The 55,957-nt window shown below is 70.5% G+C and carries 58 protein-coding genes and 1 pseudogene (1 of these 59 cut by a window edge); 29 read left to right on the top strand and 30 right to left on the bottom strand.

Features of this window, described 5'->3' with window-relative positions:
- A protein-coding gene (locus tag FM051_RS38220) for an MmcQ/YjbR family DNA-binding protein (protein ID WP_158851998.1) crosses the window boundary here: on the bottom strand, positions 1 to 278 show its 5' portion. The gene continues 115 nt to the left of window position 1, outside the view; only the first 278 of its 393 coding nucleotides appear in the window; the start codon lies at positions 276 to 278; its stop codon lies beyond the left edge, outside the window.
- Between the two features lie 57 nt (positions 279 to 335).
- On the opposite strand from FM051_RS38220, the gene FM051_RS38215 reads away from it, so the two are divergent.
- Positions 336 to 728, top strand: coding sequence for a hypothetical protein (locus FM051_RS38215; RefSeq protein ID WP_158851997.1), 393 nt, complete (start codon positions 336 to 338; stop codon positions 726 to 728).
- 289 nt (positions 729 to 1,017) lie between these two features.
- Here the strand turns inward: FM051_RS38215 and uvrB are convergent, their stop codons facing one another.
- Both uvrB and FM051_RS38205 read right to left on the bottom strand, forming a co-directional pair.
- Entirely contained in the window at positions 1,018 to 3,177 is a 2,160-nt protein-coding gene (uvrB, locus tag FM051_RS38210) for an excinuclease ABC subunit UvrB (protein ID WP_158851996.1), read from the bottom strand.
- A gap of 63 nt (positions 3,178 to 3,240) precedes the next feature.
- Complete coding sequence (locus FM051_RS38205) at positions 3,241 to 4,548, bottom strand: DUF5685 family protein (protein WP_158851995.1); 1,308 nt, start codon at positions 4,546 to 4,548, stop codon at positions 3,241 to 3,243.
- 81 nt (positions 4,549 to 4,629) lie between these two features.
- On the opposite strand from FM051_RS38205, the gene FM051_RS38200 reads away from it, so the two are divergent.
- Entirely contained in the window at positions 4,630 to 5,169 is a 540-nt protein-coding gene (locus tag FM051_RS38200; protein ID WP_420803652.1) for a ribonuclease FAU-1 family protein, read from the top strand.
- Between the two features lie 136 nt (positions 5,170 to 5,305).
- Positions 5,306 to 5,824 (top strand): ribonuclease FAU-1 family protein, encoded by a 519-nt coding sequence (locus FM051_RS38195; protein WP_158851994.1) that lies wholly within the window; start codon positions 5,306 to 5,308, stop codon positions 5,822 to 5,824.
- A gap of 43 nt (positions 5,825 to 5,867) precedes the next feature.
- Here FM051_RS38195 and coaE read toward each other — a convergent pair whose 3' ends face one another.
- From coaE to rpsA, 3 genes are all read right to left on the bottom strand, one after another.
- Entirely contained in the window at positions 5,868 to 7,040 is a 1,173-nt protein-coding gene (coaE, locus tag FM051_RS38190; protein WP_158851993.1) for a dephospho-CoA kinase, read from the bottom strand.
- A gap of 48 nt (positions 7,041 to 7,088) precedes the next feature.
- Positions 7,089 to 7,700 (bottom strand): hypothetical protein, encoded by a 612-nt coding sequence (locus tag FM051_RS38185; RefSeq protein ID WP_158851992.1) that lies wholly within the window; start codon positions 7,698 to 7,700, stop codon positions 7,089 to 7,091.
- 134 nt (positions 7,701 to 7,834) lie between these two features.
- Positions 7,835 to 9,328, bottom strand: coding sequence for a 30S ribosomal protein S1 (rpsA, locus tag FM051_RS38180; RefSeq protein ID WP_158851991.1), 1,494 nt, complete (start codon positions 9,326 to 9,328; stop codon positions 7,835 to 7,837).
- Between the two features lie 191 nt (positions 9,329 to 9,519).
- On the opposite strand from rpsA, the gene FM051_RS38175 reads away from it, so the two are divergent.
- The 5 genes from FM051_RS38175 to FM051_RS38155 all read left to right on the top strand — a co-directional run bounded on the left by FM051_RS38175 (position 9,520) and on the right by FM051_RS38155 (position 14,523).
- Positions 9,520 to 10,353 (top strand): class I SAM-dependent methyltransferase, encoded by an 834-nt coding sequence (locus FM051_RS38175; protein WP_158851990.1) that lies wholly within the window; start codon positions 9,520 to 9,522, stop codon positions 10,351 to 10,353.
- A 10-nt stretch (positions 10,354 to 10,363) separates the two neighbouring features.
- Positions 10,364 to 11,287, top strand: coding sequence for a GNAT family N-acetyltransferase (locus tag FM051_RS38170; RefSeq protein WP_158851989.1), 924 nt, complete (start codon positions 10,364 to 10,366; stop codon positions 11,285 to 11,287).
- A 124-nt stretch (positions 11,288 to 11,411) separates the two neighbouring features.
- Positions 11,412 to 12,050, top strand: coding sequence for a hypothetical protein (locus tag FM051_RS38165; RefSeq protein ID WP_158851988.1), 639 nt, complete (start codon positions 11,412 to 11,414; stop codon positions 12,048 to 12,050).
- Complete coding sequence (locus FM051_RS38160) at positions 12,047 to 13,942, top strand: YhgE/Pip domain-containing protein (protein ID WP_158851987.1); 1,896 nt, start codon at positions 12,047 to 12,049, stop codon at positions 13,940 to 13,942. The genes FM051_RS38165 and FM051_RS38160 overlap by 4 nt, the downstream gene beginning before the upstream one ends.
- On the top strand, positions 13,939 to 14,523 hold the full coding sequence (locus tag FM051_RS38155) for a TetR/AcrR family transcriptional regulator (protein WP_238412951.1): 585 nt from the start codon (positions 13,939 to 13,941) through the stop codon (positions 14,521 to 14,523). Before FM051_RS38160 ends, FM051_RS38155 begins: the two co-directional genes overlap by 4 nt.
- A 42-nt stretch (positions 14,524 to 14,565) precedes the next feature.
- Here FM051_RS38155 and FM051_RS38150 read toward each other — a convergent pair whose 3' ends face one another.
- From FM051_RS38150 to FM051_RS38130, 5 genes are all read right to left on the bottom strand, one after another.
- Positions 14,566 to 15,171 carry a Rossmann-fold NAD(P)-binding domain-containing protein gene (locus tag FM051_RS38150; RefSeq protein WP_158851985.1) on the bottom strand — a complete coding sequence of 202 codons (606 nt, stop codon included), beginning with the start codon at positions 15,169 to 15,171 and terminating at the stop codon, positions 14,566 to 14,568.
- A complete protein-coding gene (locus FM051_RS38145) occupies positions 15,168 to 15,764 on the bottom strand; it encodes a P-loop NTPase family protein (RefSeq protein ID WP_202919228.1) in 597 nt (198 codons plus the stop codon). Before FM051_RS38145 ends, FM051_RS38150 begins: the two co-directional genes overlap by 4 nt.
- A gap of 116 nt (positions 15,765 to 15,880) precedes the next feature.
- Positions 15,881 to 17,167 (bottom strand): Gfo/Idh/MocA family protein, encoded by a 1,287-nt coding sequence (locus tag FM051_RS38140; RefSeq protein WP_158851984.1) that lies wholly within the window; start codon positions 17,165 to 17,167, stop codon positions 15,881 to 15,883.
- Positions 17,168 to 17,354: 187 nt separating this feature from the next.
- Complete coding sequence (locus FM051_RS38135) at positions 17,355 to 18,668, bottom strand: alpha/beta hydrolase (RefSeq protein WP_158851983.1); 1,314 nt, start codon at positions 18,666 to 18,668, stop codon at positions 17,355 to 17,357.
- A 6-nt stretch (positions 18,669 to 18,674) separates the two neighbouring features.
- Positions 18,675 to 19,178, bottom strand: coding sequence for a GNAT family N-acetyltransferase (locus FM051_RS38130; protein ID WP_158851982.1), 504 nt, complete (start codon positions 19,176 to 19,178; stop codon positions 18,675 to 18,677).
- A gap of 77 nt (positions 19,179 to 19,255) precedes the next feature.
- On the opposite strand from FM051_RS38130, the gene FM051_RS38125 reads away from it, so the two are divergent.
- A complete protein-coding gene (locus FM051_RS38125; RefSeq protein WP_158851981.1) occupies positions 19,256 to 19,699 on the top strand; it encodes a winged helix-turn-helix transcriptional regulator in 444 nt (147 codons plus the stop codon).
- A gap of 28 nt (positions 19,700 to 19,727) precedes the next feature.
- Here FM051_RS38125 and polA read toward each other — a convergent pair whose 3' ends face one another.
- The gene (gene polA, locus FM051_RS38120; protein WP_202919227.1) at positions 19,728 to 22,403 is read right to left on the bottom strand and encodes a DNA polymerase I; all 2,676 of its coding nucleotides are present in this window, start codon (positions 22,401 to 22,403) and stop codon (positions 19,728 to 19,730) included.
- Between the two features lie 51 nt (positions 22,404 to 22,454).
- On the opposite strand from polA, the gene FM051_RS38115 reads away from it, so the two are divergent.
- Positions 22,455 to 22,877 (top strand): hotdog fold thioesterase, encoded by a 423-nt coding sequence (locus FM051_RS38115; RefSeq protein ID WP_158851980.1) that lies wholly within the window; start codon positions 22,455 to 22,457, stop codon positions 22,875 to 22,877.
- 66 nt (positions 22,878 to 22,943) lie between these two features.
- On the top strand, positions 22,944 to 23,513 hold the full coding sequence (locus FM051_RS38110) for a DUF4352 domain-containing protein (RefSeq protein ID WP_238412950.1): 570 nt from the start codon (positions 22,944 to 22,946) through the stop codon (positions 23,511 to 23,513).
- Positions 23,514 to 23,543: 30 nt separating this feature from the next.
- Here FM051_RS38110 and FM051_RS38105 read toward each other — a convergent pair whose 3' ends face one another.
- The 7 genes from FM051_RS38105 to FM051_RS38075 all read right to left on the bottom strand — a co-directional run bounded on the left by FM051_RS38105 (position 23,544) and on the right by FM051_RS38075 (position 30,548).
- Positions 23,544 to 24,248: an ABC transporter ATP-binding protein gene (locus FM051_RS38105; protein ID WP_158851979.1), complete on the bottom strand. Its 705-nt coding sequence runs from the start codon at positions 24,246 to 24,248 to the stop codon at positions 23,544 to 23,546.
- Positions 24,238 to 24,978: an ABC transporter ATP-binding protein gene (locus tag FM051_RS38100; protein WP_158852062.1), complete on the bottom strand. Its 741-nt coding sequence runs from the start codon at positions 24,976 to 24,978 to the stop codon at positions 24,238 to 24,240. Before FM051_RS38100 ends, FM051_RS38105 begins: the two co-directional genes overlap by 11 nt.
- Positions 24,979 to 25,010: 32 nt before the next feature.
- Positions 25,011 to 26,174: an ABC transporter permease subunit gene (locus tag FM051_RS38095; protein ID WP_158851978.1), complete on the bottom strand. Its 1,164-nt coding sequence runs from the start codon at positions 26,172 to 26,174 to the stop codon at positions 25,011 to 25,013.
- Positions 26,171 to 27,133 (bottom strand): branched-chain amino acid ABC transporter permease, encoded by a 963-nt coding sequence (locus FM051_RS38090; protein ID WP_158851977.1) that lies wholly within the window; start codon positions 27,131 to 27,133, stop codon positions 26,171 to 26,173. The genes FM051_RS38095 and FM051_RS38090 overlap by 4 nt, the downstream gene beginning before the upstream one ends.
- A 126-nt stretch (positions 27,134 to 27,259) precedes the next feature.
- The gene (locus tag FM051_RS38085; RefSeq protein ID WP_238412948.1) at positions 27,260 to 28,435 is read right to left on the bottom strand and encodes a branched-chain amino acid ABC transporter substrate-binding protein; all 1,176 of its coding nucleotides are present in this window, start codon (positions 28,433 to 28,435) and stop codon (positions 27,260 to 27,262) included.
- Positions 28,436 to 28,725: 290 nt separating this feature from the next.
- A complete protein-coding gene (locus FM051_RS38080; RefSeq protein ID WP_158851975.1) occupies positions 28,726 to 29,331 on the bottom strand; it encodes an ANTAR domain-containing response regulator in 606 nt (201 codons plus the stop codon).
- A gap of 239 nt (positions 29,332 to 29,570) precedes the next feature.
- Positions 29,571 to 30,548, bottom strand: coding sequence for a hypothetical protein (locus FM051_RS38075; protein WP_158851974.1), 978 nt, complete (start codon positions 30,546 to 30,548; stop codon positions 29,571 to 29,573).
- Positions 30,549 to 30,846: 298 nt separating this feature from the next.
- Between FM051_RS38075 and FM051_RS38070 the strand changes: the two genes are divergently transcribed.
- From FM051_RS38070 to FM051_RS38040, 9 genes and pseudogenes are all read left to right on the top strand, one after another.
- The gene (locus tag FM051_RS38070; RefSeq protein WP_158851973.1) at positions 30,847 to 32,436 is read left to right on the top strand and encodes a thiamine pyrophosphate-binding protein; all 1,590 of its coding nucleotides are present in this window, start codon (positions 30,847 to 30,849) and stop codon (positions 32,434 to 32,436) included.
- A 20-nt stretch (positions 32,437 to 32,456) separates the two neighbouring features.
- A complete protein-coding gene (locus FM051_RS38065) occupies positions 32,457 to 32,966 on the top strand; it encodes a mycothiol transferase (protein ID WP_158851972.1) in 510 nt (169 codons plus the stop codon).
- Between the two features lie 136 nt (positions 32,967 to 33,102).
- Positions 33,103 to 33,420, top strand: coding sequence for a hypothetical protein (locus FM051_RS38060; RefSeq protein WP_158851971.1), 318 nt, complete (start codon positions 33,103 to 33,105; stop codon positions 33,418 to 33,420).
- Between the two features lie 11 nt (positions 33,421 to 33,431).
- Entirely contained in the window at positions 33,432 to 34,541 is a 1,110-nt protein-coding gene (locus tag FM051_RS38055; protein WP_238412947.1) for a sensor histidine kinase, read from the top strand.
- The gene (locus FM051_RS38050) at positions 34,538 to 35,191 is read left to right on the top strand and encodes a response regulator (RefSeq protein WP_158851970.1); all 654 of its coding nucleotides are present in this window, start codon (positions 34,538 to 34,540) and stop codon (positions 35,189 to 35,191) included. Before FM051_RS38055 ends, FM051_RS38050 begins: the two co-directional genes overlap by 4 nt.
- Positions 35,192 to 35,399: 208 nt before the next feature.
- Positions 35,400 to 35,591 (top strand): annotated as a pseudogene (locus FM051_RS53395) (aldehyde dehydrogenase family protein); the annotation flags it as partial.
- A 64-nt stretch (positions 35,592 to 35,655) separates the two neighbouring features.
- Positions 35,656 to 36,408 (top strand): aldehyde dehydrogenase family protein, encoded by a 753-nt coding sequence (locus FM051_RS38045; RefSeq protein ID WP_274383858.1) that lies wholly within the window; start codon positions 35,656 to 35,658, stop codon positions 36,406 to 36,408.
- Positions 36,350 to 36,565 (top strand): aldehyde dehydrogenase family protein, encoded by a 216-nt coding sequence (locus FM051_RS52335; RefSeq protein ID WP_238412946.1) that lies wholly within the window; start codon positions 36,350 to 36,352, stop codon positions 36,563 to 36,565. Before FM051_RS38045 ends, FM051_RS52335 begins: the two co-directional genes overlap by 59 nt.
- A 225-nt stretch (positions 36,566 to 36,790) precedes the next feature.
- A complete protein-coding gene (locus FM051_RS38040) occupies positions 36,791 to 37,645 on the top strand; it encodes a S1 family peptidase (protein ID WP_158851969.1) in 855 nt (284 codons plus the stop codon).
- A 74-nt stretch (positions 37,646 to 37,719) separates the two neighbouring features.
- Here the strand turns inward: FM051_RS38040 and FM051_RS38035 are convergent, their stop codons facing one another.
- Entirely contained in the window at positions 37,720 to 39,012 is a 1,293-nt protein-coding gene (locus FM051_RS38035; RefSeq protein WP_158851968.1) for a PI-PLC domain-containing protein, read from the bottom strand.
- 90 nt (positions 39,013 to 39,102) lie between these two features.
- On the opposite strand from FM051_RS38035, the gene FM051_RS38030 reads away from it, so the two are divergent.
- Complete coding sequence (locus tag FM051_RS38030) at positions 39,103 to 39,522, top strand: CoA-binding protein (RefSeq protein ID WP_158851967.1); 420 nt, start codon at positions 39,103 to 39,105, stop codon at positions 39,520 to 39,522.
- Here FM051_RS38030 and FM051_RS38025 read toward each other — a convergent pair whose 3' ends face one another.
- Together FM051_RS38025 and FM051_RS38020 are read right to left on the bottom strand one after the other, a co-directional pair.
- Entirely contained in the window at positions 39,523 to 39,678 is a 156-nt protein-coding gene (locus tag FM051_RS38025; RefSeq protein ID WP_158851966.1) for a hypothetical protein, read from the bottom strand. It lies immediately after the preceding gene.
- Complete coding sequence (locus FM051_RS38020) at positions 39,675 to 40,058, bottom strand: RidA family protein (protein WP_158851965.1); 384 nt, start codon at positions 40,056 to 40,058, stop codon at positions 39,675 to 39,677. The genes FM051_RS38025 and FM051_RS38020 overlap by 4 nt, the downstream gene beginning before the upstream one ends.
- A 90-nt stretch (positions 40,059 to 40,148) precedes the next feature.
- On the opposite strand from FM051_RS38020, the gene FM051_RS38015 reads away from it, so the two are divergent.
- Entirely contained in the window at positions 40,149 to 40,949 is an 801-nt protein-coding gene (locus FM051_RS38015) for an alpha/beta fold hydrolase (protein ID WP_158851964.1), read from the top strand.
- 213 nt (positions 40,950 to 41,162) lie between these two features.
- Positions 41,163 to 43,163 (top strand): NACHT domain-containing protein, encoded by a 2,001-nt coding sequence (locus tag FM051_RS38010; protein WP_158851963.1) that lies wholly within the window; start codon positions 41,163 to 41,165, stop codon positions 43,161 to 43,163.
- On the opposite strand, the gene FM051_RS38005 is transcribed toward FM051_RS38010, so the two are convergent.
- From FM051_RS38005 to recQ, 3 genes are all read right to left on the bottom strand, one after another.
- Positions 43,132 to 43,632 (bottom strand): hypothetical protein, encoded by a 501-nt coding sequence (locus FM051_RS38005; protein WP_202919226.1) that lies wholly within the window; start codon positions 43,630 to 43,632, stop codon positions 43,132 to 43,134. The genes FM051_RS38010 and FM051_RS38005 overlap by 32 nt on opposite strands.
- Positions 43,633 to 43,875: 243 nt before the next feature.
- Positions 43,876 to 44,661, bottom strand: a complete 786-nt coding sequence (locus FM051_RS38000; RefSeq protein ID WP_158851962.1) for a pentapeptide repeat-containing protein — start codon at positions 44,659 to 44,661, stop codon at positions 43,876 to 43,878.
- Entirely contained in the window at positions 44,658 to 46,481 is a 1,824-nt protein-coding gene (recQ, locus tag FM051_RS37995) for a DNA helicase RecQ (RefSeq protein ID WP_158851961.1), read from the bottom strand. The genes FM051_RS38000 and recQ overlap by 4 nt, the downstream gene beginning before the upstream one ends.
- Before the next feature lie 105 nt (positions 46,482 to 46,586).
- On the opposite strand from recQ, the gene FM051_RS37990 reads away from it, so the two are divergent.
- Complete coding sequence (locus tag FM051_RS37990) at positions 46,587 to 48,101, top strand: AAA family ATPase (RefSeq protein WP_338019516.1); 1,515 nt, start codon at positions 46,587 to 46,589, stop codon at positions 48,099 to 48,101.
- Between the two features lie 138 nt (positions 48,102 to 48,239).
- On the opposite strand, the gene FM051_RS37985 is transcribed toward FM051_RS37990, so the two are convergent.
- Positions 48,240 to 48,392 carry a hypothetical protein gene (locus FM051_RS37985; RefSeq protein ID WP_158851960.1) on the bottom strand — a complete coding sequence of 51 codons (153 nt, stop codon included), beginning with the start codon at positions 48,390 to 48,392 and terminating at the stop codon, positions 48,240 to 48,242.
- A 261-nt stretch (positions 48,393 to 48,653) separates the two neighbouring features.
- On the opposite strand from FM051_RS37985, the gene FM051_RS37980 reads away from it, so the two are divergent.
- The 5 genes from FM051_RS37980 to FM051_RS50900 all read left to right on the top strand — a co-directional run bounded on the left by FM051_RS37980 (position 48,654) and on the right by FM051_RS50900 (position 52,901).
- Entirely contained in the window at positions 48,654 to 49,517 is an 864-nt protein-coding gene (locus FM051_RS37980) for a transglutaminase-like domain-containing protein (RefSeq protein WP_158851959.1), read from the top strand.
- Positions 49,518 to 49,621: 104 nt separating this feature from the next.
- Positions 49,622 to 50,743: a glycosyltransferase gene (locus FM051_RS37975; protein WP_158851958.1), complete on the top strand. Its 1,122-nt coding sequence runs from the start codon at positions 49,622 to 49,624 to the stop codon at positions 50,741 to 50,743.
- Between the two features lie 322 nt (positions 50,744 to 51,065).
- Entirely contained in the window at positions 51,066 to 51,266 is a 201-nt protein-coding gene (locus tag FM051_RS37970; RefSeq protein WP_158851957.1) for a cold-shock protein, read from the top strand.
- Between the two features lie 267 nt (positions 51,267 to 51,533).
- Complete coding sequence (locus FM051_RS37965; protein WP_158852058.1) at positions 51,534 to 52,436, top strand: acyl-CoA desaturase; 903 nt, start codon at positions 51,534 to 51,536, stop codon at positions 52,434 to 52,436.
- Positions 52,437 to 52,736: 300 nt separating this feature from the next.
- Entirely contained in the window at positions 52,737 to 52,901 is a 165-nt protein-coding gene (locus FM051_RS50900; RefSeq protein WP_202919225.1) for an RGCVC family protein, read from the top strand.
- Between the two features lie 10 nt (positions 52,902 to 52,911).
- Here FM051_RS50900 and FM051_RS37960 read toward each other — a convergent pair whose 3' ends face one another.
- From FM051_RS37960 to FM051_RS37945, 4 genes are all read right to left on the bottom strand, one after another.
- Positions 52,912 to 53,397 carry a YbaB/EbfC family nucleoid-associated protein gene (locus tag FM051_RS37960; RefSeq protein ID WP_238412945.1) on the bottom strand — a complete coding sequence of 162 codons (486 nt, stop codon included), beginning with the start codon at positions 53,395 to 53,397 and terminating at the stop codon, positions 52,912 to 52,914.
- Complete coding sequence (locus FM051_RS37955; protein WP_158851956.1) at positions 53,394 to 53,879, bottom strand: hypothetical protein; 486 nt, start codon at positions 53,877 to 53,879, stop codon at positions 53,394 to 53,396. Before FM051_RS37955 ends, FM051_RS37960 begins: the two co-directional genes overlap by 4 nt.
- A gap of 97 nt (positions 53,880 to 53,976) precedes the next feature.
- Positions 53,977 to 55,350 (bottom strand): putative T7SS-secreted protein, encoded by a 1,374-nt coding sequence (locus tag FM051_RS37950; protein ID WP_158851955.1) that lies wholly within the window; start codon positions 55,348 to 55,350, stop codon positions 53,977 to 53,979.
- A complete protein-coding gene (locus FM051_RS37945) occupies positions 55,350 to 55,718 on the bottom strand; it encodes a WXG100 family type VII secretion target (protein WP_202919224.1) in 369 nt (122 codons plus the stop codon). Before FM051_RS37945 ends, FM051_RS37950 begins: the two co-directional genes overlap by 1 nt.
- Positions 55,719 to 55,957 lie beyond the last annotated feature (239 nt).

The following is a 55,957-nucleotide window of genomic DNA, read 5'->3' as shown; positions in this document are numbered from 1 at the left end:
AGGTCGTCGTCAGGCACCGCCCCGTCGATCCGGACCCGGTTCCACCCGTAGCGCCCGACGTAGGCGCTGACCTCGACGTCGTCCGGGTACCGCTCCCGCCACTCCGCCGCCTCGTCGGCGGTGGCACCGCACTTCACGCCGATGCTGTCACCCTGCATGCCGACGAACGCGAAGATCTTGCCGCCGACCTTGCAGCACATCTCCCCGTCGCCGAACGGGTACGTCTCCTCGGCTCCGGGCTTGGCGAGGCAGTACTCGATCACGTCGTCCAGCTTCATGACCGCTCTCTCACTCGTGACGGATCACCAACGGGCATCAGCCTTTAGGCTATTCGTGTGACTGTCTACACGGACGAGGAAAGCCGGACCCTGCGTACGGCCGTCTTCGGCGCAATGGTGCTGGTGTCAACCGCAGAACCCGGCGCGCTGGACGAGGAGAGCCACGCGGGCATCCGCGCAATGGCCAGGTTCTCACCACAGCTGCGCCAGGTCCTCGGCGCCGCCCGCCCCGAACTACCAGCCGGCTCCACCGCCGACGTGGAGAACGGCGTGCTGGCGGCACTACGGCGCTCCATGGCCATCCTCGCCGCGAAGGCGCCGACGGAGGCGGACGCGTTCCCCTCGGCCGTGCTCGCGATCTGCGAGGAGGTCGCCTCGGCGGACGGCCGCGTCGGCGCAGCCGAGGACGCCGTGGTCGGCAAGGTCCGGGCAGCCGTCACACCTGGCTAGTGCCGTGACCACAAACGTTCACCAGGCCTCTTCAGCGGCGGCTTCCCGTTGCCTCGAAAGGCGCGTTCGGGACGTCGAGTGACCTCAGCGCGCCTTTCGCGACAACGACCGGCCGGCAGGATGCCCCACATGGCGAACACCCGACCGATTACCCCAACCGTCAGCGGCCGACGAGGCTCGATTTGACATGGCTGCGGCCTGCCTCCGGCGCCCGTAAGGGCCCATGTCAAATCGAGCCGGACCCAACCCACCGGCAATGAGCCGGACCCGGAACCGTCGGCAAGAGGAACTACTTGACCCCGGCAGCGTCCATGCCCCGCAGTTCCTTCTTCAGGTCCTGGATCTCGTCACGCAACCGCGCGGCCAACTCGAACTGGAGTTCACGCGCGGCGTTCATCATCTGGTCGGTCAACTGCTGCACCAGGTCGGCCAGCTCCGAACGGGCCATGGTGCCGGTGTCGCGGCCGGCCAGCACACCAGACCCACCACGCCCGCCCGCGCCCGGATCCCCAGTGGGCTTCTTCCCACGCGAGGCATTGCGCCCCGAGCCTCCGGGTGCGATGGCGTCCTCGGCCTCGGCGTAGACCTGCTCCAGGATATCCGTGATCTTCTTCCGCAACGGCTGCGGATCGAGCCCTCGCTCCTCGTTGTACGCGATCTGCTTGGCCCGCCGACGATTCGTCTCCTCGATCGCGTGCTGCATCGAATCCGTGATCCGGTCCGCGTACATGTGGACCTGCCCGGACACGTTGCGAGCCGCACGACCAATCGTCTGGATCAGACTCGTCCCGGACCGCAGGAACCCTTCCTTGTCCGCGTCGAGGATCGCGACCAACGACACCTCGGGCAGGTCCAGCCCCTCCCGCAGCAGGTTGATACCGATCAGCACGTCGTAATCACCCAGCCGCAACTGGCGCAACAGCTCGACCCGGCGCAACGTGTCGACCTCCGAGTGCAGGTACCGCACCCGGATCCCGAGTTCGAGCAGGTAGTCCGTGAGGTCCTCGGCCATCTTCTTGGTCAGCGTGGTGACCAGGACCCGCTCGTCCTTCTCCGCCCGCACCCGGATCTCGTGCACCAGGTCGTCGATCTGGCCCTCGGTCGGCTTGACGACCACCTCGGGGTCGACCAGGCCGGTCGGGCGGATGACCTGCTCCACGAACTCGCCGCCCGCCTGCCCCATCTCGTACGGACCAGGTGTCGCGGACAGGTAGATGGTCTGGCCGATCCGGTCGGCGAACTCCTCCCACGTCAACGGTCGGTTGTCCAGCGCGCTGGGCAGCCGGAAGCCGTGCTCCACCAGGTTCCGCTTGCGCGACGCGTCGCCCTCGTACATGCCGCCGATCTGCGGCACCGTCACGTGCGACTCGTCGATGACCATCAGGAAGTCGTCCGGGAAGTAGTCGATGAGGGTCGCGGGCGCGGTGCCCGGCCCCCGGTCGTCGATGTGGCGCGAGTAGTTCTCGATGCCGTTGCAGAAGCCGACCTGGCGCATCATCTCGATGTCGTACGCGGTGCGCATGCGCAGCCGCTGCGCCTCCAGCAGCTTGCCCTGCCGCTCCAGCGTGGCCAGCCGGTCGGCCAGCTCGACCTCGATGTTGCGGATCGCCTTCTCCATCCGCTCCGGGCCCGCCACGTAGTGGGTGGCCGGGAAGATGCGCAGCTCGTCGACCTCCTTGACCACGTCACCGGTCAGGGGGTGCAGGTAGTAGAGCTTGTCGATCTCGTCGCCGAAGAACTCGACCCGCAGCGCCAGCTCCTCGTACGCCGGGATGATCTCCACCGTGTCGCCGCGGACCCGGAACGTGCCGCGGTTGAACGCGATGTCGTTGCGCGTGTACTGGACGTCGACCAGGGCGCGGAGCAGCAGGTCGCGCTCGACCTCGCCGCCCACCTCCAGCTTGATCGACCGGTCGAGGTAGGACTGCGGCGTGCCGAGGCCGTAGATGCACGACACGGACGCGACCACGATCACGTCACGCCTGGTCAGCAGGCTCATCGTGGCCGAGTGGCGCAGCCGTTCGACGTCCTCGTTGATCGACGAGTCCTTCTCGATGTACGTGTCCGTCTGCGGGATGTACGCCTCGGGCTGGTAGTAGTCGTAGTAGCTGACGAAGTACTCCACCGCGTTGTCCGGGAAGAACTCCTTCAGCTCGTTCGCCAGCTGCGCGGCCAGCGTCTTGTTCGGCGCCATCACCAGCGTGGGCCGCTGCACCTTCTCCACCAGCCACGCCGTGGTGGCCGACTTGCCGGTGCCGGTGGCGCCGAGCAGCACCACGTCCTTCTCCCCGGCGCGGATGCGCCGTTCGAGCTCCGCGATCGCCGCCGGCTGATCGCCCGCCGGCTGGTAGTCGCTGACCATTCGGAACTTCCCGTCGGTGCGGGGGATCTCACCGACGGGACGATGCGACGAGTGCGCCTTGACCGGGATCTCGGTTGGGAATGCCACGGGTAAAACGGTACGCCGGGGGTACGACAAATTCCGATCGCCCCTCGTCAGGGCGACGGAAGCTCAGCAGTTGCAGTCGCAGCCCGAGCAGTTGTCGCAGCCCGAGCTGTCGCAGTTGCAGCACCCCTCGCGCCACTTCCCGCTCCACGGTCCCGGGAACGGGTCGCGGCAGCAGTACTGGCACGTGCCGCACTGGTAGAGCAGGGCAAGGCAGCCCAGCAGCACACCACGGCTGCGAGGCGGCTTCACGAGCTTCGGCCAGAACCACAGCCCGCCACCCGGACCGGGTGGCTTCGCCTTCCGCCGCTTCTTGCCGTCCGCAGGCGGCTCCGGCGGCCCACCGGTGCCCGGCGCCGAGGGCGGCGGCACGGGCCCCGGAGGCGGCACGCTGCCGCCATACGGACCTTGCCCGCCGTAAGGACCCGGCTGAGCAGGCGGCGGGTACATCCCACGCTGGGGCTGCCAGCCGGGCGGCGGCTGCGGCGTGTGCAGCTCAGGAGCGTGCAGCTCAGGGGTATGCGAGTGCACCTCGCCGAACGCCCGCCGGATCGACTCCCGCAGCTCGTGCACCAGCAGCACGTGCACCAGCCGGTCGTCGGCGAACTCCACTTCCTTCATCGCGAGCTCGATGCCCAACGCCGCGTCGTCGCACAACCGCCGGACCTCGTCCAACCCGGTGCCGGTCGCCACCAACGGGTTCCACGCACCGGACGCCCGGTCGGCCTCCAGGTCCTCCACCGCGTCCAGCAGGTGCGCCAACCGCCCGAACAGCCGTCCGACCTCGCGCAACGGCGCCGCGTTCGCCGGACGCCCGGTCAGCACGGCGGTCTGCGCCACGGCCTCGCCCGCCGCCGTCTCGGTCGGCTCGGTCACCGCCAGCACGGATGAACCGGGCCCGGCCCCCGCCTCGACCGACGACTGCCGCCGCACCGCGTCCACCAGCACCGCCGTGTCGAACCCCAGATCCGACCCCGTGGCCGAGGCCTGTGCCGCCCACCGCCGCGCCACCTGCCTGCCGACACCGCGCATCGGCGCGTGCCCGAACACCCCGTCGCCGTCGGACACGTGGTCCCCGACCTTCGCCGAGGCCAGCACCAGGGACACCGACGCCGCCAAACGCGCGCCCGTCCCCACAGCCACGTCCGCCGACTGCATCCCGCGCAACGCACACGGCCCCGCCGCCCGCCGCGACCGCCCCGCCTGCGCCTCCACCAGAGCGGAGATCACCAGACCGTCGTAGTTGGTGACCACGCGCGCCATGTGGCCGTGGTCGTCGCGCAGCGCCAGGCAGAGCCCGCACAGGTGCGCCAGCCACGACTCGCGCAGCTCAGGGCCCAGACGGTTGCGACAGGGGCGGATGATGCCGAACATGGCGGGAAGAGTAAGCGATCATCCTCCTTTCGGGTGACAGGATGGGGTAATCCGCCCATGTCGATGCCTAAGGTCGGCGCTGTGACGTCGAGTACCGCCGGGACCCGCATGCACATCCACCCGCCGAAGATCGAGTACTTCGACCTCGACGCGAAGAGCAACACCGATCCCAAGGGCTACCTGCGCGGGGTCGAGGAGTACCGGCTGACCCAGGACGGCCTCTACATGTTCCGCCCGGTGTCCGGACACCCGCACCTGTCCCACTTCGAGTCCTGGCTGCTGCCCGCGCACGGCCTGCGCGTCACCCGGCAGTCCTGGCACCCCGGCCACGAGCGCGACTACGACCTGTACGTGGACGTGGTGGAGATCAGCTCCAGCGGGTCGGTGTGGAAGACGATCGACCTGTACCTGGACCTGCTCGTGCGGACCGGCCGCAGCGTCACCGTGCTGGACACCGACGAGCTGCTGACCGCGCTGGACCTGGGCCTCATCCAGGCGGACCGGGCGCAGTGGGCGTTGGAGACGACCTACCGCGCCGTGGCGGGCATCGCCGCGCACGGTCACGACGTGGTGCGGTGGCTGGCGTCCCTGGGAACGATCACCACGTGGCGTCGGCAGTAATACAGACGGTCACAGTCGCTGGTCAACCGCCATCCGAGTCCGTCACCGTATAGAGACCGCGTACCACACAGACCGTGACATAACGAATCAACCCGCACAGTTACCCGGTGCACACTTGCGGCTACCCTCGGGTCGTGTGGGAGCGGTCATCACACCTCAGCTGGTCGACGTGGTCGACACCGTCAGCGCAGTTCGCAGCTACTCCAGCGGGATGTCGCGGCACCTGTCCACCTGTCGGGTGGAGCACTGGGGTCTGAGGCTCGAATGCCCCACCCCGGAGGACCCGTTCTCCGATTCCGAGGTCACCTGGTTGATGCCCGAACTGGGGCTCCGGTTGACGCACTACCGGCCTCGTTCGAGACACGCCCGCAGCGGTCCGAGCGTGCTCAGCGCGGTCCGCGTGCAGCGCGACGGCCGCTCGTGGCGCACCACCGACCTGCTGCTGGGCCTGGCCGTGCCGGGCGGCACGACCGCGCGGATCGTGCGCTCCGAGGAGTTCGCCGCCGCCGTCGCCGGACGCGTCCTCGCACCCGGCGACGCCGACCAGGCGCTGCGCACCGTGCACCGCACCCTGGAGGAGATCAGCCTCCACCGGCACGACCTCGGCGCGTGGCTGACCCACCGGGGCATCTTCGACGTGTGGCCGTCCCTCTAGAACCGTTTAGAACCGCCCGTCCCGGTCAGAGCCGCCCGTCCGGTCAGGACCGCCCGTCCCGGTAGAACGCATCGACACGCGCGGTCGCCGCGGCCATCCACGGCTCCTTCGACTCGCCGTAGGCGAAACCGTCCGCGTCGCCCTTGTGCTTCTCGGACAGCTCCAGCTTGACCGCCTCGTACTCCTTCCGCGCCCCCTCGTCGGCACGCAGCCAGTCGCGGAACCGCATCGCCCAGTTCCACCCAGGACCGCCCTCCACCCGCACGTGCAGGTTGACCCGCCGTCCCGGGTCCGCGCCCGCGTGCACCCGCTTGTGCCACAGCTCCGGCGCGTCGCCCTCGTGCCTCACGGTGTCCTCGCTGATGCCGATGCCGGGGAAACCCGCCGCGGCCAGCGCGTCCTCCAGTTCCTCGGCCTCGTCCAACGACTTCACACCCAACTGGAAGTCGAGCACGTCCTTGGCCGCGAGACCGGGCACCGACGTGGAGCCGATGTGCTCGACCGTGCGACCGCCGGCGACCAGCCGGATGCGTGCCGCGACCCGTTCCGCCTGCACCGGCCACGTCTCGTCGTAGGGCACCACGATCGGCGGACCGGAGGCGTAGCGGCGCAGCCGGATGTTCGACTCGTAGCGCACCAGCCGGTCCGCCCACAGCGCGTCGACCTGCGCCAACACCAGATCGGGTGTGCCGGAGTTGTCCAGCCACACGTCCGCGACCGCGCGCCGGCGCTCGTCGTCGGCCTGCGCGGCGATGCGCTTGCGCGCGTCCTCCTCGGCCACACCCCGGTCGCGTAGCCGGGTGAGCCGCTGGTCGAGGTCCGCGTGCACGATCAGCACCAGGTGGTAGAGCGGCGCCATGTCGTTCTCCACCAGCAGCGGCACGTCGTGCACGATGATCGCGTCCTCGGGCGCGGCGGCGATCAGCTCACGCGTGCGGGCGGCGATCTTCGGGTGCGTGATGCCGTTGAGCGTGGCGAGGGCCTCGGGGTCGCCGAACACCTTCGCCGCGAGCGCGGGCCGGTTCAGCGCGCCGTCCGCGTGCAGGACGTCCGGGCCGAACGCCTCGACGATCTCCCGGAGGCCGTCGGTGCCGGGTTCGACCACCTCCCGGGCCAGCCGGTCGGCGTCGACGACCACCGCACCGTGTTCGGCGAGCCTGCCCGCCACCGTCGACTTGCCCGACCCGATTCCCCCGGAGAGTCCCACGCGCAACATGGCGACCAGCCTGCCATGCGAAGGATCTTCAGGCGTCCTCGACAACCCTCAGGAGTCCTCGAGAGGCGTCATGGCCTGCTGGGCGAGGGCGGCGAGGAAGATCCCGACCAGGTCGTCCGGCACGACGCCGACCTTGGCGCGGCTCACGAACGTCGTCTTGCCCAGCGAGCCCATGAGCAGCCGTTCGTCCTTGGTGCTGACCAGGGACGCCTTCTGCTTGCCGACGTCCACCTGGGTGACGGTCGCGCCTTCCTGGCGTTCGGCGGCGATGCTGTCCGCGACCCGGCCGGCGGCGGTGGGCTCGTCCACGTAGGTGGCCAGACCGATGATGACCGGTGCGGCGGCGAGGGGCTGGCGTTCCATGCCGTAGTAGCAGTCGATCTTCGCGGTGCGACCGAGGGACGGTTCGGGGATGCCGACGATGGTCTGCAGCTCGCCGGGCAGCTCACGGCCCAGGCGCTGGTGCAGGATGTCGACCGGGACGATCAGCTCGCAGTCGTCCGGCAGCGGGCGGTCCACCATCTGCGGGACGCGGGTGATCGTCGTGGGCGGCAGGATCGTCGGGATCTGCGGCGGCGCCGCGGGCGGCGACTTCTCGGTCGAGCACGCCGCGCACACGACCACCACTACCGCCGCCAACACCATCGTCCGCACGCTCATAGGTCTCTCAACTTAGCGCACCCCAACGACTTCGCACGGCGACGGCGTGGAACGACGATCGCCCCCCGCCGTGTTCGGCAGGGGGCGATCGTGGTCTTTCAGTCAGCCGACGAGGTGCCGCCGGCCGGTGCTGCTCAGGCGCCGCCCGACAGCTTCTCGCGGAGCGCCGCCAACTGCTCGTCGCTCGCCAGGGTGCCACCGGCCTGGGCCGGGGCGCCCGTGCTGCTGGACGCGGCGGCCGGAGCCTCGCCACCGGAGGAGTAGTTCGTCTCCCCGGCAGCCTCTTCCTCGGCGGCAGCGGCCTTGGCGACCTGCTTCATGTGGGCCTCGTAGCGCGTGTGGGCCTCGGCGTACTGACGCTCCCACTCCTCGCGCTGCTTGTCGAAGCCTTCCTGCCACTCCTGGGTCTCCGGGTCGAAGCCCTCGGGGTAGATGTAGTTCCCCTGGTCGTCGTACTCGGCGGCCATGCCGTACTGGGTCGGGTCGAACTCGGAGTCGACCGTGAAGCCCTCGTTGGCCTGCTTGAGCGACAGCGAGATCCGGCGACGGTCGAGGTCGATGTCGATGACCTTGACCATGACGTCGTCGCCGACCTGCACGACCTGCTCCGGGATCTCGACGTGGCGCTCGGCCAGCTCGGAGATGTGGACCAGGCCCTCGATGCCCTCGTCCACCCGGACGAACGCGCCGAACGGAACCAGCTTGGTGACCTTGCCCGGCACGATCTGGCCGATCGCGTGGGTGCGGGCGAACTGGCGCCACGGGTCTTCCTGCGTCGCCTTGAGCGACAGCGACACGCGCTCGCGCTCCATGTCGACGTCCAGGACCTCGACCGTGACCTCCTGGCCGACCTCGACGACCTCGGACGGGTGGTCGATGTGCTTCCAGGACAGCTCCGAGACGTGCACCAGGCCGTCCACGCCACCCAGGTCCACGAAGGCACCGAAGTTGACGATGGAGGACACGACGCCCTTGCGGACCTGGCCCTTCTGGAGCTGGTTGAGGAACTCGCTGCGCACCTCGGACTGGGTCTGCTCCAGCCACGCGCGGCGGGACAGGACCACGTTGTTGCGGTTCTTGTCCAGCTCGATGATCTTCGCCTCGAGCTCGCGGCCCACGTAGGGCTGGAGGTCGCGGACGCGACGCATCTCGACGAGCGAGGCGGGGAGGAAGCCGCGCAGACCGATGTCCAGGATGAGGCCACCCTTGACGACCTCGATGACGGTGCCCTTGACGGGCTCGTCCTTCTCCTTGAGCGCCTCGATGGTGCCCCAGGCGCGCTCGTACTGCGCGCGCTTCTTGGAGAGGATCAGCCGACCTTCCTTGTCCTCCTTCTGGAGGACAAGAGCCTCGACCTCGTCACCGACCTTCACAACCTCGTTGGGGTCGACGTCGTGCTTGATCGACAACTCGCGCGAGGGGATGACGCCCTCGGTCTTGTAGCCGATGTCGAGCAGGACCTCGTCCCGGTCGACCTTGACGATGGTGCCTTCGACGATATCGCCATCGTTGAAGTACTTGATGGTCTTGTCGATGGCTGCGAGGAAGTCCTCCTCCGTCCCGATATCGTTGATAGCGACCTGCTTCGGCGCAGCGGCAACCGGGACAGTGGTGGTGTCGGTGGACATTAGGTAGGTGGCTCCGGTACGGATTGGGGTTTAGGCCTGCGGGTTCAACGCTACGCGGAGGGCACGCCCCACCACGAAGACCGACTCACCGTGTGATCACCGATCGCAGGACAGCGCGAACCCACTACGCGGGCGATATCGTACGCGGATCGGCGTCTACCGGGCAAACCGGCACCCTTGAATGGAGCAGTGTGTCCGACCAGCACGCGAGCGCGGAACTGGCGCTCGGCACCACCGGCATCGCCAAGCGGGGCGTCGACGCGGCCGAGTCGCGGACGGCCAACCGGATCTGGTGGGACGCCGACGCGGACGACTACCACGCCGAACACGGCGACTTCCTGGGCGCGGCGGACTTCGTCTGGTGCCCTGAGGGCGTCCGCGAGGAGGACGCCGGATACCTCGGTGACCTGCGCGGACGTCGGGTGCTGGAGGTCGGCTGCGGCTCCGCGCCGTGCGCCAGGTGGCTGACGTCGCAGGGCGCGCACGCGGTGGCGTTCGACATCTCGGCCGGGATGCTGCGGCACGCGGTGGCGGCGAACGAGGCGACCGGCGTGGCCGTGCCGCTGGTGCAGGCCAGCGCGGACCAGCTGCCGTTCGCGTCCGACAGCTTCGACGCGGCCTGCTCGGCGTTCGGCGCGGTGCCGTTCGTGGCGGACGTGGGCGAGGTGTTCGGCGAGGTGGCGCGGGTGCTGCGGCCGGGCGCGCCGTGGGTGTTCTCGGTAACTCACCCGATCCGGTGGATTTTCCCGGACGACCCGGGGCCTGGCGGGCTGACCGTCACGCAGTCGTACTTCGACCGCACCCCGTACGTGGAGGTGGACGACACCGGTCGGGCGACGTACGTGGAGCACCACCGGACCACCGGGGACTACGTGCGGGCGCTCGTCGGCGCGGACCTGGAGCTGGTGGACGTGGTGGAGCCGGAGTGGCCCGCCTGGCACACCCGCACGTGGGGCCAGTGGAGCCCGCTGCGCGGCAGGCTGTTCCCGGGCACCGCGATCTTCCGCACCCGAAAGAGGACGTAGCCTGCCTGGCATGACCGTCGGTCAAGGGCTGATGGAGGCGCAGACCGCGCGCTTCGCGCGCGTCGACCCCCTGCTCCCGTCGGTGGGCGCGCCGCCGGACGGCGACGTCATCACCGCGGCGCTGCCGGACGGCACGAGGGTCGCGGGTGTGTTGAACCGCCAGGTGCACGACCGGCGGTCGCCCGCACGGCTCTGGTCGGCCACCGAGGTGTGGGAGCTGACGCCGCTGCTGGGCGCCTCCGGCGCGGCGGGCATGGACGCGCTGCTGCGCGCCTGGCGCAAGCGGCTGGACCTGCTCGGACCGGCCGAGCGCGACTCGGCGTGCGTGCTGACCTGGCCGAGCCGTGACGCCGAGGCGACCAGGGCGCTGCTGGACCACGGCCTGGTGCCGTTGACCGTGATCGCCGTCCGGAAGGCGCCCGCCCCGCCGGTGACGGGCGCCGCGACGATCCGCCGCGCCACGATCGCGGACCTGGAGACGGTGCTGAACCTGGCGCTGGTCGAGCTGCGCTACTCGTCCATGGTGGGTTCGACGGTGCACCGGCCGGACGCGGTGGAGCTGAAGCGGCGGACGTTGGCCGAGCGGCTGGCCGCGGGCAGTCCGGCGTGGCTGGCCGAGCGGGACGGCATCGCGGTGGCGCTGGCCGAGTGCGCGCTGGTGACGTCGGAGCCGGGCAACTGGACGGCGACCAGGCTGCCGTACGGCCGCTGGGGTTACGTCAACTGCGTGTCGGTGCTGCCGGGCGCGCGGGGCACCGGGGTGGGCCGCCAGCTCATGGCGCACGCGCACCGCGAGTTCCAGCGGCTGGGCACGGTGGGCACCTACCTCTACTACAACCCGCCGAACCCGCTCTCGTCGGTGTTCTGGCCACGTCAGGGTTACCGTCCACTGTGGACGATGTGGGAGGTGCGCCCCGCCGGGGCGCTGCGCTAGGCCGTTCGCACGATTTGCACCGTTCGTGCCGGCAGCGTGCCATGTCACACCCCCATCGAGTTGCGATCCGACACTTGCCGGACCACTATTTGAACTGACCGGTCAGTTCAAAGGAGGTCCCGCAGTGGAGATCCACGCTCGGCGCGTCGGCGTCACCGGGCCGCACGGCCCGCTGTTGAAGCCGACGTCCCTGCTGGTCAAGCCGGGTGAGCTGGTGCTGGTGGCCGGCGACCCCGGCGCGGGCCACACCGCACTCGGCCTGGTGCTGTCCGGGCGGATGCGCCCGAGCACCGGCGACGTCTCCCCCTCGCCCGCCGAGCTGCGCAAACGGGTCGTGCTGGTGGACTCCCCCGACGTCACCGAGCCCGAGGCGTCGCTGACGCTGGCCGGCGTGGTCGGCGAGGAACTGGCCATGAACGGCGCCCGCAGCGGCCGCAAGGCGGTGGCCGACTGGCTGGTCGGGCGGGGTGCGGACGAGTACCTGGACCACCGGTTCGAGCAGGTCCCGGCCGCCACCCGGTGCGCGCTGATGCTGGAGCTGGCCGCCGGCCGCCCCGGCGCGACGACCCTCGTGCTGGACAGCCCCGACCGCTACCACGGCGACCCGAAGGGCTGGTGGGAGCTGGCGCGCGGGCACGTGACACCCGACCGGTCCGTGATCGCCCTCTGCACCACGACCAGCGCGTCCGTCCTTTCCGGTGAGGCGCTGGACGCCCCCGCCGCGCGGATCGGCGCGGACAACGTTCCCGAGGAGTCCGAGTGACCGCCGTCCGGATGGCGTTCAACGAGCTGCGCCGGATCACCTCCGGCAAGCTGCCGAAGCTGGCGGTGCTGGCGTTGACGCTGGTGCCGCTGCTCTACGCGGCGCTGTACCTGTACGCCAACAAAGACCCGTACGCGCACCTCAACCAGGTGCCCGCCGCGCTGGTCGTGGAGGACAAGGGCGCGACCGCGAGCGACGGCACGCGCCTGGACGCGGGCCACGACGTGGCCGAGGAGCTGGTGAACGGCGACAAGTTCGACTGGCACCGGGTGGACGCGGCGGAGGCCGAGGAGGGCGTGCGCAACGGGACCTACACGTTCGCGCTGACCCTGCCCGAGGACTTCTCCCAGGCCCTGCTGTCGTCCGGCGACTTCACGCCCCGCCAGGGCGTCATCGTGCTGACCACCAACGACGCGAACAACTACCTGGGCTCCACGATCGCCGACCAGGTCGTCGCCGAGGTGCGCCGGTCGGTGTCGGTGAAGGTCGGCGCGGAGGCCGCGGACAAGCTGCTGCTCGGCTTCTCCACGATCCGGCAGAAGACCGCCGAGGCCGCCGACGGCGCGACGAAGCTCGCCACCGGCCAGCAGGACGCCTACAACGGGGCGCAGCAGCTCGCGGACGGCAGCGTTTCCCTGGCTTCCGGCGCTTCCCGGGTGTCGTCCGGTCTCAGGCAGTTGCGTGACTCGACTTCCGACCTGCCGGTGAAGGCGCAGCAGCTGGCGTCCGGCGCTCGCCAGGTCGCCGACGGGAACGAGACGGTCGCGCAGACCGCCGAGGACTACGCCGTCAAGGCCCAGGACCTGGTCAACCGGCTGGACGCGGTGAACGGGGACGTGGCGACGCGGCTGCGTGCGCTCGGGTTCTCCGACGAAGAAGTGCAACGCGTGCTCGGGGCGTTGGGCGAGGTCCGCAAGCCCGTGGACGACGCGAACGGCAAGGTCCAGGGCGCGGCCGGGCAGCTGCGGACGTTGGCGAACGGCGCGAAGCAGGTGTCCGACGGCGCGGCACAGCTGGCCGCGAGCACGCCCGCGTTGACCGACGCCGTCACCAGGCTGAACGACGGCGCGGCACAGGTCGCGTCCGGCGCGGTGCAAGTGCGCGACGGCGCGGGTCAGCTGCGCGACGGCGAGAAGCAGCTGGTGGACGGGTCGAACCAGTTGCGCGACGGGCTGGCCGCGGGCGTCTCGGAAATCCCCAACCCCGACGACCCGACCCGTGAGTCGACCGCGCAGACCATCGGCGACCCGGTGAACGTGCGCGGGGTGAGCCAGACGTCCGCGGGCAGCTACGGCGCGGGTCTGGCGCCGTTCTTCCTCGGGTTGGCAACGTGGATCGGCGCGTTCGTGCTGTTCCTGCTGCTCAGGCCGCTGTCCCGGCGTGGGCTCGCGGGCGGGCGGTCGCCGTTGCGGGTGGCTCTGGGCGGGTGGCTGCCCGGCGTGCTGCTGGGTGCGGCGCAGGTGGTGGTGATGTTCGCCGTGGTGACGCTGGTGGTGGACATCCGGCCGTCGCACCCGCTGGGCACGTTGGGGTTCCTGCTGCTGGTGTCGGCGACGTTCGTGGCGGTGCTGCACGCGTTGAACGCCCTGTTCGGCGCGGTCGGCAAGTTCATCGGCCTGGTGCTGCTGATCCTGCAGCTGGTCAGCGCGGGCGGCACGTTCCCGTGGCAGACCATCCCGGTGCCGCTGTACCCGCTGCACCACGGGCTGCCCATGGGTTACGCCGTGGACGGGCTGCGGCACCTCATGTACGGCGGGTCGCTGGGCGGCGTCGGCCGGGACGCGCTGATCCTCGTCGGCTACCTCGTCGCGGGCCTTGCCTTGGCGACGCTCGCCGCGTACAAGCAGCGGGTGTGGACCCCGTCTCGCCTCAAGCCCGAGTTGGTGCTGTGACCCGCCCCGGTCGCACCGCGGCGACCAAGCAGAAGCTGTTCGACGCCGCGCTGCGGCTGGTCGGTGAACGGGGTGCGGCGAGCGTGACGGTGGAGGAGATCGCCGCCGAGGCCGGGGTGGCGAAGGGGACGGTCTACTACAACTTCGCCAGCAAGGACGCGCTGGTCGACGCGCTGCTGCGGCACGGTGTCGACCTGCTGGCCGCCCGGCTTCGAGTTGCCGAGGAGGAGGACGAGACGTCCTCGGCGATGGCGACGCTGGTGGACGGGATGCTCGGGTTCTTCGCCGAGTACCCGGCGTTCGGGCAGTTGCTGGTGTCCGAGCTGTGGCGCACGCCCGGCCAGTGGCACGGCACGTTGAGCCTGCTGCGCGACGACATCGTGTCCATCGTGCGCGGCCAGATGCAGCGGCTGTCCGACGCCGGTCGGCTGCCCGACGGCGTGCAGGTCGGGACGGCGTCGGCGGCGTTGTTCGGCACGCTGCTGGTGATCGCGCTGGACTGGCAGGTGTTCCAGCCCGAGCGGAGCCTCGCCGAGGTGCGCGAGTCGGTGTTGTCGCTGGTCCGGGGTCTGCGGCCGTGAGCTCCGATCACCGGTAGCGGTGCTCCACCGGGTCGCCGTCGCCTAGTGCCGCATCAGCCAGGTGTCGACCTCGCCGACCTGGTGCACCGACGGCGGTCTGCCGTCCAGGGCCCGGTGCACGGCTTCGAGCACGCCGACCGACGTCTCCTCGTGGCTGAGCCAGTGGGTCTTGCCGCCGTGCCGGACGAACCCGAGTACGACCTGCTGCGTCGGGTGGCCGTCCAGCGCCGGGTCGGGCACGCCGTGCACCGGGTGGATGGCGCCGCTGTCGTGCACCTCCACCACCGGGGCGTGCGGCGCGAGCAGGGGTGCGACGGCCCGGAGCACGTCGTCCCGGTAGCTCGCGTGCACCCACGCCACCAGCAGGTCGGCGGGCCGTTCCATCACCTCCCGGACCCGGTCCGCCAACTCGTGCGGCTGGGCCCAGTCCGCCGCCACCGTCACCTTCCGGCCGCCCTTCTCGCCCTGGGCCTGGCTCAGGTGCGGCACGTGGCCGCGTCCGCGCAGGGCCGCCTTCGCCGCGCTGCCCAACGTGCCCTCGGGCCGGCGGCTGGGCAGCACCACCTGCCACCCCTGGGCCAGCAGCTCGTCCGCGCACCCCTTCAGCATCCCGGTGCCGCCCAGCACCAACGCCGTCCGCTCGCTCATCGCACCGACTCCTCGCCGCGTTCCGCGGCCCGACGCAGAGGTCCGGACCGCCATTGGTCGACCTCACGCTGCCCCCGCAGCCGCACCACCGCGAGTCGATCGCCGTGCCGGCCTTCGAGCACGCCGCGGACCCGTTCACCGGTGCGGCGGTGAGATTTCCACGCCCACCGCAGCAGGTGCTCGGGATCGGTGAACACCGTGTGCAGGGGCGGTTCGACGTTGCCGTTCCACAGTTCCTGGCGGCGGAACCGGCGCACCGCCGTGCGCACCGCCACCCGGCGCATCACCACGTGCCGCGGGTGGTCCAACCAGACCAGGGTGTCGGCTTGCTCCAGCAGCAGCGGCCGCGCCAGGCTGTACTGCCACTCCGTGGCCCACGCGCCTTGTTTGAGGAATCGGCGCACGTCCGCCTCGAACTCCGGTCTCGGCGTCCACTGTGGACCGTGGAACAGCGAGTCCATTTCCACATAGGACAGGCCGAGAGTGCGTGCGACGAGGCTCGCGAGCGTCGATTTCCCCGAGCCGGACGTGCCGGCCACGAGCACCCGGCGCGGCGGGTGCGGCAACTCGTCGGCTGGTCCCAAGAGCGGCACCGAGCCAGGCTACCGCCGCGCCGCAACCCTCGGTGAAGACTGCGGAACACGGAGCGAAGATCACCCGAGTGAGCGAACCAACGGTGATCGGCGCGGACTGACGGGCCGGGCGGAGGCTAGCGGAGGTCGAGCAGGTCCACCACGCGCACGGGCTCACCGGTCTCGAAGCTGCGGTTGGCGGCGAAGCCGGTCAGCAGGGAGAGCGCACCGTCGCGGTGAGTGGCGTGGCGGCCGAGGGGGTCCGGTTGGTCGGGTGCTCCGTAGAGGACTTCGGTCATCCGGCGGTCCGCGCCGCCGTGCCCGTCGCCGCCGGACTCCAGTGGGATCTCGCGGGCCCGTTCGAACAGCGGCTGGACGGTCAGCCTGGCCCAGCCCTCCTCAGGGTTGGCCTCCTTGCCGTGCACGGCGGGCTGCTGGCCGCTGACCCAGGTGTTCTCGACGACCTCCAGTTCGAGCCGCCCCCGGCTGCCGTTGACCATCAGCCGGTAGCCCTCCCACGGCGAGTAGGCCGTCAGGTGGTAGGTCAGGTTGGCGCCGTTGGCGTAGCGGACCAGCACAGACATGTCGTCCTCAATGGACACACCGGGGGCGAACGGGTTCTGGTCGCGCCGGTAGCCGTCCTCGTGCTCGGCATCGAGGTACAACCGGCGCAGCCAGTCGTTGCGCTCGATGTGCAGCGCGAACGGGTCGTTCCGCGCCTCCGGCGAGCCGTGCACCCGTTCGTAGGGGCGGTGGTAGCCGTGGCGTTTGCCGTTCTCGTCGCCGTAGAAGAAGAGCCGCCCGTGCGCGTACACGACTTCCGGCACCGAGTCGACCCACCAGTTGAGCAGGTCGAAGTGGTGCGTGGCCTTGTGCACCATCAGGCCGCCGGAGTTGGCCTTGTCGCGGTGCCAGCGGCGGAAGTAGTCGGCGCCGTGGCGGACGTCCAGCAGCCACTCGAAGTGCACCGAGCCGATCTCGCCGACCGCGCCGCCGGTCAGCAGTTCGCGGACCTTCTCGTGCACCGGGTTGTACCGGTAGTTGAACGTGACGGTGACCTGGCCGTCGTTGCGCTCCACCGCGTCGAAGATCTTGCCGACGCTCGGCGCGTCGACCGTCATCGGCTTCTCGGTGACGACGTCGCAGCCCGCGTCCAGCGCCTCGACGACGTAGGTGTCGTGGTGCCGGTCGACGGTGGTGACCACGACGACGTCGACCCGCTCGGCCTCGATCATCCGGAGGAAGTCCTCGGCCGCGTAGGTCGGCACGGGCTGGTCGAGGCGTTCGTTGTGCACGGCCATGCGGGTCGGGTTCACGTCGCAGAACGCGACCAGTTCCCCGAACTCCGCGTGCTGGACGATCGCGTCGATGTGCTGCTCGGCCCGTGCGCCGGTGCCCACGACCGCGTAACGCCTGCGTGCCATGCCACGCCTCCCCCGGTAAGCGTTTTCCTCACGCTAGCCCGAGCGGCCCGCACGCCGTCAAGGGGCCGCCGCATCGGTCTCCAGCGCCACGTCCGACACCCCGACCTCGGCCAGGACCTCGCCGACCGGCGCGCGTATCCCCTGGTGCAGCCTTCTCGCCTGCGGTTTCAGCAGAAAGCCGCGTCGGCTAGCAGGCCGGGAACAGGCGGCGGGTGGTGTTCGGCTCGTTGTAGGCGGCGGGGTCGCTGAAGCGGCAGCCGTAGTTCGGCGCGGCGACGACCGCCGGGTCGTCCACGACGTCCGCGGCGGGGCGGCGGCCGGTGTCCGCCCACTCCACCAGGTCGTCCCAGGCGGTGCCGACCTCGTTCGGGCTGAACTCGCAGTGGTTGACCGCGCGGATCGCCCGCTGCGCGAGCAGGTGGTCGCGGCCGTTGCGCCGCACGTCCCGCTCGTAGATCTGCTCCATCGAGAACGGCACGAACAGGTCGCCCAGGCCGTGCAGCGACAGCACCGGCGCGGTCGGGCGGCCGGCGATGCGCGGCACCTCGGTCAGCTTCGGCGTGACGCGGGCCTTCCAGTTCTCCGGGAGGACGCGCTCGACCTCTCGGTTCACGTCGACCGGCGTGTTCGGCTCGTACCGGGTCGTGGCGTTGGTGGCCACCTGACCGGGATTGGTCGACAGGCCGTCGCCGGACGACGAGCCCGCGAGAAGGCCGAACAGGAAGTCCTTCCAGAACGTGAACGCCGGCGCCGCGCCGGGACGTGGCCCGCCGCTGCGGTTGGTGACGATGGAGACGAACTGCGCGCCGCGCTCGTTCGGGGTGCCGTTCAGGCCGAGTTCAGCCTGGATGCGGGGGACGACCGCGCTCAGGTAGTCGTCCGGCGCCGGCCAGGCGCGGATGCCGCTGACGGCTTGCGCGGTGAGGTTGAAGTCGTAGAAGAAGTCGAACAGCTCCTGGTCGCCGAGCACACCGCACATCGGCAGGGCGGCTTTGTAGAAGCCGGGGAACTGCTCCAGGGACCGGCCGATGACGTGGCCGCCCATGGAGATGCCGACGATGAAGGTGTCCTTGGGTTTGCCCACCAGTTCGCGGAAGTGCCTGGCCAGGCCGTGCGTGCTGAGGACGCCCGCTTTCACGTCGTAGTTGTTGGCGTAGTAGCTGGAGGCGGCCCAGGCGAAGCCCTGGTCGAGGAGCTTCTGGCGCAGGCCGTAGGCGGGTGGGTCGACGGTGAGGACGGTGCTCGCGCCGCGGTAGCCGTGGGCCCACATGGCGAGGCGGCCGTTCCAGCGCGGCGGGACCTCGATGGTGTAGGCGGCGTGCTCGTGCACGCCTTGCAGGACCCGTGACGGTTGGCCGCCGATCTGGGCGGGTGGCAGCGGTGGGTTGTTGATCGTGTAGCCGGGTAGCGGCTGGTCACCGGGCGGTGTGGCCGCCGTGGCCGGTGCTGCCGGCAGGACCAGGATGAGCGCCAACCCGATGATCCATCGCATACGGGCCATTCTTGCTCACCACCGGAGGTCTGCCACCAGTTCCTCGTGGGTCAACTCGACCGTGAGCGGGTAGCTGACCCGGATGACGTCGTCCTCGTCCCTGGTGAGGCGGGCGCCGGGGAAGACGCGGGCGACCAGGCGCAGCATCGGCTGGTTCTCGCCGAGGACGTCGCCGTGGAGCTCGGTGTAGCACAGGTCGGTGGCGAGTCGGCCGAGGGCGGTCATGAGCCTCGTGCCGATGCCCTTGCGCTGCCACGGGTCGACCACGGCGAGGGCGATCTCGGCGGTGTCGTCGGTGGTGGCGATCAGGCGGGCGATGCCGACGGGTTCGCGGTGGCACTCGGCGACGACGGCGGCCCTCCGCCGGCCGTCGAGATCGGTGAGGCGGTGGCGCATCGACGCGGTGAGGCGGGGCACCGGTGCGTGGAAGCGCAGGTAGCGGCTCTGCGGGGACAGGCCGTGGAAGACGGCGTCGACGGCGTCACCCGCCTCGGCGGCGTGCAGTTCGCGGACTCTCATGGCGGACGCCCCTTGGGTTCGGATTCCGAACCCTAGCTGGATCCGTTTTCCGAACGCAAGGGGTATCGTCGGTGGACATGGCCCACGTGAAAGTTGCCGACGAGCTGTGCACGGTGTCGCTGCCCGCCGCCCTGCTGGGTGAGCGGTGGACGTTGCTGCTGCTGCGGCAGGCGTTCCTGGGCACGCGCCGGTTCGAGGACTTCCAGTCGGCGATGGACATCTCGCGCAGCGTGCTGACCGAACGCCTGGGCACGTTGGTCGAGGAGGGCATCCTGCGCCGCGAGGCGTACAAGGACGTGCGGACGCGCTACGAGTACCGGCTGACCGAGAAGGGCCTCGACCTGTACCCGGTGCTGATGGCCCTGCGGAAGTGGGGCGACCGCTGGATGGCGCCGGCCGAGGGCCCGTCGTTCGACCTCCACCACCGTTCGTGTGGTGGAGGCATCGGGGTGCACGTGGCGTGCGACGAGTGCAGCGCCGAGCTGACCGCGCGCGACGTCCGCGTCACGCCGCTCCGCTGAACCGCACGAACCGCGTGAACCCCGGGGCCTAGTGGGCGGCGGCGTCCCAGGAACGGCCCACGCCCACCGAGACCTCCAGCGGCACCGACAGCTCGTACGCGCGGCCCATGTGCTCGCGCACCAGGGCCTCCACCTGCTCGCGCTCGCCCTCGGCGATCTCCAGCACCAGTTCGTCGTGCACCTGGAGCAGCATCCGCGACCGCAGACCGGACTCCTCCAGCGCGCGGAACACCCCGAGCATCGCCACCTTGATGATGTCCGCCGCGCTGCCCTGGATCGGCGCGTTCAACGCCATCCGCTCGGCCATCTCCCGACGCTGCCGGTTGTCGCTGGTCAGGTCGGGCAGGTAACGCCGACGGCCGAGGATCGTCTCGGTGTACCCCTTCTTCCGCGCGTCCTCGACCACCGCGTGCAGGTACTCGCGCACCCCGCCGAACCGGGCGAAGTACGCCTCCTTCTGCTCCCGCGCCTCCGCCGCCGAGATCCGCAGCTGCTGCGCCAGCCCGTACTCGGACAGCCCGTACGCCAACCCGTACGACATCGCCTTCACCCGGCGGCGCTGCTCCCCCGACACCTCCGTCGTCGGCACGGAGAACGCCCGCGACGCGACGAACGTGTGCAGGTCCTCACCGCTGCGGAACGCCTCGATCAGGCCCTCGTCCTCCGACAGGTGCGCCATGATCCGCATCTCGATCTGGCTGTAGTCGGCCGTCATCAGCTCGGCGTAGCCCGGCCCGACCACGAACGCCTCGCGGATGCGCCTGCCCTCGTCCGTCCGGATCGGGATGTTCTGCAGGTTCGGGTCCGTGGACGACAGCCGCCCGGTCGCCGCGATCGTCTGGTGGAACGTGGTGTGGATGCGGCCGTCGTCCGCCACCGACTTGAGCAGCCCGTCGACGGTGGACTTCAGCCTGGTCACGTCCCGGTGCGCCAGCAGGTGCTGGAGGAACGGGTGCTGGGTGGCCTCGAACAGGTTCTGCAGCGCGTCCGCGTCCGTCGTGTACCCGGTCTTGGTCTTCTTGGTCTTCGGCATGTTCAGCTCGTCGAACAGCACCGTCTGCAGCTGCTTCGGCGACCCGAGGTTGATCTCCTTGCCGATCACCGAGTACGCGTCCTGCGCCGCCTGCTTCACGCCCGCCGCGAAGTGCGCCTCCAGCGCCGCCAGGTGCTCGGAGTCGATCGCGATGCCGACCGCCTCGACCTCGTCCAGCACCATCATCAGCGGCAGCTCCAACGACGCCAGCAACGACTCCTGACCGGTGGCCACCAGCTCCCGGTCCAGTGCGTCGGCCAGCTCGGCCACCGCGAACGCCCGCACGATCGCGCCCTGCGCGGTCTTCTCGCGCTCCTCCTGCTCGTCCGCCAGCAGCGACAGCTGCCCGTCGTCCGGCTCCTCGGCGCGCAGCTCCCGCTTGAGGTAGCGCAGCGCCAGGTCGTCCAGCGCGAACGACCGCTGGCCGGGCCGCACGAGGTACGCCGCCAGCGCCGTGTCGCTGTTCACCCCGCGCAGCTTCCAGCCGCGCGCCCGCAGCGCGCGCAACGGCAGCTTCAGGTCGTGCGCCGCCTTGACCACGGACTCGTCGGCCAGCCACGCGGCCAGCGCGTTCTCGTCCTCCTCGGTCAGCGACGCGACCTCGATGTACCCGCCCTCGCCGCCGACCGCGGCCAGCGCCAGGCCCTCCAGGTCGCCACCGGACGAGCGGAACGCGATGCCGACCCGGCCGGAGCGCGCGTGCGCGTCGAGCCAGGACGCCACCGAGCCGACGGGCACCGCGCCGCCGCTGACCGAGAAGCCCTCCTCGGCCTCCGGCTCGGCGGTGGGCAGGGTGGCGAACAGCCGGTCCCGCAGCACGCGGAACTCCAGCTCGTCGAACAGCCGGTGCACGGCGTCCCGGTCCCACGGCCTGGCCTCGAGGTCGACCGGCCCCAGGGGCAGCTCGACATCGCGCACCAGCTCGGTGAGCTGCCGGTTCAGCATGATGTTGGACAGGTTGGCGCGCAGCGCGTCGCCCACCTTGCCGGGCACCTCGTCCACGTGGTCGATGAGGCTGTTGAGCGACCCGAACTGGGTGAGCAGCTTCACGATCGTCTTCGGGCCGACGCCGGGGGTGTTCGGCAGGTTGTCCGACGAGTCGCCGCGCACCGCCGCGTAGTCGGCGTACAGCTCGGGCGGCACGCCCTGCTTCTCCACCACCAGCTCGGGGGTGTACCGGGCCATCTCGGACACGCCCTTGACCGGGTACAGCACCGTCACCTTGTCGGTGACCAGCTGCAACGCGTCGCGGTCGCCGGTACAGATCAGCACCTCGAAGCCCAGCGCGGTGGCCTGGGTGGTGAGGGTGGCGATCAGGTCGTCCGCCTCGTAGTTCTCCTTGGACAACGCCGGGATGGACAGCGTGCCCAGCACGTCCTCGATGAGGCTCACCTGGCCGCGGAACTCGTCCGGTGTCGCGCTGCGCCCGGCCTTGTACTCGGCGTAGGCCTCGCTGCGGAACGTCTTGCGCGAGACGTCGAACGCCACCGCGATGTGCGTGGGCTTCTCGTCGCGCAGCAGGTTGATCAGCATCGACGTGAAGCCGTAGACCGCGTTCGTGGTCTGTCCCGTGCCGGTCTGGAAGTTCTCCTTGGGCAGCGCGAAGAACGCCCGGTAGGCCATCGAGTGGCCGTCGACCAGCAGCAGGCGGGAGGCTTCTGAAGTGCTCACGCAGCGAGTCTAGGGTGGGGGTCCGACAGTTTCGCACCGACTGGGGGACACGTGACGACAGCGCCCGAGGACCTGCCCGGCATCGACCGGAACGCCGCCCACGAGCAGTTGGCCACGAGGCTCGGCATCGAGATCACCGAGTGGGATGCGGACCGGCTGGTCGGGACGATGCCGGTGAAGGGCAACCGCCAGCCGTACGGACTGCTGCACGGCGGCGCCAACGCGGTGCTCGCGGAGACCCTGGGCTCGTACGCGGCGACCATGCACGCGGCGCCGGACCGGCTGGCCGTCGGCCTGGAGCTGTCCTGCACGCACCACCGGGGCGTCACCGAGGGCGTCGTCACGGGTGTGTGCACGCCGATCCACCGCGGCCGCAGCACCGCCACCTTCGAGATCGTGATCACCGACGAGCGGGGTCGGCGCGCGTGCACCGCCCGGCTCACGTGCTTCCTCAAAGAAGCACCGAAAGAGTGAAACGCGGTCGTGTCCTCGCCGGTGTGGAAATCCAGTGACCCCCGGCGTAGAACTCGAGGTGTGGAGGTGGGCGTGCGGCGGCTGGTGGCGGTGGCGGTGACGGCCGTGGTGCTGGCGGCGGCCGGGTGCGGTGGTGAGGCGCCGATCGAGGTCGGGCCCGAGACGACCACGACGTCGGCCCCGACGTACCCGGTGCCCGAGCAGACGGTGCGGCCGGACGAGAAGCCGCTGAGGGTTCCCACCACCCCGGACGGCGACACGGCGTTCACGCTGATCGGGCTCACCACGGGGCTGCCGTCGATCATCGGCAGCCACGCCGAGTTCGACGCCAAGGGCCAGTTCGTGCGGATCCGGATGAGCGTGATCAACAACGGTCGCAGCAGCGTGTCGTTCGACGCGCGCCGGCACGTGCTGATCGACGACCGCGGCGCCGAGCACACCGCGGACTCGCAGGCCATGACCATCAAGCGGCAGCCGGAGACGATCGACCTGGGCGCGAACGTGCGCCTGGAGTACGACGTCTACTACGACCTGCCCGAGGACGCGAAGCCCGCGACCCTGAGGGTGTACGGCGGGCCGACGCTGACCGACCTGAAGGACGAGTCGAGCACCGAGATCCCGCTGACCCTGCCCTAGGGGGCGAGGGCCGGCGGGATCCCGGTCGGATCAGTGACCGCCGAGGTACGCCGCGCGCACCTGGGGGTCGTCCAGCAGCGCCGGTCCGGGTGCGCTCTTCACGACCCGGCCGGTCTCCAGCACGTACGCGCGGTCGGAGAGCTTCAGCGCCTGCTGCGCGTTCTGCTCCACCAGCAGCACGGTCGTGCCGCGCTTGTTGATCTCCTTGATGATCTCGAAGATCTGCGCGATGAGCATGGGCGCGAGGCCCATCGACGGCTCGTCCAGCAGGAGCACCTTCGGCTTGGTCATCAACGCCCGGCCGATGGCGATCATCTGCTGCTCGCCGCCGGACATGGTGCCGCCGAACTGGTTCTTCCGCTCCGCCAGCCGCGGGAACAGCTCGTAGACCTCGGCCAGGTCGGCGTCGAGCGCGTCCTTGCGGGTGTAGGCGCCCATCAGGAGGTTCTCCTGCACCGTCATGCCGGGGAACACGCCGCGGCCTTCCGGTGACTGGCCGATGCCCGCCATGACCCGCTTGTGGCCGGGCATCTTGGAGATGTCCTCGCCGTTGAACACGACCTTGCCGCTGGTCAGCGGGCGCAGGCCGGAGATCGTCTTCAGCGTGGTCGTCTTGCCCGCGCCGTTGGCGCCGATGAGCGAGACGATCTCACCTTCGTCCACTTCGAGGCTGATGCCCTTGATCGCGGCGATCTTGCCGTAGTGGACGTGGATGTCCTTGATCTCAAGAAGCATCTTCGGACACCCCCAGGTAGGCCTCGATGACCCTCGGGTTGGTCTGCACTTCGTGCGGGAGCCCTTCTGCGATCAGCTGGCCGAAGTCCAGCACCGCCACGCGGTCGCTGACGCCCATGACCAGGCTCATGTCGTGCTCGATCAGCAGCACGGTCCGGCCGCTGTCGCGGATCTTGCGGATGAGCGCCTGGAGCGCTTCCTTCTCCGCCGGGTTCATGCCCGCCGCGGGCTCGTCGAGCAGCAGCAACTTCGGGTCCGTGGCCAGCGCGCGGGCGATCTCGAGCCGCCGCTGGTCGCCGTAGGGCAGGTTCTTCGCGGTCTCGGTCATCCGGCCGGGGATGCCGACGAAGTCGAGCAGCTCCCGCGCCAGCTCGCGGCCGCGCTTCTCCTCCTTGCGGTGCCAGGGCAGGTTCAACGTGGCGCCGATCGCACCGGTCTTGTGGTGCGAGTCCGCGCCCACCATCACGTTCTCCAGCGCCGACATGTTGTGGAACAGCCGGATGTTCTGGAACGTGCGGGCGATGCCGAGCTTGGTGATCTTGAACCGCTTGGTGCCGTCGATCCGCGTGCCGTTGAACAGCACCTGGCCCTCGGTGGGCTGGTAGACGCCGGTGACCACGTTGAACACCGTGGTCTTGCCCGCGCCGTTCGGGCCGATCAGGGCGAAGATCTCGCCCGGGTTGATGCTGATCTTCGCCTCGCGCAGGGCGACCACGCCGCCGAAGCGCATGGTCACGTTGTCCAGCTGAAGGACGGGAGTGCTCACTTGGCCGCCTCCGTCGTCGTGACATCGGTGTCCGGACCGGCGACCTCGGCACCCATGGTGCCCATGCCGCCGGTGCCCTCGTGCAGCTCGGCCCGGCGCCTGCGGGACGGCAGCAGGCCTTCCGGCCGCAGCGCCATCATCAGCACCAGCACGCCGCCGAACAGCAGGATGCGGTACTCGGCCGGGTCACGGTCCAGCACGTCCTTCAGCCAGTTGACCTCGCGGAACCGCTCGGGCAGCCAGGCGATGACGAACGCGCCGAGGATGACGCCGGGCAGGTTGCCCGCGCCACCGAGCACGACCGCGGCGAGGATCGTCGCGGACAGGATGAACGGGAAGGTGTTCGGCTCGATGAACACCGCCTTGCCCGCGTAGATGCCGCCCGCCAGGCCGCCGATCATGGCGCCGATGGCGAACGCGAGCAGCTTGAACTTGAACGTCGGCACGCCCATGAGCTCGGCCGCGTCCTCGTCCTCGCGGATCGCCGCCCACGCGCGGCCGACCCGGCTCTTCTGCAGCCGCACCGAGAAGATGATCACCAGCACGATGGCGATCAGGATCAGGTAGTAGTACGGCGCGGGCAGGAGCCCGAACTCCACGACACCGGGGATGTCGGTGGGGTGCGGGACGTTGGTGATGCCCCGCGCGCCGCCGATCTCGTCGGTGTTGTTCGCGGTGATGCGGACGATCTCGCCGAAGCCGAGCGTCACGATCGCCAGGTAGTCGCCGCGCAGGCGCAGCGTCGGCGCGCCGAGGATGACACCGGACACCGCGGCCAGGATGATGCCGAACGCCACGGTCGCCCAGTAGTTCCAGCCGTACTGGGTGCCGAAGTAGGCCACCGAGTAGCCGCCGATCGCGAAGAACGCGACGAAACCGAGGTCGAGCAGACCCGCCTGGCCGACCACCACGTTCAGGCCGACGGCCAGCAGGATGTAGGTGCCGATCGGGTAGATCAGCACCGACGTCCAGTCGGCGCCGGGCGACATGAAGGAGCCGATCGCCGGCGCGGGCAGGATCAGCGCGAACACGACCGCGCCCAGGTACACCAGGTACCGCTGCCACGCCTTGGCGTGTTCCCACCAGTCGCGGGCGCCGTCCACCAGGGCGCCCACGCGCCTCAACGGATTCGCGTTGCCAGTCACTCCGTTGCCTTTCATGCGCGGGCCTTCTGAAGGGATTCACCGAGGATGCCGGTCGGCCGGAACATCAGCACGACCACCAGCACGGTGAACGCGATGACGTCCTTCCACTCCGACCCCAGGAAGATCGCGCCCCAGTTCTCGATGAGGCCGAGCACGACACCGCCGACCAGTGCGCCGCGGAGATTGCCGATTCCGCCGAGCACCGCGGCGGTGAACGCCTTGATGCCGAGCACGAAACCGACGTTGTAGACGGTGTTCTCGAACTCCATCAGATAAAGCGCGCCCGCGACGCCCGCCATCGCGCCACCGAGCAGGAACGTGACCCGCACGATGTTGTCGATGCTGACGCCCATCAGCACGGCGGCCTCGGGGTCCTGGGCGGTGGCGCGGATACCGCGGCCGATCCTGGTGCGGTTCACGAGGCGGTCCAGCGCGACCATCATGACGACCGCGGCGACCACGACGATGATGTGGTCGGTGCGCACCGCCGCGTTGCCGATGGTGAAGACCGTGTCCCGGTCCACCAGGCGGGGCGAGGACTGCTGGTTGCGGCCGGCCTTGCCGGTCAACCAGGGGATGACGACCAGCGCGAACAACTCCTGCAGGAAGAGCGACGCGCCGATCGCGGAGATCAGGGCGGTGAGCCTGGTCGCGCCCTTCTTGCGCAGCGGCCGGTAGGCCACCACCTCCAGCAGCATCGCGGCGCCGCCGGAGATCGCGGCGGACAGCAGGATGAGCAACAGCATCACACCGAACAAGGCGAAGCCGGTGAGCGGCGACGCGGGCGCGATCGCGGTGATGACCACGAGCGACGTGAACGTGCCGATCATGAAGATCTCGGAGTGCGCGAAGTTGATCAGACGCAGCACGCCGTAGACCATCGTGTAGCCGAGGGCGACGAGCGCGTAGATGGAGCCGACCACCAGTCCGCCCACCGTGCTGGGTAGGAACTGGTTGAGGAATTCATCAAGCATGACAGGTATGCCTCACGAGACGGGCGGGGAGAAACACTTCGCCATAGTGGTGGGGAGCGGGAGCCGTCGTTCCCACGACGCTCCCGCTCCCCAGCGCGCTAGCTAGCTTGCCTGATCCGTCTCGGATCAGCCCTCGAGCTTCGCTTCCTCCGCCGGACCCAGCAGCTTGAGGACACCGCCCTTGACCTGGTAGACGAAGATCGCGTTGTTCTCCGGCTCGCCGTTCGCCTTGAACTTGATCGGCTTGGAGACGCCCTCGAAGTTGATCGTCTTCAGGTACTCGTTGATCTTCTCGCCGGTGGTGTTGCCCGCCTCGACGGCCTTGATGAACGCGGTCGCCGCGTCGTAGCCCTCGGTCGCGTAGATCGCGGGGTCGACGTTGTTGGCCTTCTTGTAGTTGTCGAAGAAGGTCTTCAGCGTGCCGGTCACGTCGGGCGACGGGATGTTGCACGGGCAGCCGAACACGGCGTTCTCGGCGGCCGCGGCACCCGCACCGGTGATGACCTGCTGGTCGAGCGAGCCGTCACCGGAGGCGAACGTGGCCTTGACGCCGCCGTCGCGCAGCTGCTTGAGCAGGCGGCCGGCCTCGGCGTAGTAACCGCCGTAGACGATCACGTCGGGGTTCGCCGAGGCGACCTTCGTGACCGTGGACGAGTAGTCGGACGCGCCCTTGGCGAACTTGTCGGTCTCGACCGTGACGCCCGCGTCCTTGAACGACTTGGCGACGGCGTCGGCCAGGCCGACGCTGTACTCCTGGTCGTCGGAGATGACGAACGCCTTCTTCGGGCTCTTGGCCTTGACCAGGAACTCGGCGATGCCGGGGCCCTGGTCGGAGTCGTTGGCGACGACGCGGTGCCAGTACGTCCAGCCGTTCTCGGCCAGACCGGGGTTCGTCGCGGACGGCGACACGCTGGGGATCTTGTTCTCCTCCAGCAGACCGCCGACGGCCTTCGACTCACCGGAGAAGGCCGGGCCGATCAGGCCGATGATCTTGTCCTGGCCGATGGCCTTCGTGACCAGCGAGGTGGCCTGGTCGGGCTTGCCCTGGCTGTCGTACTGGACCAGCTCGATCTTGACCTTCGGGTTCTTGTCGTTGTACTCCTTGACCGCCATCACGGCCCCGTTCCGGGGCGGGATCACGATCGCCGCGGCTTCGCCGGTGAGGTCACCCATGAACCCGATCTTGACCGAAGTGACGTCGCCACCCGCGTCGCCACCGCCGCCGCCTCCAGCGCAAGCCGCGAGCACCAGCGACGAAGCCGCCGCCAGCGCCAGAACTCGGCCGAGTCGTGCTCCTGACACCGGAATACCTCCCATGACACCAACCAGCCCGCCGGTAGGCGGACGGAGCCCTCACACGAGGGCGTGGGTTAGGGCAGGAACGTAGCTTCAGATCAGTTCGGTGTCAGGTGGTCTTACTGCTCTGTGTCCACATCGTGACGCTCGTCATCGGAAAATGCTCCAGAGTTAACAAGCTTAAATCCAGCTCAAATCGCCGCAGGTCACAAGGCCAATGCGGGCAGTAACCAACAATGGACGCGCGACCTGTCCGATACTCGAACGGGTATCCACCCGCGGGGTTAGGTGCTTACTCACCCGAAGTTTTCGATGACCGCTTCGGCGACGGCCTTCATCGTCGTGCGGCGGTCCATCGCGGTGCGCTGCACCCAGCGGAATGCCTCGGGTTCCGACAGGCCCTGCTTGGTCATCAGCAATCCCTTGGCGCGCTCCACCACCTTGCGCGTCTCCAGCCGCTCGGTGAGCCCGGCGACCTCGGTCTCCAGCGCCTGCAACTCGGCGAACCGGCTCATCGCCAGCTCGATCGCGGGCACCAGGTCGCGCTTGGCGAACGGTTTGACCAGGTAGGCCATCGCGCCCGCGTCACGGGCGCGCTCCACCAGGTCGCGCTGGCTGAACGCGGTGAGGATGACGACCGGCGCGATGCGCTTGCCGGCGATCACCGACGCGGCCTCGATGCCGTCGACCTTCGGCATCTTCACGTCCATGATGACCAGGTCCGGCCGCAGCTCGGTGGCCAGCGTGACCGCCTCGTCGCCGTCGGCGGCCTGACCGGCCACCTCATACCCCTCTTCACGCAGCATCTCGACCAGATCGAGGCGGATGAGGGCTTCGTCCTCGGCCACGAGCACGCGCCGGGGCGCGACCTCGGGCTGGGCCTCGGCAGCCTGATGGGTCACCGGGGTCCTCCTGACACTCTGACGGCGACTCGACGCGGTCGCGCCGGGCGAAAGCGCAGTCTACCGGCGTGCCGGGCGGTGCCGTCGCGGTCAGGCCGTGATCACGGCCACCGGCGCCGACTTCGTCGGGTCGGGTGGCGCCGATCGGCCGAACGCGGTCGGTGAACGCCACCCCACGGGGTGTTCCCGATCGGGGGGCCGCGGTGCCGGGCGCCCCGTCGCGCCCGGCACCCACGGCCTCACTTCACCGGTTGCGGCGGCTCCCACCAGCCCGTGACGCCCTCCGGCCACTCGAACGCGGCCAGCGCGGGCTCGTTCGCCGGGTCCGGGCCCTCGACCTCCCGCAGGAACAGGTCGTACCAGCCGGTGGAGAGGCCCAGGCCGCCGGCGGCACTGGGAATTTCCACCGAACCGGGCAGGCCGAACACGGGGTGCAGCAGCCGGTCGGCCACCGCCGGCACGCCCAGGCTCGCGGGCCACTCGACCCACCACCGGTCACCCTGCGCGAGCGCGCGCACCCACGGCGCGGCGCTGAACAGGTGGTACCGGCGCAGCACGGCGCTGCCCACGCCCGTCGGGCGCGGCGTCTCCTCCAGGTGGTCGCGCTCGACGGCGGTGAGCGGGCCGTCGATGAACGTGCCGCCCAGGTTGCGGCCCTTGAGCAGGTTCCGCACGTACTTCATGCCGTCCGCCCAGACCCGCTCGTCCACGCCCGCGAGGTGCACGGCCGGGGGGTTCACCGTTGCGTCGAGGCCGACCAGCCGCAGCTCCACCGAACGCGGGTGGTGCACGACCCGCAGGCCGGGCGCGCCCGCGACCCACGACTCGTCGTGCCGCGGCAGCAACTCGTAGAGCAGCGGGCCCAGGGCGTGTTCGGTGAGGTGCAGGCGGAGGTGCCTGGCCGGCTCGACGGTCCGGAACGCGTGCGCCGGCCGCAGCATGCTCGCGGGCGGGCGCAGTTGCAGGTGCCCGGCGGCGTCCAAGCCCGCTTGCAGCACCACGCATTCGAGCGCGCGCTGGTCGTCGTCCTGCGCGTCGGGCAGGAACAGGCCGCGCACGTCGGCCTTGCCCCGCAGGGCGTCGACCACGCGTTCGCGCCGGTCGTCGGGCAGGTCGTGCAGCACCGCCTTGACCGCGGGCACGGCCTGGGTCAGGTTTTCGCCGGTATAGGTCCGGCGGAGGTCGACCAGTTGTTCGGTCAACGACGATCGCGCCATGGCAGTCCTCGCTCCCGCCGCCCGGCTCGGCGCAACAAGGACGCGGTCACGCGTCGTTCAACGGTCTTCGGTGGTACTCCATGAGCAGGGGTGCCCCCACCCCGCGGCGGATCACGCCACCCGTTTGCCGGGGAGTGGCTCCAGCCTCACGTCTGCTCACACACGCCGATTCCGACCATAGCAAAGCCCTGTGCCGAGTTTCGCGCGTGTTGTTTTCCAGTGCCGTTTGTCGTCGTTCCACTCGTGCGACCGATCGGGGGCGTTGCCGGGGCGGCCGCGCGTCCCTAGCGTCTGGCGCATGGTGAGCGGGGCGGAGCGGTTGCTGGGTGTGCTGGCCGCGCACGGCGTCGAGGTCGTGTTCGGGCTGCCCGGTGTGCACAACCTGCCCGTGTGGGAGGCGCTGCGGACCTCCGGGATCAGACTGGTCGGCGTCCGGCACGAGCAGACGGCGGTGTACGCGGCCGACGGCTACGCCCGCGCCACCGGGCGGCTGGGCGTCGCGCTGGTGACCACCGGTCCGGGCGCGGCGAACTGCCTGGGCGCGACCGGCGAGGCCTACGCGTCGGGGTCGCCGGTGCTGGTGATCGCCACCGACATCCCGTCGACGCTGCGCCGTCCCGGCGAGTACCGGGGCGCGCTGCACGAGACGCGTGACCAGCGGGCGATGTTCCTGCCCGTGGTGAAGGGCGGGTGGACGCTGCGCGCGGCCGAGTCGATCGGCATCTACGCCGACAGCGCCGCGCTGCTGGCCACCACCGCGCCGCAGGGGCCCGTCTACCTGGGCGTGCCGACCGACTTCCTCACCGCGGACGGCGGTGTGTGGAACCGGATCCCGACCCGCCCGCCGTCGGTGCCGGACGTGAGCGCCGGGGTCTCGTTGGTGGCGGACGCCGAGCGCCCGCTGATCTGGGCCGGTGGCGGGGCCGCGCGGTCCGGGGCCGGTGAGGCGTTGGGTGCGCTGGCTTCGCGGATCGGCGCGCCGATCGTCACCACGTACGGCGCGCGCGGGCTGGTCGACCACCCGCACGTGGTGCACGGGCCCGTGCAGCTGCCGGAGGTCGGCGCGCTGTGGGACGAGGCGGACCTGGTCATCGGGGTGGGCAGCGATTTCGACGGGATGATGACGCAGAACTGGCTCCAGCCCGCGCCGCGTCGGCTGCTGAACGTCAACGTGGAGACGATCCGCAACTACCGGCCCGACGTCACGCTGCGGGGTGACGCCCGGATCGTGGTGTCGGCGCTGGCCTCCGCGGTGCCTTCGCGGCCGGATCCCGGTGTGGCCGCGCGGGTCGCCGAGCTGAACGACGTGGTGCGCAAGGCGGTGGAGGCGGACGAGCCGCGGGCGGTGCCGTTGCTGGAGGCGCTGGAGGGGCACCGGGTGGTCGCGGACATGTGCGTGGCCGGGTACTGGGTCGGCGGGTTCGGCCGGGTCACCCGGCCGCGCGGGCTGGCCTACCCGGTGGGGTGGGGCACGCTCGGGTTCGGCTTCCCGGCCGCGCTGGGCGCGGCGGTGACCGGGCGGGTGGTGGCGGTCTGCGGTGACGGCGGGTTCCTGTTCGCGTGCGGTGACCTGGCGACGGCGGCGCAGGAGCAGCTGCCGGTGACGGTGGTGCTGGTGGACGACGGCGGGTACGGGATGCTGCGGCACGACCAGGTGCGGGCCGGGCACGAGCCGTTCGGGGTGGACCTGCGGTCGCCGGACTTCGTCGCGCTGGCGGGGAGCTTCGGCGTGGAGGCGTCCGCTGTGGACGGTTTCGGGGAGGCGTTCCGCTCGCGGCTCGGCGAGTACGTGCGGCGGTCGGGGCCGAACGTGTTGGTCGTGCGGGCGACGGCGCTCAAGCCGCCGGTCAACACGTCGCCGCGCTGGTACCGGAAGACGCCGTCCTAGCTTGTCGTATTGTGCCGAACATGAGTTCGAACGAACGGGTGTGGCCTGCGGCGGACGCTCACGACGAGCTGCGGCTGATGACCGATTTCCTGACCTTCCTGCGGCTCACGGCCGTGTCGAAGGTGGAGGGTCTGAGCTGGGCGGACGCGACGGCCACGCCGATCCCGACGTCGCCGGTGGTGAGCGCGCTGGGGGTGCTGCGGCACTTGACGGCGGTCGAGCGGTGGTGGCTGTCGATCGAGGTGGGCGGGGTGGAGCTGCCGTCGCTGTGGGGTGCGGACGCGGACGCGTCGTGGCGGCTGCACGAGGGCGACACGGTGGAGTCGGTGATCGCCGAGTACCGCGCCGAGTGGGCACTGTCCGGACGTGCGCTCGACGGGTTGGGGCCGGACGACCGGACGCGCGGCGACCACGACGGCAACGGCCGGACGGTGCGCTGGGTGCTCGCGCACTTGCTGCAGGAAACCGGGCGGCACGTGGGGCACTTGGACTTCCTGCGCGAACTGGCGGACGGCGGGAAGGGCGAATAGCGACGCTCTCGTGGCACAGGACGCTCTCGTGGCACAGGACGCTCTCGTGGCACAGGACGAAGCCCGGTGACCTGACGAAGGTCAGGGGTGGTGGGTGTCTTTCGGGTCCTGTGCCGGGGGTGCGGGGATTTCTAACGTGACCGACGTCGACTCGACGATCGGAGTGCGCTGTGTGGCAGGACAGGGGTTGGCGGCGGGTCTGCTGGTCGCGGTGGTGGCGTTGATGCCCGCCGTGGTGCCGGGCCCGGTCGTCGGCGGCGGGCGCGACATCACCTTCGTCCAGCTCGGGTACTACTCGGCCGCGCTCGTGATCCGGGCGCTGGTGGCGAGCACGCTGAACCTCGCCGTGGCCGCCACGCGCGTCGTGGCGCTGGCGCGGCTGCGCCGACCGGCCGGGGACGTGCCCCCGCCGGAGGCCTCTGCCCAGGCCTCGGCCCAGGTCCCGGCACGGTAGCGTCGGCCGCCGTGAGGAATTCCGGGCGCACGTGGTCACGGAAGCCGCCCGCTCCGCCGTGGGCGCTGACGTCGCTCGCCGCACTGCTGGCGGTGGTCGCCCTCGCCCACGGGGAGCTCGGGGGATGGGCGCTGGCCGGTGCGCTGTCGGCGCCGGTCGTGGCCGTGGTCCTGCTCGCGCGGTGTCCGCTGGTCTCGCTCGGTGTGTGTGCGGCCACGGCGGTGGCGACGGCACTGGCCGTGCACGACAGCGTTCCCCCGTGGAGCGCGGCGCTCGGCGTGGCGCTGTGCGTGATCGGCTTCCTGGCCGGTCGGGGAACACCCGGCTCGGCGTCCGTGGTGCCGGTGTTCGCGGTGTTCGCGGTCGGTGCGGTTCTGGCGGTACTGCTCGTCCTGGTCGAGGAGGGTTCCGGCGGCACCGGGCTGCTGTTGCTGGTGCTGGTCGTGGTGCTCCCCTGGTTCCTCGGCCGTTCCGTCCGCCAGCAGACCGAGCTGGCCGCGGCAGCCGCCGAGCGCGTCCACTTGCGGGAGCGCGCTCGCATCGCACACGACATGCACGACACGCTCGGACACGAGCTGAGCCTGCTGGCACTGCGCGCCGGAGCGCTGGAGATCGCCCCTGACATCGACGTCCGGCACCGGGCGGTGGTGGCGCAGTTGCGCGCCGCGGCGGGGACGGCCACCGATCGGCTGGCCGACATCGTCGCCGTGCTGCGCGACGGCGAGCCCGCACCGCTGCACCCGGTCTCCGAGCACGTCGAGGACCTGGTCGAACGGGCCGCGCACGCGGGCATGGCGGTGTCGCTGGAGTGGAGCGGTCCGCGGCCGTTGCCGCCCGCGGTCGATCGGGCCGCCCACGGTGTCGTGCAGGAGGCGTTGACCAACGCCGTGAAGCACGCGGCCGGTTCCGCGGTACGGGTGAAGGTGGTGAACGCGGAGGCCGAGACCGCCGTCACCGTGACCAACACCCTGCCACCGAGACCGCTGCGGGGCGCCGGTGGACGCGTCGGCCTGGCCGCACTGCGGGAACGGGTCCGGTCGTTCGGCGGCACGCTCGACATCAACCGGGACGACCACACCTTCGAGGTCGTGGCCGTGCTGCCGCACGAGGGGAAGCCGTGATCCGGGTACTGCTCGCCGACGACGAGGCCATGATCCGCGCCGGAGTGCGGGCCATCCTCACCACCGACCCCGACATCACGGTGGTCGCCGAGGCGGGCGACGGCCGGGAAGCCGTCGAACTCTCCCTCGCCCACCGCCCCGACGTCGCCCTGCTCGACATCCGCATGCCCAACCTCGACGGTCTCGCCGCCACCACAGAGATCACCCGCGTGGTCCCCGGGGTCGCCGTGGCGATCCTCACCACCTTCAGCGATGACGCCTACGTGGCCCGCGCGCTCGACGGCGGCGCGCTGGGCTTCCTGCTCAAGTCCGGTGATCCGCGCGAGTTGCTCGCGGGCGTGCACGCGGTGGCCGGCGGCGGCGCCTACCTCGCGCCGAGAGTGGCCGCACGAGTGATCACCTCACTGCGTTCCACCGGCCTGAGCCGCGCGAGCACCGCCCGCGCCCGTGCCGAGTCGCTGACCACCCGGGAACGGGACGTGCTGGCCCTGCTCGGCGCCGGTTTGTCCAACGCCCGCATCGCCCGCCGGCTCGGCCTCGTCGAAGGCACCGTCAAGGGCCACGTCAGCGCCATCCTCACCCGACTCGACCTCGACAACCGCGTCCAGGCGGCGATCGTCGCCCACGAGGCCGGTCTCATCGCGGATTGACCTCTCGCACGACTGGGGCTTGCTCATCCAGGTCACCCCGGCCTGGTCACTCCTGGGCAGGGCGTGGCGCGATCCCGTCCTTCACAACCATCGACTCCTGGCACCCGCCCGGACGGCGGCCACGCTGGGGTATGCCGACCTACGTGGACACCTGCACGTTCTTCGCCGGTGAAGGCCGCCGCCTCTACGGGCAGACCGTCCCCTCCGAATGCCCGACAAGCAGCTGTTCACGTTCCGCGATCCGGTCGGCGTCACCGCGTTCATCACCGCCGGCAACTTCCCGGTGGCCGTACCCTCGTGGAGCATCGTGCCCTCGCTCCTGTGCGGTAACTCGGTGGTGTGGAAGCCCGCCGAGTACTCGGCCGCGACCGCTCGGGCGTTCTACGACATCGTCACGCGCGCCGGTCTGCCCGACGGCGTGTTCGACATCGTCTTCGCCGACGGCGCGGAGACGTTCCGGGGCCTTGAGCTGGCCCTGCGGGAACGACTGGTGGACAAGGTCGTTCACCGGGTCGTCCGAGGTCGGCTCGCGGATCGGCGAACTGTGCGGGCGGCACCTCCAATCACCGTGCCTCGAACTGGGCGGCAAGAACCCGATGGTCGTCACCGAGGACGCGGACCTCGACCTGGCCGTGCGGGGCGCGTTGTTCTCCGGGTTCGGCACCGGTGGCCAGCGGTGCACGTCGTTGGGCACGGTGATCGTGCACGGGGACGTGCACGACGAGTTCGTGCGCCGGTTCGCCGCCGCCACCGAGGCCGCCGTGGTCGGCGACCCGTTCGACGACGTCCTGTACGGGCCGATGATGGACGAGAAGTTCGCGCTGGGCTTCGAGGAGCACCTCGGCTGGATCCGCGACCACCACACCGCGCACGGCTCCACCGCGACCGGCCGGATCACGAACACCAACCCGCGCAAGGGTTTCCTCGGCGACCCGGAACGCGGCCTGTTCTACCACCCGGTGATCCTGGACGGCGTGCGGCCGGACGACGACGTGTTCCGGCACGAGACGTTCGGGCCGATCGTCGGCGTCACCACCTACCACACCCTGGACGAGGCCGTCGAGCTCGGCAACCTGCCCGGCTACGGCCTGTCCTGCTCGATCTACACGACCGACCCGGCCAAGGCGTTCGCGTTCCGCGCCGGGGATCGGGGCGGGCATGGGGAGCGTCAACAACTCGACCTCCGGCGCGGAGGCGCACCTGCCGTTCGGCGGTAACGGCAAGTCCGGCAACGGGTCCCGGCAGTCCGGGATGTGGGTGCTCGACCAGTTCACCCGCTGGCAGTCGATGAACTGGGACCACTCGGGGTCGCTGCAGAAGGCGCAGATGGACACCCCCGCCGTCGAGGCCGACCTCGAGTTCCGGCTGGCCTGACCGGGCCGCCGTCGGCGGCGGCGGCCGGGTGATGGGGTGAGCCGTTTCCTTTACGCCACAGGATTTTTCGGGCATGGGTTCCTGCAGGGGCCCGCGATGGGCGCGGTTCGCCGCAGACCCCGGCCCGAGCTGAACATCGTGTGAGGTTGCCGCCGGAGGCGGGGGATACCGCTTGCGGGTGAACAAGGCTGCGCCGTTCGGCGGCGGCTGATTGGATCAGTGGCCATGCGCCCCTTGGTTGCCGTACTCGCCGCCGTGCTAGTGCTGTTCTTGCCCACCGCACCCGCGTTCGCCGCGCCCGTCGCCCTCCAGCCGCCCACAGCTCCCGCCGACGTCGACATCGACATCGACTTCACCGGAACGGTGTCGTTGCGCGGCTGTTCGGGATCGGTGGTCCGGCCGCCGGAACACCAGCCGTCCGACCCCGCGCTGGTGATGACGAACGGGCACTGCGTGCGGTTCATGGGCCCCGACGAGGTCGCGGTGGACGAGCACGCGGACCGGGTGTTCCGCCTGCTCGACAAGGACGGCGACGGCTCTCTCGGCTCGCTGCACGCGTCCCGGCTGGCCTACGCGACGATGTCCGGGACCGACGTCGCGCTCTACCGGCTGACCGCGACCTACGCCGAGGTGGAGGCGTTGGGCACGCGGGTGCTGGAGCTGTCGCCGGACCACCCCGTGGCAGGCGCCGAGATCCGCGTGGTGTCCGGCTACTGGCGCCGGATCTACTCCTGCCACGTGGACGGTTTCGTGCACGAGCTGCGGGAGGGCCAGTGGACCTGGCGCGACTCGATCCGCTACACCAAGCCGTGCGACCCCAAGAGCGGCACGTCCGGCTCGCCGGTGCTCGACGTGGCCACCGGCAAGGTGGTGGCGATCAACAACACCGGCAACGAGGACGGCGAGCGGTGCACGACCAACAACCCGTGCGAGGTCGACGCGGACGGTGAGGTGACCGTGCGCGAGGGCATCCGGTACGGGCAGCAGACCTACCAGATCGTGCCTTGCCTGACCGGGGGCGGCCGGGTGGACCTGACCGCCCCCGGTTGCGGCCTGCCGCGCCCCAAAACCACAAGCTAGGCCGACCGCCGACCGCCGACCCCGCGCCTGCGCGACCTCGCCGCCGTCTGCGGAGCAGCGGCGATCCGACACAACTAGAACCGTTCGCCGGACAGGGCCAGGACCGCCGCCATCGGGTTGCCCAGGTGGTAGTGGTCCACGGCCAGGTACGTCGGGGTCTTGCGGGCGGCGGGCTCGCAGAAGCGGCGGGCCCGGTCGGCGAGCTTGCCGTTGTCCGTGGTCGCGGTGCCGGTGACGGGCACGTCCCGGAAGTGGTTCATCACGAACAGCGGCCGGAAGCCGGGCTCGGTGCGGTTCAGCGGTGTGCTCCAGCGGCTGTAGCAGGACCAGTCCGAGGCGCCCACGCCCGAGCCCATCGACCAGTAGTTCTCCACCGTCCACTCCGGCTGGTACATCACGCCGAAGCTGTCGCGCGGCACCGCGTCACCCGAACGGCCGTGATCGGTGAAGATCATCAGGCGTTTGCCGGTGGCGCGCAACGTGTTCAGGGTCGGCCAGCCGTTCGCCCGCACGCCCGCCTGGTCGGGGCGGAACAGCACGTTCGCCAGGCCGTTGACCCGCGCCAGCTCCGACCTCAGCAGCTCGGCCGAGACGTAGTCCTCCAGGAAGACGGTGACGAACTCGTTCGGGTTGCGGTTGAGGAAGTCGACGATCCGCTGCACGTCCACCCACAGCGCCACCGGGCGGCTGACCCACGTGCAGCTGTTGTGGCACAGGATCGCGCCGTCCGGGGTCTGGTGGATGTCGAGTTGGAACCCGCGCACGCCGTCGTTGAGCTGCTGTTCGATACCGCGCGCCTGGTTGGGGGCGAGGTTGACGAACGGCGGGGCGAAGCCGCCGTCCACGCCGTTGGCGTAGGCGTTGTGCGCGGTGAGGAAGGTGACCTGGTCCAGCCGCCGTTCACCCTCCGCCGGCACGGGCACCCGTCGGGGTGACACCGGGGTGAGGTACCAGCGGTCGGCCCCGGTGCCGACGCGCACCTGGTCCGTGCCGGACGCGATCAGGTAGCGGTCGGCGCCGGGGACCTTGAGCCGGTGGCGGTCGCCGTCGGGCAGCACGTCCCACTGGGCTTCGGCGCTGTCGCAGGACAGCACCACCACCTGGTCACCCTGACGGCCCAGGCACTGGGTTCCTTCGCGGAGGGTGCGGCCGGTGAGGGTCCACTGCTGGCGGTCCTCGTCGCCCTTGGGCCGTCGTTGGAGCACGGACGTGCCCGAGACGCCGGCGTTCAGGCCTGTGGTGACGCTTTGCACGTAGTAGACGCCGTCCGCAGCTCGTGCGGTCGCGGTTGCGGTCGCCGGTGTGGTCGCGGTTGCGGTCAGGGAGGCGGCGAGCGTGACGATCAGGGCTGATCGGGTGGCGCGCATCAAGAAGTCCTCTCGAAGGCTCCGCGGAGGCGGACATCGCACAGGGTAAACGCGAAAGACCTTCAGGTCAGCCCGTCCTAAGGTGGTGGCATGACCGAACCCTGGGGTGACCCCGAGAAAATCCGCCGGATCCTGGCCGATGGCGAGACCTGGGCCGTGATCGGCCTGGCCGACCACCCGCACCGCCCCGCCTACCGCGTGGCGAAGTTCCTCCAGGAGCACGGCAAGCGGATCGTGCCCGTGCACCCGGACGCCGTGACCGTGCACGGCGAGCAGGGCTACGCGACGCTGGCCGAGATCCCGTTCCCGGTGGACGTGGTCGACGTGTTCCGCCGGTCCGAGGCGGCGGGCGAGTTCGCCGACGAGGCGGTGAAGATCGGCGCGAAGGCGGTGTGGTTCCAACTCGAGGTGATCGACGAGGAGGCGTACCAGCGGGCGACGGCGGCCGGGCTGGACATGGTCATGGACCGCTGCCCGGCCATCGAGTGGCCGGCAAACGGACCCCGCTGATCACCGCCGGGCCACCGGGAACCCGCTGAAGCGGGTGGCGACCACCACGACCAGGACCGGCGCCACGAGCACCAACGCGCTCCACGGCTGCGACGCCGCACCGATCCGGTCGCGCAGGAGACCGCCCGCTCCGGAGTACCCGGAGGTCGTCGTCAACGGGCCTGGCGCCGGGCGGTGACCTCGATCTCGATCCGCATCCTCGGGTCGGACAGGCCGCACTCCAGCATCGTCGCGGCCGGGCGGACCTCGCCGAACACCGCGCGCAACGCGGGCCAGCACGGCTCGAAGTCCGTGGCGTCTGGCAGGTAGTACGTCACCCGGACGACGTCGGCGAAGGTGCACTCGGCCTCGGCCAGCGCGGCGCCGATGTTGGCCAGGCACTGCTCGGCCTGCGCGACGACGTCGTCGGAGATGGTCATGGTGGCGTAGTCGAAGCCGGTGGTGCCGGAGACGTGCACCCAGTCGCCGTCGACCACGGCCCGCGCGTAGCCGATCTGCTCTTCGAACGTGGAACCGGACAGGATCGCTCGCCTCATGGCCTCACCCTAACGGTCTAACCTCGGGACCTCGCAGCGGTTTCCGCGCGGTGATGGCGGGTGTGTGCAGCGGTCAGTAGCCTGCGGGTCATGCCGGTCGTCGCGCTCAACGGGATCAACCTCAGCTACCAGGTGGACGGCGAGGGCGACCTCGTCGTCATGGTCATGGGCACCGGCAGCCCGGGGCGGGTGTGGCACGCGCACCAGGTGCCCGCGCTGCGCGCGGCCGGGTTCCGGGTGGCGACCGTCGACAACCGGGGCATCCCGCCGACGGACGAGTGCGCGTCCGGGATGGTGATCGGTGACCTGGTCGGCGACACGGCGGCGTTGATCGAATCGCTCGGCGGGCGGGCGCACGTGGTCGGCACCTCCATGGGCGCGCGGGTCACGCAGGAACTCGCGCTGGCGCGGCCGGACCTGGTGTCGAAGGCCGTGATGCTGGCGACGACCGGCCGGAACGACGCCGTGCAGACCTCGTTGTCACGGGGCGAAAAGGCACTGCACGACCAGGGCATCACGCTGCCGGAACGCTACTACGCGGCGGTGAACGCGGTGCTGAACCTGTCGCCCGCGACGCTGCGCGACCCGATGCGTGCGCAGGACTGGCTGGACATCTTCGAGTTCACCGGTTCGGGCATCAGCAAGGGCGTGCGGGCGCAGATGGAGATGAACGAGTTCGAGAACCGCCTGGACGCCTACCGCGCGATCACCGTCCCGTGCCTGGTGGTGGGCTTCGCCGACGACCGCGTCCTGCCCGCCCACCTGGCCCGCGAGGTGGCCGACGCCATCCCCGGCGCGCGGTACGAGGAGGTGGCCGACGCGGGCCACTTCGGCTTCCTCGAACAGCCGGCCGCCGTCAACCGCCTGCTGGTGGAGTTCCTGACTTCCTGACTTCGACTTCTTGGGGGGCTGAACCGACCGGGGTCGGTCATCCGTGCTGATGCCGTGGAGCAACAGCGCCATGTCGGCGACCCCTGCGCGTTTTGGCACCACCGCCGCGCCGGGCGAGGTGACGACCGACCGTGACCGGTCGACCACGGGAACTCGCCTACCACACGGCTGCGAACGTCGCTACCGTCGATCGCACCCCGGCGGAAGGAGCACATGGACGCTCGACGGGTCGCCCGCACCTCCCGCCTGATCGCCCTCGTCGTGGTGGGTGGCCTGACGTGCCTCGTGCTCGTCCCCGTCGCGATCAACGGCGCCACCGGCGGATCGGCGCCGCGCGTGCTCGGCCCGTACGCGCCCTGGCTGTGGCCGTCGCTGCTCGTGCTGTCCGCTCTCACGGTGTGCCTCGCGGCGTGGGAACCGCTGAGCGCGCTCCTCGTGCAACGACGTCCCGCGCACCCGGCCAACCGGAGGGCCGCGCTGGACCGGGTGGAACGGTTCGTGCGGGCGCGGGTGGACGGGTCGTTGGCCGAGCAGGTGCGGCTGAAGCTCGGTGTCGCGCCACGGGTCGGGCCTCGGCTGCCCATGCGCATCCGCAATCCGTTGGTGGTGGCGGGTGAGCCGGGCGCGGGCAAGACGACGTTGCTGCTGGAGCTGGCCGAAGCCCTGCTGGCGCGTGCCAGGAACGACCCCAGCCGGCCGGTGCCCGTGGTGGTGGACCTCGGCAGGTGGCACCGCGACGACGATTTCGGCGAGTGGCTGCTCCGCGCGCTCGCCGAGCGGTACCGGATCGGGGTGCGGGTCGGCCGGACGTGGCTGCGTGAGCGGAACCTCGTGCTGCTGTTCGACGGGCTGGACGAGCTGTCCGGCGCGGATCGGGTGGAGTGCCTGGCGCGGATCAGCGCGCTGAAGCCGCCACAGGTCGTGCTGTGCAGTGCGGGCAACGAATACGAGCGGCTGCCGCGTTGCGACGTCGTGCAAGTGCAACCGTTGCAGCGCAACGAAGTCCTCGACCTGATCGCCGCGTGCGGCCCTCGTCTGGACGGTCTGCACGACGCGTTGGACAAGCACCCGGACCTGTGGGACGAGGTGCGCACGCCGCTGGCCTTCGGGCTGCTGGCCTTGGCTTACCGGGCCGGGCGCACGGAGTACCGGGGGCTGTTGGACACCTACTTGGTGGAGTCGGCGGCGCGTGTCCCGTCGCGTCCGGAAAGGACGGTGCGCGCGTTGCGGTTCCTGGCGCGCATCGCCCGGCGCAACCGCGATCTCCAGGCGCGGCTGAAGCTGCCGGCGCGGGAGGTGTGGCTGGACTTCGTCGGTCCGGACGCGGTGTGGCGGCTGTTCCGGCGGGCCGCGCCGGGTGCGTTGGCGGGTGCGGCGACCGCGTTGTGCTTCGTGGTGGGTGTGCGGTTGGGGCTGGTGACGGCCGTTGTCGCCGCTCTCGCCACTGTCGCCGTTCCGCGCAGTGCGTTCACGGTGGCGCGTGGGGATCGGCGGCGGGGGAAGCGTTGGGCGGTAACGGGTTTCTTCGTGGGAGCGCTGGTCGCCGGCGGGGTGGCGGTGGTGGGTGGTGTGCTCGGCGCGCAGGTCGCCCGGTGGCCCACGGCGGTCGTGTACGGGTTGGTCGTCGTGATCGCGCTGCTCATCGCCTATGGCAACACGCGTGACTGGTACTGGGCGGTGGCGTGCACGTTGGTGCCCGTCGGCGTGATGGTGGTGGCGGGGCCTCTGGCGGATCTGCTTGCCGGGCTGGGGATCGGGCTGGCCGTGGGCGCGGTGGTCGGCCTGTTCGTCGGTGGTCTGGCCGGGGTGTGGGCCGGTCTGAGCGCCAGACCTGCTACCGGCTTGCGCTGGTTGCCTGCGACGGGTGTGGTCGGTGTGGGGCTGGCGGCGCTCGCGGGTGCGGCCGTTCGGCCGTCGGCGGTGGGTGCGGTGACGGGTCTGCTGGTCGGCCTGGCTTTCACGCCGATCGCGAACCGACCGTTCGAGGGGGTGGCCGAACTGCTCGCCCGACCGCTCGCGCTGGACGAGTTCCCGTTGCGCCGCAAGGCGATCCTCCAGTCGGCGCGGGACCGGGTGCTGCTGGTGGACGAACTCCGGTTCCCGCACAGCCTGGTCCGCGACCACCTCGCCGAGTGCGACCCGGCGGAGGTCGCGGCGAACGTCGAACGCAGGCGCACCGGCCTCACGCCCACCGCGTCCGACCCCACGGCTTGAACACCGACAGCACCGTGTTGAAGATGTAGAGCGTCAACGACACGCACGACGCCACCAGGACGTCCGCGCCCGCCGTGCCGACCGCACCGTCCGCCGCCTCGTGCAGGCCCGAGCGCAGCGAGAACGTCGTCGCGACCACGGCGATGACGGTCAGCGCGAACTTCACCAACACCCACTTGTGCTTCACCAGACCCCACTTCGTGCCCACTGACAGAACCACGCCGGTGGTCAGCGCGGCCAGCGCCAGCGGCAGCACGACGAGGTCGCCGAGCAGTTCCATCGCCTGGTACAGCTGCGGCGCGTCAAACGCCGCCAGCGCCAGCACCAGCATCCCGATCGTGACCCCGAGCCAGCCCACCGACGAGATGACGTGCACCAACAGCCACGACTTACGCGCTTTCGACTTCATGCCGCCCAGCGTGTCCGTCCCCACCCCGTAACCGCGTCCGCCCGACAGCGGCTCCCCCACCTACGCCCCCCGACGTACCCCCGTGTGTCCTACGTTCAGAACGCGTGTGTCCCACGTTCAGAACGCGAGAGTCCTACCTTTAGAACGTGTGTGTCCTACGTTCAGGCACCCCGAGTTCAACACTCGGGTTCGGTCGACCCCTGTCTTGAACGTTGAATTCGGGTGTTCTGAACGTAGGACACACGCAACGCGAACGTAGGACACACGCGGCGTGTGCGTAGGACACACGGGGTGGTGTGGGGGTTAGTGCCAGTGGGGTGGGCGGGTCAGGGGTGGGGGGAGTTTGGTGGTGCGGTCGCCTTTGGCGGCGTCTACCTGGGCCTGGGTGAGGAAGAAGCTGCCGGTCAGGTCGGCGCCGGACAGGTTGGCGCCGCGCAGGTCAGCGCCGATGAAGTCGACCAGGCGCAGGTCCGCGCCCTTGAGGTTGGTGCCGATCAGGTACGCGCCGCGCAGGTTGGACGCCCGCATGTTGGCGCCCTTCAGGTCCTTGCCGATCAGGTCCGCGCCCCGGCGGTTCTTGCCCTTGCCGCGCACCACCTCGCTGGCCCGCAGCAGGAGTGCGTTCGCACGCTCCCAGTACGGCCCGACGTCCAGCGCGAGCAGTTCGTCGGGGGTGCCGGCGGTGAGCGCCTCGATCGTCGCCTTCAGGTCACGGGCGGCCGGGCGCAGTGCGCGGGCGGGCTCCAGGCCCAGCACCTCGGTCAGGTACCAGAGCAGTTCGTGCAGCCGGCGCATCACCGGGAACACGTCGAACATGGTCGCGGCCGACGCCGGGTCGTCACGCCGGCTCGTGCCGCCGAACGTCACCTGCGCCACCTGCTGGCCCGCGCCGAAGCAGTCGTACACCGTGCAGCCGGTGAAACCGGTGTCCCGCAGCTTCGTGTGGATGCCGCAGCGGAAGTCGTCACGCAGGTTCGGGCACGGCGTGCGGGCGGGTTTGTCGATCGCGAAGTCGACCGACTTGGCGAACGCGGGCACCACGCAGCACAGGGCGAAGCAACGGGTGCAGTCGGCGCGGAGGTCGTTCATGCGCTCAACGTGTCCGCGCTCAACATGTCGAGGATCTGCTGCCCGTACTTGGCCAGCTTGTTCTCGCCGACCCCGTTGACCGCGCTCAGCTCGGAGAGCGTCGTCGGCACGGACGAGGCGATCTGCCTCAACGTCGCGTCGTTGAAGATGATGTAGGGCGGGACGCCCTGCTCCCTCGCCTGCGCCGTCCGCCACGCACGCAGCCGCTCGAACACCGGCGTGGCCTCGGCGGACAGCTCCACCTGCGGCGCCGCACCCTTGGCGGGCTTGGCGACCTTGACCTTCGCCGCACGCTCCGGCTCACGCCGCATCAGCACCTTGCGGCCCTGGTACAGCACCTCCTCGCTGCCCGGCGTGACGACCAGCGTCGAGTACTCGCCCTCCACCGCGATCAGGCCCTGCGCCAGCAGCTGCCGGATCACGCCGCGCCAGCCGCTCTCGTTCAGCTCGGTGCCGATGCCGAACACCTTGAGCTGGTCGTGGTCGTGCTGGATGACCTTCGCGGTCTTGCGGCCGAGCAGGATGTCGATCGTCTGCCCCGCACCGAACTTCTGCCGCCGCTCGTTGCGCAGCCGCACCACAGTGGACAGCACCTTCTGCGCGGCCACGGTGCCGTCCCACGTCTCCGGCGGGACCAGGCACGTGTCGCAGTTGCCGCACGGCGTGCCGGACTGGCCGAAGTAGTCGAGCAGCTGCACGCGGCGGCACTCGACCGTCTCGCACAGCGCGAGCATCGCGTCGAGGTGCGCCATGAGCTTGCGGCGGTGCTGCTGGTCGCCCTCGGAATCGTCGATCATCTTCCGCTGCTGGACGACGTCCTGCAGGCCGTAGGCCAGCCACGCGGTGGACGGCAGCCCGTCACGGCCCGCGCGGCCCGTCTCCTGGTAGTAGCCCTCCACGGACTTCGGCAGGTCGAGGTGCGCGACGAACCGGACGTCCGGTTTGTCGATGCCCATGCCGAACGCGATGGTGGCGACCATCACCAGGCCGTCCTCGCGCAGGAACCGGGACTGGTTGCGCGCGCGGGTGCCCGTGTCGAGGCCCGCGTGGTAGGGCAGGGCCGGGATGCCGTTCTGGGTGAGGAATTCGGCGGTCTTCTCCACCGAGTTGCGGGACAGGCAGTAGACGATGCCCGCGTCGCCCTTGTGCTCGGTGCGCAGCAGTTCCAGCAGCTGCTTCTTCGGCTCGTTCTTGGGCACGATCCGGTACTGGATGTTCGGGCGGTCGAAGCTCGCCACGAAGTGCTTGGCCGCGCCGAGGTCGAGGCGTTCGGCGATCTCGGCGTGCGTGGCCCGGGTGGCGGTCGCGGTGAGCGCGATGCGCGGCACCTCCGGCCACCGCTCGTGCAGGTGCGACAGCGCCAGGTACTCGGGCCGGAAGTCGTGGCCCCACTGCGAGACGCAGTGCGCTTCGTCGATGGCGAACAGGGCGATCCTGCCGCGCTCCAGCAGCCGGGTGGTCTGCTCGGTGCGCAGGCGTTCCGGGGCGAGGTAGAGCAGGTCCAGCTCACCGGCCAGGAACTCGGCCTCGACCAGGGCGCGCTCGTCGGGGAACTGGGTGGAGTTGAGGAACCCGGCCCGCACGCCGAGGTCGCGCAGCGCGTCCACCTGGTCCTGCATCAACGCGATCAACGGCGAGATGACGACGCCGGTGCCCTCACGCACCAGGGAGGGGATCTGGTAGCACAGCGACTTCCCGCCCCCGGTGGGCATGAGCACCAGCGCATCGCCGCCCGCGATGACGTGGTCGACGATGTCCTGCTGGTCCCCGCGGAAGGACTCGTAACCGAAAATCCTTCGCAGCACCTCTTGCGAAGCCATCGCGCGATCCTAACCGACCCCTCCGACACTCCCGCCCGGCCGGCCCCTGACCGTCACCTGTCATTTCCCCCTTCCTCGATCGGATCACGCGACACGGCGGCACGGATGCGTGATGATGGGGTGCAGGGGGTGGCGGCCATGGGGGAACTCTCCGGGGACGAAGCCAAAGCGCTCGCCGGCAGTTTGCGGCGGCTGTTGCAGTTGAGCGCGAATCTCGTCGAGCGGGACGGGGACGCGGCGCCGTTGATCGCACGTGTGCGTGAACACCTGGGCTGTGATTTGTCGCAGGTGTTGTCCGTAGCCACGAGGTTCGAGGCTTGGGAGCACGTCAACCTGCACCGCGGGGTGGACGCGTACCTGGCCGCGCACACGCCCGACGCCGAGTGGTTCGGGGTCGGTGGGCAGCACCGGGGCCACGAGGACATCATGGGGATGCTCCTGGCGGCTCGTCACTCGATGGCCTACGAGCTCGGTGCGGCCGATTACGCGACCGCGGCCGTCGGGCCTGAGGAGAGCGTCGAGGTGGTCCAGCTGGGGCTGGTGCCGACGACGGCTCCCGACGGCACTCCGGTGCTGGTGGGGATACGCGGGACCAACGACTACGCGCCGCCGATGTGCCGGCTGGAGGTGCTCGCGGCCGACCGGGCGGCGGCACGGGCGGTCGGTGGTGAGATCGAGCGGTTGATGCGGGAGCACGACGCGTTCCGGCGGCAGGTGTTGTCGTTCGGGGTGAGCGAGCACCGGGGCAACGAGTTGGTGACCTTCCTGCCTCGGCCTTCGCTCGAACCCGACGACGTCGTGCTGCCGGACGGTGTGCTGGACTCGATCGAGCAGCACGTGGTCGGGATCGCGGAGCACTCGGAACGGCTGCTCGCGGCCGGTCAGCACCTCAAGCGCGGCCTGCTGCTGCACGGCCCGCCCGGCACCGGCAAGACGCACACGGTGCGTTACCTGATGAGCCGGTTGCGGGACTGCACGGTGATCCTGCTGACCGGGCAGGCCATGCGGCTGATCGGCCAGGCGGCGGCGTTGGCCCGGAGGCTGCAGCCGTCGATGATCGTGGTGGAGGACGTCGACCTGGTCGCCATGGACCGCGGTTTCGCGGCCGGCCCGACGAACCCGCTGCTGTTCACCCTGCTCGACGCGATGGACGGGGTCGGCGCGGACGCGGACGTCACGTTCGTGCTCACCACGAACCGGGCGGACGAGCTGGAACGCGCCCTGGCCGACCGGCCGGGCCGGATCGACCTGGCGGTCGAGGTGCCGCGACCGGATGCGGACGGGCGGCTGCGGTTGCTGCGGCTCTACGGGCGCGGGGTCGACCTGCGTGCCGATCTGGGGCCGGTGGTGGAGGCGACCGAGGGGGTTACGGCGTCGTTCATCAAGGAGCTGCTGCGGCGGGCCGTGCTGGAAGCGGTGCGTGCCGACGGTGCGGGCGGCGTCCCGGTGGTCGGTGACGAACTCGCCGACGTGGCCCGTGCCATGGCCGACGAACGCCTCTCGCTGACGAACGTGCTGCTGGGTGGGCAACCGGGCCCGGCTGGGCCGCCCGGCGCGGCGCCCTTCGGGCCGGTGCCCGAGCCGGGCACGGTCAACCGCGGGTACTACACGTTCGGCTGACCACGGGGCCACCGAAACGCCCGCGAGCCGGCCGGGTCGGGAGCGGCACTCCAACATCCCCCTTGTGAGGACCGAGGTTGTGGCGGAGCCCGCGACCGGTTGTGGTCACGGGCTCCGGTGAACGTCCTCAGCCTGCCGTCAGGCCGTCCCGCCCGAGTTCTGCGGCGGCACGTCGGCCGGCTCGCGGAACAGGTCGGTGTACGACCGCTGCTCCTCCCGGCGCGGACCGCTCGCATTCTCGGGCCGGTCCGTGTCCGGGTGGCTGAAAAGCTCGTTGAACGTGGTTGACATGTGTTTTCCGACTTTCTTCGCATCCGGTGCGTGCTCACGGCCGGCGATGCCGGGCCGGAGATCCCCGCACGGCGCGAGGGTGTTCGGGTTCAGAAGATATGAAACGCCCCGATGAGAGCCACGGTACACGTCGTGGTGCCGTGGGCGCCACAGCGATAGGGTGGGCGTGTCGGACGCAACTCGCATGACGGCGGTAGAGCCGGCTTCGCCTCCGACGAACCCAGTCCGATCTGGTCCAGATCGGGGGACGGGAGCACCGACATGGCGTCGGGTGCTGATCACGACACCGGTCCGCGCGCGGACCGCAGGTTCCTGCGGATCGGGTGCGATTTCACCTACCGCGCCGAGGTGGACACACCCACGGTGTTCCAGGTGCGACCGGTGCGGGACCAACACGTGCGAGTGACCGATGAACGGCTGTCGGTCGAGCCGGACGTCGCCATGCGCCACTACGTCGACCTGTACGGCAACCTGTGCTCACGCGTCGTGCTGCCGAGCGGTCTGTCCACAATGCACTACAGCGCGCTGGCCGAAGTGCCCGACGCGCCGGAGGAAGCCGACGAGGACGCGCCCGAGATCGCGCCCGACGACCTCTCCGACGACGTGCTGCACTACACGCTGCCCAGCCGCTACTGCCTGCCCGACGTGCTCGCCGACGAGGCGTGGCAGCGGTTCGGCGCGCTCCCGCCCGGTTACCGCCGGGTACAGGCGATCTGCGCGCACGTCCACGAGCACCTGAGCTTCGACTACGGCAGCTCCACGCCGCTGTCCACGGCGGCCGACGTCAACGCGTCCGGCGTGGGCGTGTGCCGCGATTTCGCGCACCTGGCGATCTCGTTCTGCCGTGCGCTCAACATCCCGGCTCGGTACGTCTTCGGCTACCTGCCGGACCTGGACGTGGCGCCCGACGGTGCGGCGATGGACTTCGCGGCGTGGGTGGAAGTACGGCTGGGCGACCGCTGGTGGACGTTCGACCCGCGCAACAACACCCGCCGCAAGGGCCGGGTCGTGATCGGGCGCGGCCGGGACGCCGCCGATGTCGCCATGGCCACCACGTTCGGCGGCCCGGCGTTGGAATCGATGGTCGTGCACGCCGAGGAAGACTTCGCGCCCGCACGGCGGTAGCCAGCCAGCCCGTAAGCCCGCCGGCCCGCCCGTCACGGCGAGGAATCGTCGCACCATCCACTGAGGACTTCCCGCGTGGTCCCCACCAGAGAGGTCCCCGCTCCATGGCTCGCACCTACGGTTTCCTCAGCACGTACGCACCGACGCAGTGCGGCCTCGCCACGTTCACCGCCGCCCTCCTCACGCACCTGGTCGCCGCGACACCGGGCAGCGAGGGCCGGGTGGTGCGCGTCCTGCCCGCGGCGGACCGCTCACCGGTCACCGGAACCCCTGTGGTGCACCAGATGACGCCCGGCGCGGTCGAAGCCGCCGCCGACGAGCTCAACCGCTGCGACGTGGCCGTGGTGCAGCACGAGTACGGGATCTACGGCGGCGTGGACGGTGACGACGTGCTCGGCGTGCTCGCCCGGCTGCGCGTGCCGGTGATCGTGGTGCTGCACACGGTCCTCAGCGCGCCCACACCCGGTCAACGCCGGGTATTGGACGAGGTCGTGGCCCACGCGGACACCGTGGTCACCATGTCCGAGGAGGCGGCGCGCAGGCTCCGGACCGGTTACGCGGTCGAACGGCCGGACGACGTCGTCGTGATCCCGCACGGCGCGCTCACCGTCGGACCGGCCGCCCGGACGGGTGCCGGGCCGATGATCCTCACCTGGGGTTTGATGGGTCGCGGCAAGGGCGTCGAGTGGGGCATCTCGGCCATGCACGCGCTGCGCGACCTCAAGCCGCGCTACGTGGTGGCCGGCCCGACCCACCCGAACGTGTTGGCGCAGGAGGGCGAGACCTACCGCCGGAACCTGCGCAACCGCATCGCCACGTTCGGCGTCGCGGACCTGGTCGAGTTCGACCCGACCTACCGGGAGGCCGGCGCGCTGGCGGAACTGGTCTCCCAGGCCGACGTGGTGCTGCTGCCGTACGACTCGACCGAGCAGTCCACCTCCGGTGTGCTCGTCGAGGCACTGGCCGCGCGCAGACCGGTGGTCGCGACCGAGTTCCCGCACGCGGTCGAGCTGCTGGCAGACGGCGCGGGCCTGCTGGTACCGCACCGCAACCCGTCCGCGATCGCCTCCGCGCTGCGGCTGGTGCTGACCGAACCGCACCTCGCGGCCAGGATGACCGCCAAGGCGGCACGGCTCGCGCCCGACCTGGGCTGGCCGGCCGTCGCGAACCGCTACCGCGCCGTGGCCGAACGCCTGTCGGCCGCCCGCGTCGTCGTCACCACCTGACCGGCCCGAACTTCGCCCGCCGGCTCTCAGCTGAGCGACGCCCCCGCTGTGGTCACCCCGACCTGTTCCGCACCGCCCTCCGCACACCCGCCACTCCCCCGAACGGGTGACCCGCGACGGCGTGGGAACTAATCGGGGGCCGGGCGGGTTGTAAGGAGTGGTCGTCAATTTTGTGTCCGTGTTTCCACAGCAGTTTCGCGGAATGATGTTGCGGACGAGTTCTTTTTTTGCCTTGCGGGACAAGCTGGAGAAGTCGTCGTCTGAAATCCGACCCGGAGCCGCGACCAGCGGCGCCGCCTCCAGCACCGTCAAGGAGAAGATCATGATTCAGGGAACCGTGAAGTGGTTCAACGCGGAAAAGGGCTTCGGCTTCCTCACCCGTGAGGGCGGCCCGGACGTCTTCGTGCACTACTCCGAGATCGAGGGCTCCGGCTACCGCAGCCTCGAGGAGAACCAGCGCGTCGAGTTCGACGTCAACCAGGGCCCCAAGGGTCCCCAGGCCGTCGGCGTCCGCGCCATCTGACCTCCCGCACTTGCTCCTACCAGCTTCGATGCTGACGGAGACTCGGAAAACCGCCGCACCTCGATCCCAGCTGGGGTCGAGGAGCGGCGGCGTTCGTCGTATCTGATCCGCGTATCCGATCCGCGCACGTTCCACACGTTCCGCACACCGATCGCCCGAGACCCCGGCGGCGGAGACCCTGTCACCGCATGCACGGAGGTATTGCTCGTGAGTGAAGCAGTCCGGACCAATCCACCCCTGGATCGTTCCCGCACCGCGCCGGAACCGATGCTGGCCGGCGAGAAGTCCTCGACCCAGGTGTTCCTGGTCAAACTCTTCGTGGTCGTCCCGGCCCTCGCCCTGGCCGCGGCCGTCCCGCTCGCCTGGGGCTGGGGCCTCGGCTGGCTCGACATCGGCCTCGCGCTGTTCTTCTACACGCTGACGTGCCTCGGCGTGACGGTCGGCTTCCACCGGTACTTCACCCACGGCGCGTTCACCGCCAACCGCGCCCTGCGGATCGCGCTCGCCGTCACCGGCAGCATGGCCATGCAGGGCCCGGTCGTCGACTGGGTCGCCGACCACCGCAGGCACCACGCCTACGCCGACCGCGACGGCGACCCGCACTCCCCGTGGCGCTTCGGCACGTCGGCGAGCGCGCTGGCCAAGGGGTTCTGGCACGCGCACCTGGGTTGGCTGTTCGAACGGGAGCAGACCAACGCGGCGCGCTTCGCACCCGACCTGCTGGCCGACGCGGACATCAGCAGGGTGAACCGCTGGTTCCCGGCGCTGACCGTGGTGACGCTGCTGTCGCCCGCCGTCATCGGCGGCCTGGTGACGTGGAGCTGGTGGGGCGCGCTGACCGCGTTCTTCTGGGCGGGCCTGGTGCGCGTCGCCGTCCTGCACCACGTGACGTGGTCGGTGAACTCCATCTGCCACATGATCGGCGACCGCCCGTTCACCGCGAGGGACAAGTCGGCCAACTTCTGGCCACTGGCCATCGCCTCGATGGGCGAGTCCTGGCACAACTCCCACCACGCCGACCCGACGTGCGCCCGACACGGCGTGCGCCGCGGCCAGATCGACATCTCGGCCCGCCTGATCTGGGTTTTCGAAAAACTGGGCTGGGCCACCAAGGTCCGCTGGGCCAGGCCGGAACACCTGGCCCGCAAACTCAAGCCCCGCGCGGCCTGATCACCACGGCACAGCGATGTGCCGAGAACGCAACCCGCCCGCCGTCGATTCCCCGACGGCGGGCAGGCTGCGTTCGGAGGACGGTGAAGAGGGCCGAGGCCGCTGACGGAGAGCGCCCGCCGTGTACGGTGGGTGGCGGCGGGAACCGTTCGAGCATCAGCAATCGTGTTGCCGGTTTCCCGATGCCATCTCGCATCGCCCGCAGGCGTGACCCTGTTCGTCCGGCGGTGGAACACCGCGCCGGCAGGTCGATCGACGTGCTCCGGGCGTGCGGACAGGACAGATCCGATGAATCAAGGCATGCCCACGATCGAGTCGAACGCCCGCACCGCGGAAGCCGAGGCGACCGCGTGCGCCGTGTGCCCGCACCCGTGGGCCGCTCACGACCGGATCGCGATGCGCTTCTGCACCGCGACCACCACCGAGAACCACAGCCGGGGATGCGTCTGCACCACCGGTGGATGACCCGGGAGGGTCACCAGGCGGGACGGCTCCGGTAGGCCGTTTCCTGCTCCTCTTCCTCCACCCGCGCCTCGCGCCGGACGACCCGGGGCGGCGCGGCGGCGACGGTGGCGGGCTCCTGCGGAGGCTCGTCACCGAACACCCGCCGGTCCTCCGCCAGCACCTGGTCCAGCAACTTCGTGTCGCCCAACGCCGAGCGCACCACCTCGGCCTGCTTGCGGGCCGCGTCCGCGCGGGCCAGCGCGATCGTCCGCAGCGTGGTGGACGACAGCACCGCCGGGTCGGTCGTCCGGACCGCGGCGCCGAACGTGATCGACTTGACCGCGCCGTCCGACCCGGCGACCACGGTCACCACGCCGTCAGCGGACGTCGCCGCGCCCACGACGTCCTTCAACCCCTCGGCCATGCGCTGGTAGGACTCCGCGCGCAGCCGGTTGTCGGCCGCGGCCGTGTCGATGGCCTCGATGCGGCGCAGCAGGATGTCGGCGGACTCGCTCACCGGGCCACTCCCCCGTCCGGTCGGATGGTCTTGAGGAACGCCTGGAAGTCGCCCACCAGGTTCTCGAACTGCTCCGGCGTCGCGCTGAGCACGATCTCCAGCACCGCGCGCCTGCGTTCGTCGCGCACGTCCGGCATGGCCAGGAACACCTGCAGCTGCACCAGTTCCACCGGCCGGCCGTTGATGGGCGCGGTCATCCGCACGACCTGCGTGTAGGCGGACTCCAGCTCGTTGCGGCGCCCGATCTCGACGGTGCCGAGGCCGCGCTGCAGCCGTGCCGCGGCCTCCTCCGCCACCTGCGCCAACGTCGCGTCGTCGGTGCGGACCTCGCCGCTGATCGTCACGTTCGCGGTGAACCCGGCGCTGGAGCCGGGGTGCAGCGCGACGAACGCCGCCTGCGGCGCGCCGACCTCGTCGGGAGGAGCCGAGAGCCACCCGTCGGGCAACGAGAACTCGATCGGCACCGGAAGGGTGGTGGCCATGCGTGGGTCTCCTCGTGCGGTCGTACAGGTCATGCGGGTCGTGCCGGCCGTGCGGTCGTAGTCAGTGGCGCGGTCGGCGGCGTGGTCAGGGGCGCGGTCAGCGGCCGAACAACCGGCCGATCGTGCGGCCGGCGCTCTCCGCCGCGTTCTCGACACCGCGTCCGACGTCCTTGGCGATGTCGCCCACGTCGTCCGCGACGTCGACCACCGTCTCCACCACCTGGACCGGGTCGACGCTGACGTCGAACCCGACCTTGCCACCCACGCCGAACGCGAGCCCCACCGACCCGCCGACGTGGAACTTGCCGTCCTCGCCGACGCCGAACTGGCCGCTCGCGTGGCCGCCGATACCCGCCCACGCCTCGCCGTTCGCGCCCGCGCCGATGCCCGCGACCTCCGCGCCGACCTCGCCGGACGCCTTGGCGCCCGCGAACGCCTCCGCGTTGCCCTTCGCGCCGAGGATCCCGACGCTGCCCTTGACCTCGCCGCCCACGCCGACCGTGCCCTCGGCGCTGCCCGAGACGCCGGCGTGCTGCCCGAGTTTGATCTCGCCCTCGGCATAACCACTGGCCAGGTACGCGCCCGCGTGCGCGCCGACCGTCACGCCCGCGTAGCTCGCGGTGGCGGTCGCCCCGGCCTCCGCGCCGAGCAGCGAGCCGCCGACCTTGCCGTTGCCGGAGATCGGGCCGGCCTCGAAGTCGCCGTCCTCCTCGCCGTGCGCGACGTCGACGTGCCCGTCCTTCCCCCACTCGCGTTCGTGCAGGTCGATGCCGACCTTCTCGGCGACCTCGCCGATCACGTCGGTGAGCAGGCGCTTGGACTCCTCGCTGGACTTGCTCTCGTACGAGCGCCCGTTCACGCCGTACTGCCAGCCGCCCGTGTCCTCGCCGTCCTCGTCCGTCTCGCGGTGCGAGGCGCCGAACTTCTTCTTGCCGAACGTCTTCTTGTAGCCGCCCTTGCCGTCGGACTCCCAGCCGAGCGCCTTGGCGACCACGTCACCGATGCCGGACAGCCCGCTGCGGGCGTCGTCGAGGACCTTCTGCGCGTTGGCCGTGCCCGCCTGGCCGGGATCCTGGAACGGGGCCGTCGTCGCGCCGGAGAGCACCATCGCGTCGTGCTCGGCGGCGGCCAGGCGGGTCGCGGCCTGGGCCTCCAGGTACATCTCGATGGCCCGCTGCGCCTCGCTCTGGCTCTTGACCAGCGCGTCGCCGTAGTCGGCCAACAACCGGCCGCCGCCGCCGAGGTCTTCGCCGGCCTGGAGCCAGCGCGGCGGTTCGGCGGCGAAGACGGACCGGAACGACGCGCTCGCGTCACCGCTCCAGGCGCCGGGGTCGACCCGGCCGAGGTCTTCGGCGACCGCCACCACCGTCCGCAACGTCTTCACCAGCTGACGCAGGTCGCCGGTGAGCAGCTCGGGCTCGCCGGGGATGAGCGCCTTGGGGTCGTTCGTCTCGCCGAGTCGTGCCGCCATCAGGACACCGGGCCTTCACGGTCGACGGGCTTCAGCGGGGTCGTCTCGGTGACCAGGCGTCGCGAGATGTCGGCGCCGCTCACCGCTCCCCCGAGCCGCCCGAACCCGGCCGCACCGTCACCGTCGACGTCCACATAGGACGAAGCGGCGGCGCGGAGCCCGACGGCGTGCTCGTCGGCCTGCTGCCGCAGCCGTTCGACGTACGCCTTCATCTCCTCGATGAACTGCTCCCAAGCACCGGCGACCCCGGCGTGCCCGTACTCCCCGCCGGGCCCGCACCACACCATGCCCGCCGTCTTGTCGCCCGCGTCGCCGATCTCACCGGCCGCCCGCCGCAACTCCTCGGGAACCGCCCCGAACCCACCCATGTCCCCACACCCGTCCACTCGACACCCACGCCGTCGGTCGTCGGCGCAGGCGCGTCGGTCAGCCCTGCAGGTGACACCTATACCGGAGGCGGAGTGGGCGCGCAGGCATTTGCCCTCTTGGTCAGACTGCGGTGAGACACCTCGTGTGAGGGGTGGGTTCACGCTTGGGGGTGGGATCGGAGATCCTGATGAACGTGTCCACAGCACCTGACAGGCAACCTCGTCGCGCGACCGGCGGT

The organism is Saccharothrix deserti, from assembly GCF_009769385.1.
GTDB lineage: Bacteria > Actinomycetota > Actinomycetes > Mycobacteriales > Pseudonocardiaceae > Actinosynnema > Actinosynnema deserti.
The sequence above is the reverse complement of the archived record's forward strand: the minus strand, read 5'-3'. Positions and strand labels throughout refer to the sequence as shown.

Coding starts and splice junctions, on each gene's coding strand:
- FM051_RS38205 (WP_158851995.1), bottom strand. CDS start 4,548: ATGTTCGGCATCATCCGCCCCTGTCGCAACCGTCTGGGCCCTGAGCTG.
- FM051_RS38170 (WP_158851989.1), top strand. CDS start 10,364: ATGACCGTCGGTCAAGGGCTGATGGAGGCGCAGACCGCGCGCTTCGCG.
- FM051_RS37970 (WP_158851957.1), top strand. CDS start 51,066: ATGATTCAGGGAACCGTGAAGTGGTTCAACGCGGAAAAGGGCTTCGGC.
- FM051_RS38035 (WP_158851968.1), bottom strand. CDS start 39,012: ATGCGCGCCACCCGATCAGCCCTGATCGTCACGCTCGCCGCCTCCCTG.
- FM051_RS38010 (WP_158851963.1), top strand. CDS start 41,163: ATGGACGCTCGACGGGTCGCCCGCACCTCCCGCCTGATCGCCCTCGTC.
- FM051_RS37945 (WP_202919224.1), bottom strand. CDS start 55,718: ATGGGTGGGTTCGGGGCGGTTCCCGAGGAGTTGCGGCGGGCGGCCGGT.
- FM051_RS37955 (WP_158851956.1), bottom strand. CDS start 53,879: ATGGCCACCACCCTTCCGGTGCCGATCGAGTTCTCGTTGCCCGACGGG.
- FM051_RS38000 (WP_158851962.1), bottom strand. CDS start 44,661: ATGAACGACCTCCGCGCCGACTGCACCCGTTGCTTCGCCCTGTGCTGC.
- FM051_RS38030 (WP_158851967.1), top strand. CDS start 39,103: ATGACCGAACCCTGGGGTGACCCCGAGAAAATCCGCCGGATCCTGGCC.
- coaE (WP_158851993.1), bottom strand. CDS start 7,040: ATGTTGCGCGTGGGACTCTCCGGGGGAATCGGGTCGGGCAAGTCGACG.
- rpsA (WP_158851991.1), bottom strand. CDS start 9,328: ATGTCCACCGACACCACCACTGTCCCGGTTGCCGCTGCGCCGAAGCAG.
- recQ (WP_158851961.1), bottom strand. CDS start 46,481: ATGGCTTCGCAAGAGGTGCTGCGAAGGATTTTCGGTTACGAGTCCTTC.
- FM051_RS38095 (WP_158851978.1), bottom strand. CDS start 26,174: ATGAAAGGCAACGGAGTGACTGGCAACGCGAATCCGTTGAGGCGCGTG.
- FM051_RS37965 (WP_158852058.1), top strand. CDS start 51,534: ATGCTGGCCGGCGAGAAGTCCTCGACCCAGGTGTTCCTGGTCAAACTC.
- FM051_RS38100 (WP_158852062.1), bottom strand. CDS start 24,978: ATGCGCTTCGGCGGCGTGGTCGCCCTGCGCGAGGCGAAGATCAGCATC.
- FM051_RS52335 (WP_238412946.1), top strand. CDS start 36,350: ATGGGGAGCGTCAACAACTCGACCTCCGGCGCGGAGGCGCACCTGCCG.
- FM051_RS37950 (WP_158851955.1), bottom strand. CDS start 55,350: ATGGCGGCACGACTCGGCGAGACGAACGACCCCAAGGCGCTCATCCCC.
- FM051_RS38135 (WP_158851983.1), bottom strand. CDS start 18,668: ATGGCCCGTATGCGATGGATCATCGGGTTGGCGCTCATCCTGGTCCTG.
- FM051_RS38125 (WP_158851981.1), top strand. CDS start 19,256: ATGGCCCACGTGAAAGTTGCCGACGAGCTGTGCACGGTGTCGCTGCCC.
- FM051_RS38140 (WP_158851984.1), bottom strand. CDS start 17,167: ATGGCACGCAGGCGTTACGCGGTCGTGGGCACCGGCGCACGGGCCGAG.
- FM051_RS37975 (WP_158851958.1), top strand. CDS start 49,622: ATGGCTCGCACCTACGGTTTCCTCAGCACGTACGCACCGACGCAGTGC.
- FM051_RS38040 (WP_158851969.1), top strand. CDS start 36,791: ATGCGCCCCTTGGTTGCCGTACTCGCCGCCGTGCTAGTGCTGTTCTTG.
- FM051_RS37990 (WP_338019516.1), top strand. CDS start 46,587: ATGCGTGATGATGGGGTGCAGGGGGTGGCGGCCATGGGGGAACTCTCC.
- FM051_RS38065 (WP_158851972.1), top strand. CDS start 32,457: ATGAGTTCGAACGAACGGGTGTGGCCTGCGGCGGACGCTCACGACGAG.
- FM051_RS38015 (WP_158851964.1), top strand. CDS start 40,149: ATGCCGGTCGTCGCGCTCAACGGGATCAACCTCAGCTACCAGGTGGAC.
- FM051_RS37985 (WP_158851960.1), bottom strand. CDS start 48,392: ATGTCAACCACGTTCAACGAGCTTTTCAGCCACCCGGACACGGACCGG.
- FM051_RS38150 (WP_158851985.1), bottom strand. CDS start 15,171: ATGAGCGAGCGGACGGCGTTGGTGCTGGGCGGCACCGGGATGCTGAAG.
- FM051_RS37980 (WP_158851959.1), top strand. CDS start 48,654: ATGGCGTCGGGTGCTGATCACGACACCGGTCCGCGCGCGGACCGCAGG.
- FM051_RS38105 (WP_158851979.1), bottom strand. CDS start 24,248: ATGCTTCTTGAGATCAAGGACATCCACGTCCACTACGGCAAGATCGCC.
- FM051_RS38020 (WP_158851965.1), bottom strand. CDS start 40,058: ATGAGGCGAGCGATCCTGTCCGGTTCCACGTTCGAAGAGCAGATCGGC.
- FM051_RS38075 (WP_158851974.1), bottom strand. CDS start 30,548: ATGGCGCGATCGTCGTTGACCGAACAACTGGTCGACCTCCGCCGGACC.
- FM051_RS38185 (WP_158851992.1), bottom strand. CDS start 7,700: ATGAGCGTGCGGACGATGGTGTTGGCGGCGGTAGTGGTGGTCGTGTGC.
- FM051_RS38070 (WP_158851973.1), top strand. CDS start 30,847: ATGGTGAGCGGGGCGGAGCGGTTGCTGGGTGTGCTGGCCGCGCACGGC.
- FM051_RS38090 (WP_158851977.1), bottom strand. CDS start 27,133: ATGCTTGATGAATTCCTCAACCAGTTCCTACCCAGCACGGTGGGCGGA.
- FM051_RS38130 (WP_158851982.1), bottom strand. CDS start 19,178: ATGAGAGTCCGCGAACTGCACGCCGCCGAGGCGGGTGACGCCGTCGAC.
- FM051_RS50900 (WP_202919225.1), top strand. CDS start 52,737: ATGCCCACGATCGAGTCGAACGCCCGCACCGCGGAAGCCGAGGCGACC.